General features: G+C 61.5%; 47 protein-coding genes and 3 pseudogenes (1 of these 50 cut by a window edge). 31 read left to right on the top strand and 19 right to left on the bottom strand.

Features of this window, described 5'->3' with window-relative positions; genetic code table 11:
• Nucleotides 1-187 precede the first annotated feature (187 nt).
• From ACS4RR_RS32740 to ACS4RR_RS32720, 5 genes and pseudogenes are all read left to right on the top strand, one after another.
• Nucleotides 188-922, top strand: a complete 735-nt coding sequence (locus ACS4RR_RS32740; RefSeq protein ID WP_170261517.1) for an SDR family oxidoreductase — start codon at nucleotides 188-190, stop codon at nucleotides 920-922.
• An 81-nt stretch (nucleotides 923-1003) separates the two neighbouring features.
• Nucleotides 1004-2281 (top strand): L-fuconate dehydratase, encoded by a 1278-nt coding sequence (locus tag ACS4RR_RS32735; RefSeq protein WP_456190649.1) that lies wholly within the window; start codon nucleotides 1004-1006, stop codon nucleotides 2279-2281.
• Nucleotides 2282-2503: 222 nt separating this feature from the next.
• Entirely contained in the window at nucleotides 2504-5083 is a 2580-nt protein-coding gene (locus ACS4RR_RS32730) for a caspase family protein (RefSeq protein WP_456190648.1), read from the top strand.
• A 24-nt stretch (nucleotides 5084-5107) separates the two neighbouring features.
• Entirely contained in the window at nucleotides 5108-5428 is a 321-nt protein-coding gene (locus ACS4RR_RS32725) for a hypothetical protein (protein ID WP_456190647.1), read from the top strand.
• Between the two features lie 87 nt (nucleotides 5429-5515).
• A pseudogene (locus ACS4RR_RS32720) lies at nucleotides 5516-5848 on the top strand (hypothetical protein); the annotation flags it as partial.
• Between the two features lie 298 nt (nucleotides 5849-6146).
• On the opposite strand, the gene ACS4RR_RS32715 reads toward ACS4RR_RS32720, so the two are convergent.
• A complete protein-coding gene (locus ACS4RR_RS32715; RefSeq protein WP_456190646.1) occupies nucleotides 6147-7754 on the bottom strand; it encodes an NHL repeat-containing protein in 1608 nt (535 codons plus the stop codon).
• A 258-nt stretch (nucleotides 7755-8012) separates the two neighbouring features.
• On the opposite strand from ACS4RR_RS32715, the gene ACS4RR_RS32710 reads away from it, so the two are divergent.
• The 8 genes and pseudogenes from ACS4RR_RS32710 to ACS4RR_RS32675 all read left to right on the top strand — a co-directional run bounded on the left by ACS4RR_RS32710 (nucleotide 8013) and on the right by ACS4RR_RS32675 (nucleotide 19610).
• The gene (locus tag ACS4RR_RS32710) at nucleotides 8013-8603 is read left to right on the top strand and encodes a hypothetical protein (protein WP_026236777.1); all 591 of its coding nucleotides are present in this window, start codon (nucleotides 8013-8015) and stop codon (nucleotides 8601-8603) included.
• A 188-nt stretch (nucleotides 8604-8791) separates the two neighbouring features.
• Entirely contained in the window at nucleotides 8792-9169 is a 378-nt protein-coding gene (locus tag ACS4RR_RS32705; RefSeq protein ID WP_456190645.1) for a hypothetical protein, read from the top strand.
• A gap of 211 nt (nucleotides 9170-9380) precedes the next feature.
• On the top strand, nucleotides 9381-11333 hold the full coding sequence (locus ACS4RR_RS32700; RefSeq protein WP_456190644.1) for a DUF4384 domain-containing protein: 1953 nt from the start codon (nucleotides 9381-9383) through the stop codon (nucleotides 11331-11333).
• A gap of 22 nt (nucleotides 11334-11355) precedes the next feature.
• Nucleotides 11356-12971: pseudogene (locus ACS4RR_RS32695) on the top strand (caspase family protein).
• Nucleotides 12968-15484, top strand: a complete 2517-nt coding sequence (locus ACS4RR_RS32690; protein WP_456190643.1) for a trypsin-like serine protease — start codon at nucleotides 12968-12970, stop codon at nucleotides 15482-15484. The pseudogene ACS4RR_RS32695 and the gene ACS4RR_RS32690 overlap by 4 nt, the downstream one beginning before the upstream one ends.
• Before the next feature lie 13 nt (nucleotides 15485-15497).
• Entirely contained in the window at nucleotides 15498-16682 is a 1185-nt protein-coding gene (locus ACS4RR_RS32685) for a serpin family protein (RefSeq protein WP_260111883.1), read from the top strand.
• Nucleotides 16683-16724: 42 nt separating this feature from the next.
• On the top strand, nucleotides 16725-19130 hold the full coding sequence (locus ACS4RR_RS32680; RefSeq protein WP_260299579.1) for a protein kinase domain-containing protein: 2406 nt from the start codon (nucleotides 16725-16727) through the stop codon (nucleotides 19128-19130).
• A gap of 168 nt (nucleotides 19131-19298) precedes the next feature.
• On the top strand, nucleotides 19299-19610 hold the full coding sequence (locus ACS4RR_RS32675; protein WP_017968505.1) for a DUF982 domain-containing protein: 312 nt from the start codon (nucleotides 19299-19301) through the stop codon (nucleotides 19608-19610).
• A gap of 86 nt (nucleotides 19611-19696) precedes the next feature.
• On the opposite strand, the gene ACS4RR_RS32670 is transcribed toward ACS4RR_RS32675, so the two are convergent.
• On the bottom strand, nucleotides 19697-20137 hold the full coding sequence (locus ACS4RR_RS32670) for a lipid-binding SYLF domain-containing protein (protein WP_017968504.1): 441 nt from the start codon (nucleotides 20135-20137) through the stop codon (nucleotides 19697-19699).
• Nucleotides 20138-20459: 322 nt separating this feature from the next.
• Between ACS4RR_RS32670 and ACS4RR_RS32665 the strand changes: the two genes are divergently transcribed.
• The 4 genes from ACS4RR_RS32665 to ACS4RR_RS32650 all read left to right on the top strand — a co-directional run bounded on the left by ACS4RR_RS32665 (nucleotide 20460) and on the right by ACS4RR_RS32650 (nucleotide 26514).
• On the top strand, nucleotides 20460-22388 hold the full coding sequence (locus ACS4RR_RS32665) for an adenylate/guanylate cyclase domain-containing protein (protein ID WP_260299578.1): 1929 nt from the start codon (nucleotides 20460-20462) through the stop codon (nucleotides 22386-22388).
• A gap of 259 nt (nucleotides 22389-22647) precedes the next feature.
• Entirely contained in the window at nucleotides 22648-23733 is a 1086-nt protein-coding gene (locus ACS4RR_RS32660; protein ID WP_260299577.1) for a polysaccharide pyruvyl transferase family protein, read from the top strand.
• 19 nt (nucleotides 23734-23752) lie between these two features.
• Nucleotides 23753-25267, top strand: a complete 1515-nt coding sequence (locus tag ACS4RR_RS32655) for a lipopolysaccharide biosynthesis protein (protein WP_260299576.1) — start codon at nucleotides 23753-23755, stop codon at nucleotides 25265-25267.
• Nucleotides 25268-25422: 155 nt separating this feature from the next.
• Entirely contained in the window at nucleotides 25423-26514 is a 1092-nt protein-coding gene (locus ACS4RR_RS32650; protein ID WP_456190642.1) for an acyltransferase family protein, read from the top strand.
• A 411-nt stretch (nucleotides 26515-26925) separates the two neighbouring features.
• Here ACS4RR_RS32650 and ACS4RR_RS32645 read toward each other — a convergent pair.
• From ACS4RR_RS32645 to ACS4RR_RS32585, 13 genes and pseudogenes are all read right to left on the bottom strand, one after another.
• Nucleotides 26926-27027 (bottom strand): annotated as a pseudogene (locus ACS4RR_RS32645) (FHA domain-containing protein); the annotation flags it as partial.
• A 41-nt stretch (nucleotides 27028-27068) separates the two neighbouring features.
• Nucleotides 27069-27380 carry a hypothetical protein gene (locus tag ACS4RR_RS32640; RefSeq protein ID WP_260299574.1) on the bottom strand — a complete coding sequence of 104 codons (312 nt, stop codon included), beginning with the start codon at nucleotides 27378-27380 and terminating at the stop codon, nucleotides 27069-27071.
• A 729-nt stretch (nucleotides 27381-28109) separates the two neighbouring features.
• The gene (locus ACS4RR_RS32635; RefSeq protein WP_456190708.1) at nucleotides 28110-28892 is read right to left on the bottom strand and encodes an FHA domain-containing protein; all 783 of its coding nucleotides are present in this window, start codon (nucleotides 28890-28892) and stop codon (nucleotides 28110-28112) included.
• Nucleotides 28893-28989: 97 nt separating this feature from the next.
• A complete protein-coding gene (locus ACS4RR_RS32630) occupies nucleotides 28990-29895 on the bottom strand; it encodes a type II secretion system F family protein (protein WP_260111878.1) in 906 nt (301 codons plus the stop codon).
• Nucleotides 29892-30755, bottom strand: coding sequence for a type II secretion system F family protein (locus tag ACS4RR_RS32625; RefSeq protein WP_162115123.1), 864 nt, complete (start codon nucleotides 30753-30755; stop codon nucleotides 29892-29894). The genes ACS4RR_RS32630 and ACS4RR_RS32625 overlap by 4 nt, the downstream gene beginning before the upstream one ends.
• A gap of 94 nt (nucleotides 30756-30849) precedes the next feature.
• Nucleotides 30850-32748, bottom strand: a complete 1899-nt coding sequence (locus ACS4RR_RS32620; RefSeq protein ID WP_162115122.1) for a TadA family conjugal transfer-associated ATPase — start codon at nucleotides 32746-32748, stop codon at nucleotides 30850-30852.
• Between the two features lie 20 nt (nucleotides 32749-32768).
• Nucleotides 32769-33725, bottom strand: a complete 957-nt coding sequence (gene cpaB / locus ACS4RR_RS32615) for a Flp pilus assembly protein CpaB (RefSeq protein ID WP_260111877.1) — start codon at nucleotides 33723-33725, stop codon at nucleotides 32769-32771.
• Complete coding sequence (locus ACS4RR_RS32610; RefSeq protein ID WP_456190641.1) at nucleotides 33722-34648, bottom strand: hypothetical protein; 927 nt, start codon at nucleotides 34646-34648, stop codon at nucleotides 33722-33724. The genes cpaB and ACS4RR_RS32610 overlap by 4 nt, the downstream gene beginning before the upstream one ends.
• 1 nt (nucleotide 34649) lies before the next feature.
• Nucleotides 34650-35330, bottom strand: a complete 681-nt coding sequence (locus ACS4RR_RS32605) for a TadE/TadG family type IV pilus assembly protein (protein WP_260299568.1) — start codon at nucleotides 35328-35330, stop codon at nucleotides 34650-34652.
• Nucleotides 35302-36945: a TadE/TadG family type IV pilus assembly protein gene (locus ACS4RR_RS32600; RefSeq protein ID WP_260299567.1), complete on the bottom strand. Its 1644-nt coding sequence runs from the start codon at nucleotides 36943-36945 to the stop codon at nucleotides 35302-35304. Before ACS4RR_RS32600 ends, ACS4RR_RS32605 begins: the two co-directional genes overlap by 29 nt.
• Entirely contained in the window at nucleotides 36942-37739 is a 798-nt protein-coding gene (locus ACS4RR_RS32595) for a TadE/TadG family type IV pilus assembly protein (RefSeq protein WP_456190640.1), read from the bottom strand. Before ACS4RR_RS32595 ends, ACS4RR_RS32600 begins: the two co-directional genes overlap by 4 nt.
• Before the next feature lie 5 nt (nucleotides 37740-37744).
• A complete protein-coding gene (locus tag ACS4RR_RS32590) occupies nucleotides 37745-38308 on the bottom strand; it encodes an A24 family peptidase (RefSeq protein WP_260299565.1) in 564 nt (187 codons plus the stop codon).
• 13 nt (nucleotides 38309-38321) lie between these two features.
• Nucleotides 38322-38525, bottom strand: coding sequence for a hypothetical protein (locus ACS4RR_RS32585; protein WP_018246152.1), 204 nt, complete (start codon nucleotides 38523-38525; stop codon nucleotides 38322-38324).
• 508 nt (nucleotides 38526-39033) lie between these two features.
• On the opposite strand from ACS4RR_RS32585, the gene ACS4RR_RS32580 reads away from it, so the two are divergent.
• On the top strand, nucleotides 39034-39165 hold the full coding sequence (locus ACS4RR_RS32580; protein WP_012763633.1) for a hypothetical protein: 132 nt from the start codon (nucleotides 39034-39036) through the stop codon (nucleotides 39163-39165).
• A complete protein-coding gene (locus ACS4RR_RS32575; protein ID WP_032985809.1) occupies nucleotides 39165-40307 on the top strand; it encodes a TadA family conjugal transfer-associated ATPase in 1143 nt (380 codons plus the stop codon). The genes ACS4RR_RS32580 and ACS4RR_RS32575 overlap by 1 nt, the downstream gene beginning before the upstream one ends.
• A gap of 23 nt (nucleotides 40308-40330) precedes the next feature.
• Here ACS4RR_RS32575 and ACS4RR_RS32570 read toward each other — a convergent pair whose 3' ends face one another.
• From ACS4RR_RS32570 to ACS4RR_RS32555, 4 genes are read right to left on the bottom strand one after another with little or no spacing between them, the layout of a single operon-like run.
• Nucleotides 40331-40876 (bottom strand): sarcosine oxidase subunit gamma, encoded by a 546-nt coding sequence (locus tag ACS4RR_RS32570; protein WP_162115115.1) that lies wholly within the window; start codon nucleotides 40874-40876, stop codon nucleotides 40331-40333.
• A complete protein-coding gene (locus tag ACS4RR_RS32565) occupies nucleotides 40869-43826 on the bottom strand; it encodes a sarcosine oxidase subunit alpha family protein (RefSeq protein ID WP_456190639.1) in 2958 nt (985 codons plus the stop codon). Before ACS4RR_RS32565 ends, ACS4RR_RS32570 begins: the two co-directional genes overlap by 8 nt.
• Nucleotides 43823-44104 carry a sarcosine oxidase subunit delta gene (locus ACS4RR_RS32560; RefSeq protein ID WP_456190638.1) on the bottom strand — a complete coding sequence of 94 codons (282 nt, stop codon included), beginning with the start codon at nucleotides 44102-44104 and terminating at the stop codon, nucleotides 43823-43825. Before ACS4RR_RS32560 ends, ACS4RR_RS32565 begins: the two co-directional genes overlap by 4 nt.
• Nucleotides 44105-44116: 12 nt before the next feature.
• Nucleotides 44117-45367 (bottom strand): sarcosine oxidase subunit beta family protein, encoded by a 1251-nt coding sequence (locus ACS4RR_RS32555; RefSeq protein WP_456190637.1) that lies wholly within the window; start codon nucleotides 45365-45367, stop codon nucleotides 44117-44119.
• A gap of 87 nt (nucleotides 45368-45454) precedes the next feature.
• Between ACS4RR_RS32555 and ACS4RR_RS32550 the strand changes: the two genes are divergently transcribed.
• From ACS4RR_RS32550 to ACS4RR_RS32495, 12 genes are all read left to right on the top strand, one after another.
• A complete protein-coding gene (locus tag ACS4RR_RS32550; protein ID WP_456190636.1) occupies nucleotides 45455-46414 on the top strand; it encodes a GlxA family transcriptional regulator in 960 nt (319 codons plus the stop codon).
• Nucleotides 46415-46493: 79 nt separating this feature from the next.
• Nucleotides 46494-47177, top strand: coding sequence for a helix-turn-helix domain-containing protein (locus ACS4RR_RS32545; protein WP_170261545.1), 684 nt, complete (start codon nucleotides 46494-46496; stop codon nucleotides 47175-47177).
• Between the two features lie 88 nt (nucleotides 47178-47265).
• Entirely contained in the window at nucleotides 47266-48174 is a 909-nt protein-coding gene (locus tag ACS4RR_RS32540) for a class II glutamine amidotransferase (protein WP_456190635.1), read from the top strand.
• Between the two features lie 38 nt (nucleotides 48175-48212).
• On the top strand, nucleotides 48213-48899 hold the full coding sequence (locus ACS4RR_RS32535; protein ID WP_170261547.1) for a GltB/FmdC/FwdC-like GXGXG domain-containing protein: 687 nt from the start codon (nucleotides 48213-48215) through the stop codon (nucleotides 48897-48899).
• Nucleotides 48900-48913: 14 nt separating this feature from the next.
• Nucleotides 48914-50242: an FMN-binding glutamate synthase family protein gene (locus ACS4RR_RS32530; protein ID WP_003548137.1), complete on the top strand. Its 1329-nt coding sequence runs from the start codon at nucleotides 48914-48916 to the stop codon at nucleotides 50240-50242.
• 80 nt (nucleotides 50243-50322) lie between these two features.
• On the top strand, nucleotides 50323-51630 hold the full coding sequence (glnT, locus tag ACS4RR_RS32525; RefSeq protein WP_456190634.1) for a type III glutamate--ammonia ligase: 1308 nt from the start codon (nucleotides 50323-50325) through the stop codon (nucleotides 51628-51630).
• Between the two features lie 98 nt (nucleotides 51631-51728).
• Nucleotides 51729-52613, top strand: coding sequence for a formyltetrahydrofolate deformylase (gene purU / locus ACS4RR_RS32520; RefSeq protein WP_456190633.1), 885 nt, complete (start codon nucleotides 51729-51731; stop codon nucleotides 52611-52613).
• Nucleotides 52614-52763: 150 nt separating this feature from the next.
• Nucleotides 52764-53897 carry an aminomethyl transferase family protein gene (locus ACS4RR_RS32515; RefSeq protein ID WP_017968478.1) on the top strand — a complete coding sequence of 378 codons (1134 nt, stop codon included), beginning with the start codon at nucleotides 52764-52766 and terminating at the stop codon, nucleotides 53895-53897.
• Nucleotides 53898-53908: 11 nt separating this feature from the next.
• Nucleotides 53909-54514 carry a dimethylamine monooxygenase subunit DmmA family protein gene (locus ACS4RR_RS32510; RefSeq protein WP_017968477.1) on the top strand — a complete coding sequence of 202 codons (606 nt, stop codon included), beginning with the start codon at nucleotides 53909-53911 and terminating at the stop codon, nucleotides 54512-54514.
• Entirely contained in the window at nucleotides 54511-55476 is a 966-nt protein-coding gene (locus ACS4RR_RS32505) for a PDR/VanB family oxidoreductase (RefSeq protein ID WP_456190632.1), read from the top strand. Before ACS4RR_RS32510 ends, ACS4RR_RS32505 begins: the two co-directional genes overlap by 4 nt.
• A gap of 31 nt (nucleotides 55477-55507) precedes the next feature.
• Entirely contained in the window at nucleotides 55508-56548 is a 1041-nt protein-coding gene (locus tag ACS4RR_RS32500) for a heme-dependent oxidative N-demethylase family protein (RefSeq protein WP_170261551.1), read from the top strand.
• Between the two features lie 40 nt (nucleotides 56549-56588).
• Nucleotides 56589-57671: the 5' portion of a trimethylamine monooxygenase gene (locus ACS4RR_RS32495; protein WP_456190631.1), read on the top strand. It continues 255 nt past the right edge of the window; 1083 of the gene's 1338 nt are visible here — the first part of the coding sequence; the start codon lies at nucleotides 56589-56591; the stop codon falls past the right edge of the window.

Here is a 57671-nt window from a genome sequence, read left to right as displayed (position 1 = left end):
GAAAAAGCAGCCAATCGGCTGAATCTCCCGCTGATCTGCCTGTGCAACGGCGCCAACTCCTCCATTTAACGCAGAGAGCCGTGCACCTGCGGAAGCAGGCCGGAATGCTCCATCACGACCGAGCTTCGCCAAGACATCAGCCGCACTCCATCGTCGAGCGTAGACAATTCCAGAAAAGGCCCGTGACATGACAAATAGACTTTCCGGCAAGACCGTTCTCATCACTGCCTCCGGTCAGGGCATCGGCCGGGCGACGGCGGCGGCCTTTGCCGCGATCGGTGCCAAGGTTCACGCAACCGATATCAACACCGAGGCGCTGGCGACGCTTGCCGCCGAAACCGGGGTTTCCACCCATAAGCTGAACGTACTCGAAGAGGATGCGGTCAAGGCCCTCGTCGCCGAGATCGGAGCCGTTGACGTACTGTTCAACTGCGCCGGCTTCGTCCATGCCGGCTCGATCCTCGAGATGAAGGATTCCGATCTCGAATTCGCCTTCGACCTCAACGTCAAGGCGATGATCCGCACCATCCGGGCCGTGCTGCCGGGCATGATCGAACGCAAGGACGGAGCGATCATCAACATGGCCTCCGTCGCCTCCAGTATCAAGGGCGTGCCGAACCGCTTCGCCTACGGCGTCACCAAGGCGGCGGTGATCGGACTCACCAAAGCCGTCGCCGCCGATTATGTCGGCCAAGGCATCCGCTGCAACGCCATCTGCCCAGGCACGGTGGAAAGCCCGTCGCTGCAGGACCGCATGCGGGCGCAGGGCGATTACGATGCGGCGCGCGCCGCCTTCATCGCCCGCCAGCCGATGGGCCGGCTCGGCTCGCCGGAGGAGATCGCCGATCTCGCCGTCTATCTCGCCGGCGCGACCTACACGTCGGGCCAGGCGATCGCCATCGACGGCGGCTGGACGATCTGATTTCAGCTGATGCGGCCGCCCACTGCAATCGGCTCTATATAATCGGCATATAATCGGCCCATATCATCGGGAGGAACAATCATGACCCGCATCACCGACCTTCGTGTCTTCGATCTCCGCTTTCCCACCTCGCAAAGCCTGGATGGATCCGATGCGATGAATCCCGATCCGGATTATTCGGCGGCTTACGTCATTCTCGATACGGATGCGCCGGATCTTGCCGGCCACGGCCTGACCTTCACCATCGGCCGCGGCAACGACATTTGCTGCATGGCGATCGAGGCCATGCGCCACCTCATCGTCGGCGCCGACCTTGCCGAGGTTCTCGCCCATCCCGGCACCTTCTGGCGGCATCTGACGAGCGATAGCCAACTGCGCTGGATCGGCCCTGAAAAGGGCGCCATTCACCTGGCGACCGGCGCGGTCGTCAATGCCGTCTGGGATCTGCTCGCCAAGCAGGCCGGCAAGCCCGTCTGGCGGCTCGTCGCCGAGATGTCGCCGGAAGAGATCGCCGATATCGTCGATTACCGCTATCTCACCGACGTGCTGACGCGCGACGAGGCGGTCGAGATCCTGAAGCGCGCCGAGGCGGGCAAGGCGGAACGCATCGCCATCCTCGAAAAGGAGGGCTACGCCTGCTACACGACCTCGGCCGGCTGGCTAGGCTACGGCGACGAAAAGCTGCGCCGCCTCTGCCAGGAGGCAATCGACGCCGGCTTCAATCATATCAAGATGAAGGTCGGCCGCGATCTCGAAGACGATATCCGCCGTCTGAGGATCGCCCGCGAGGTGATCGGTCCCGATCGTTACCTGATGATCGACGCCAACCAGGTATGGGACGTCGGCCAGGCGATCGACTGGGTGAAGGCGCTCTCCTTCGCCAAGCCCTTCTTCATCGAGGAACCCACAAGCCCCGATGATGTCGCCGGCCACCGCAAGATCCGCGAGACGATCGCTCCGGTGAAGGTCGCGACCGGCGAGATGTGCCAGAACCGCATCATGTTCAAGCAGTTCATCGCCGAGGGCGCAATCGACATCGTGCAGATCGATTCCTGCCGCATGGGCGGGCTGAACGAGGTCCTCTCCGTACTGCTGATCGCCGCCAAGTTCGGCCTGCCGGTCTGGCCGCATGCCGGCGGTGTCGGCCTCTGTGAATATGTGCAGCATCTGTCGATGATCGATTACGTCGCGGTGTCGGGGACCAAGCAAGGCCGCGTCATCGAATATGTCGATCATCTGCACGAACACTTCCTCGACCCCTGCCTGATCGAGAACGCCGCCTACATGCCGCCCACCCTGCCGGGCTTCTCCATCGAGATGAAACCCGCATCGATCAGCAACTATACGTTTCGAAGCTAGGGAAACTTCGCCGGAGGCATGTTAAATTCTGATTTCCATAGTCTTCCCCGCCAGAGACAGGCTTCCAATCTGCAAGAACTGCTCCAATTCTCTTGGAGGCGGGGCAGCTTGCTTTTTAGGGCGCCGAGGAATAGTTTTGAACTGTGAATGCGGAGGGGGCCCAGCACCAGCAGGCCAGCAAATTTTATTGAACTTAGACAATAGAATGTTTGCGATCGAGCCATGCCCAAGTTTCACCACGTCAAGAGACTGTGCGCTTATCTGCTGATCATCGCAGCAATGCTCCTGTCGATCGGCACGGCATTTGCCGCCATCAAAGAAGAGAGCGGCCGCCGCGTCGCCCTGGTCATCGGCAACTCGGTCTATAAGACGCTGCCCTCGCTTCCCAATCCTGCCAATGACGTCGAAGAGGTCGCCAGCACGTTGCGTGCGGCCGGTTTCGACGTGACGATCGGCGTCAATGTCGACCGCATCGGGCTCGAGGATACGGTGCGCCGCTTCCTGCGTTCGACCAGCAATGCCGAGGCCGGCCTGATCTATTATTCGGGTCACGGCATCCAGGTGGGCGGTCAGAATTTCCTTGTGCCGGTCGATGCGACACTGGAGACGCCCTATGACGTCGAGACGCAGACGATGCCGCTCGACCTCATTCTGAACCATCTCAAGCAGAATTCGCGGGTGCAACTGATCTTCCTCGACGCCTGCCGCAACAATCCCTTCAACGCCCAGAAATTCTGGATGGCCGAAAAACTGGAACCGGTCGGCGCCACACGCGGACTTGCGCGCATCGATAGCGATCTCGGCAGTCTGATCGCCTTTTCCACAGAACCGGGTCAGGTGGCGCTCGATGGCAGCGGGGCGCTGAGCCCCTATTCCGAATCCTTCATCAAGCGGGCGAGTGAACCCAACAAGGAAATCCGCCAGGTCCTGACCGATGTGCGCCGCGATGTCATCGCCATGACCAACGGCAAGCAGGTCCCCTGGGAAAATTCCTCGCTGATGGACAGTTTCTATTTCATTCCGGCGCCGCCGCCGCCGAGCGTCGAATCGATGCAGCAGGTGAGCGTGCCGGAGGGTGCGGCCACGACCAAATTGCCGATCGCCCCGCCGCATGACGAGACCGGCTCGGCACTGCTCGTCACCCTCAACCAGCTTCCCAAGACCGGCAAGCTCAGCTTCGACGGCAAGCCGGTCGAGCAGGGCGCGAAGATGCCAGCCGCGGCACTGACGGCGCTGACCTATGATTCATCAGGTGTTGCCGCCGGAACCGTCGGCCTCATCGGCTATACCGTCAGCGACCCCTATGGCCAGGTTACACAAGGCGTCGTCGCGATCACCGTCTCGGCGGATGCCGGCGCAAAGCTCGCCCAACTCGAACAGGAAAAGCAGGTGCGGCTGGCCGATGCCGACGCTTATCTGAAGACCCTGCCGCGCGACGTGAGCACCACGATCGGGGTCGGCCCCATAAAGGCCGGCCTGCCTGAAGTGCCGGCATCGGCAGCCGAGATGACCTTCAAGGTCGCGGCCCTACCCGACAAGGGCACGCTACGCGCCGGAGACCGGGTGATCGGGCTCGGTCACGTGCTCGAGGCCGCCGATATTCCGGCCCTTTCCTACGAGCCGCAGATCGGCACCGAAAACCAGCCTTTCGCCCTGACGCTGCAGACTGCGAATGACGACCTGCCGCCGGCGACGGTCACCATCAAGCCGGTGCTCGATGCCTGCGACACAGCAGCCGCAGCCCCCCTCGACCTTCAGGGCGTGACCTCGGGCAAACTGCCGAATGAGATCGACCCCGATGTAGCCCTGCCGGCCTGCACCGATGCGGTAAAGGCCTATCCTGAGGTGGCCCGCTTCGTCTACCAGCTCGGCCGCGCCCAGCTCGCAAACCGCGACACCAAGACGGCTTTCGCAACGATCAAGAAGGCGATGGATGCCGGACATGTCCGGGCGATCCATCATCTTTCGACCATGTACGAAATTGGTGCGTCAGTGCCTCGCAATGTCGATAAAGCTGCAGAAATCGTTCAAGCAGCCGCCAAGAAAGGCGACCCTTACGCACTGCACAGCTTCGGGAACGATCTGTATTACGGGCGAGGCGTCAAAGCAGACCAGCAGCAAGGATTGCGCATGATGCTGCAGGCTGCCGATCTCGGCCATACCTACGCAATGAACGCTCTCGGCTTTATCTTTCTTAATGGCATCAAAGTTCCGGCCGATCCGGAACGCGGCATTCGCTTTTACGAGGCCGGAGTCGAACGCAACGACATCTATTCCCAGAACAATCTAGCGCTGGTCTACCGCTTTGGTAAGGGCGCGCCGCAGGATCTTTCTAAAGCTCTAGACCTATTCACGCGGGCAGCAGAAGGTGGTCAGCCCTACGCTCCGACAAACCTCGGACGCATGTACCGCGACGGTGTCGGCGTTGCCGAGGACAAGGCGGAAGCGGTAAAATGGCTGGAGATAGGCGCAGAACGCGGCGACTATTGGGGTGCTCTCGACCGCGCCAAGCTGGCCAAAGATGAGGGCGTCGACCCCGACAGCCTTGCGATCGCTGCGCACTATTTTGCGCTGGCGATGGCGGTGAACAGGCCTGGTAGCGGTGATCCGAAAAATCAGGCCTTGGCGGAACTCAAGGCGCTGCCTGAGGTTGCAAAGAAAAAAGCGGAAGGAATTTTCTCAGCCGAGCTGACCGCTCAGGAACAAAAGGCGCTTCCGAAAGTCAAATCACTCAACGACAGACTCATCCAGCTCGCCAAGGCGACATGGGCAAAGCGAAATCCGAGGTACGATCTCTTCTGAGACGGCGGCATGGGGGCGCCTTATATGAATAGCAATCAAATCATCCGGGTCCTGTTGTGCTCGACATTCATCGTTGGCTCAGGCGCGATCCTGCAAAGCTGCATCTTCGATCCAGGCGCCAGGACACTTTTCACCAGCGATGAGCCGGCAGCCAATAAACAACAGACAGTAAAACGAACACCCACCGTCAAAAAGGTAGCAGCAAGGAGCAATGAACCGGCTTTTGTCCGTTCTGAAAACGGATCCGGCGGAAATTCCAGTTCTGGCGGCGGCATGGGCGGCGGCGGCGACAGTGGTGGTGGCGGTGGCGGCTCTAGCGGCGATGGCGGCGGCAGTTGGCACTAGGACAGGTTGTCCGTCGGCGTCCATTTTATCTATATTTTATTGAGAATTCGTCTCTTCGTGGCTCAAGGACTGAGACTCATCCCGCCGATCCTCTGGAGCGTCGCGACGCTGTCCTGCGCGATAATCTACGCCTGGGCGACCATTGCCTTCGGCCTCGCTTTTCTAACCTGACCCATCGCGGCATCACGGCCCATGTCTCAAAGAACATCTCCTGGTGTGTTTGCGACCCCGAGCTTCATCGCCAGCGGCCTTGCCGAAGGACTGGCGCGAGCCGGCATGCTGGCGATCGTCAGTCTCGTCTACCTGCTGCGCGCCCGCGCCGAAGAGCGCCTGCTGAGCCGTGATCCCGCCTATTGTGACTATGCCGAGAACGTCGCGGCGCATGGGCTTTTAGCGAAGACGAAGCGTCGTCTGGCGCCGAGAGAGGGCGCCACGCGTCTGAAGACCCACGGGATGCAGGCGAGGGTGAGTTTGGCGGAAACGCGTCTTCCACTCCGTCATCCTCGGGCTTGACCCGAGGACCCATGCAGCGGCTGCTGGTGGGTGCCGTGTGGATGCTCGGCTCAGGGCCGAGCATGACGGAGGACGAGGTGGGCGGAAGTGGCAAATCATAGCGTGGATACCCACGTCAGGACTGTGGTCCGCATGCCTCAGACAGCGGCGGCCGCTATAATACTTTTAATTATGCAGCAGACAGCCGGCGCGACGCTCCCGCCTCTCACCCATCCAGCCCCTTGAAGCGCACCGGCTGGTAGCCGCGCATCAACAGGCTGCCGAGCGAATAGGTATTGCGGCAGACGCGGCCCTTGCAGGCATTCGGCGAGGCCTCCATCACTTCCACCTTGCGATCATCGGTGAAGCGCATGAACAACAGCACATGTGAACCCGGCTTGTTCAGCGCGTCGCCCGGCCGCATCGACCAGGGGTCGGAGAGCCGCTTGGTGATACCGGGGATGGCACGCGTCGAAACGTGCATCTTCAGGCCCCAGGCGTCGCTGACAAAACCGGAGCAGTCGACGCCGAGGACGTTGGATTGCGGCGCGCTCTTGGTGCAGACATTGCCGGCGGTCTGGCCTTTTTCGACGCCGCCGATGAAATTCTCGAGCGGCGTCTTGCAGCCCCAGCAATAGGGAACACCTTTGACCGTCTGGCCGCGCTTACCGATCAGATAGATCGGACGGCGCAGCCGGTTCATGTTGACGCAGCCCGGACCCGGATCCCTGCCGTAAGCAGCCGGCGTCACCATCCAGTTCAGCGTCTCGAAGCCAATAGCCCGCTCGATGACGTCGCTGCGCGATTTCGGCACGATCGCCACCTTCGGCGTTTTGCCAGGCTTACCGGCATTCAACTGTTTCGCGGGCAGGGCGACGGCGAGCTTGCGGCCGGGCTCCCGGCCGTCGAGCCGCAGCACCTGCGCCCGGCTTTCCTGCGATCTCAAATAGAGCACGTCGCCGCGCGGGCCGATCGCCATAAAACGCCTGGAGAATACCGTTCCCGGGTCGATCGGCAGGTCGTAGACCCGGTCCATCGCCCCATTCGGCGTGAAGCGCACCACCAGCATCCCAGTGCGCTCGGGCCGGTCGGCGGGCACCAGCTCGACCAGCGCATAGGGCCTGCCTGTTGTGTCGATGTCGAGAAGCTCGACGGTGCCGATGCGGCCTTCCGAGGCGAGCTGCAGCGAGAGAAAGTTCTCCTCCGAGCTGCTGCGCCGCAGCAGGATTTCCGCCTTGTCGTTTGCAGCAGCTGAGACCTCGGCAACGATATCGCCGAGCCCGCGGCTCGGCACATACTGAATGACCGGCGGGCGGGCCTCGGGCCGGCTGGTGCTGCGGCCGATCTCGTCGATGATGCTGTTCAGTGGACCGGGCGATACCGAGCCCATCGAGGCGAAAACCGAGCGGGTGTAGTCGTCGGCATCGCCGCCGTCGACGGCGCGCAGCGTCTGCGACCGGCCGTCGGCATCGGTCGAGCGCTCGAGCGGCACGACGCCGTCCGACCAGAGGTAGAGTTCGCTGTGGACGACCGCGAGATCCTCGGGCGCAGCATTTTCCGGCAGCGGCAGGATTTCGGGATCGGCTTGCGAGCGTTCGGCATCGATGGCGAGCACGCGGCCATTGTTCTGGTCGAGGATGTAAATGGTGCCGTCGTCACCGACGGTGATCGCCGCCGGCCCGGATGCCTCGACTTCCTCGTTGGAAGAAATGATGCCGACCGAACGAGCGCCGTCGCCGCCGCGAAGCTCGATCATCACAGTATCTTTGGCGAAAACCGGCGAGGCGACCGCAAGTGTCGCGGCAAACAAAATATGCGACCCAAAACTACGCATTGCCTCGACCCCCAGAACAGGATGATTTTAGGCCGATCCGGCCTAAAATCTGAATCCTGTTCTCAATTAAAGCAAGAGCATGATGTCGTCCGAAAACCGCTCACACTTTTCGGCATCATGCTCTGTGACCGTCAAGTCTTTAAAATGGTAGGATAGTTGTGCCTCGTCAGCAAGCTATTGCTTTCCAAACGATTTGGAGATCTCCGCCGGCGATAGTACAAGAACATCGTCTCGAAGATTTGTCGGCAGGGAGTGCTTATGCTGGAATGGAACGGTGACGAACTGGCGCTCGATATAAGCTTGCTGGAGCAGGTTCGCGCGGCAAGGATCAACTTCTCCGATCGCGTCTGCGCGGCCTCGGCCAGCAAGGACGACAAGCATCTGGCGCAGCTGCGCTCGGAGCCGACCTATCTGATGGCCGAGTTCCTGTATTCGATGAAGGTCTTCGGCATCAGCACCGCCGAGGATATCGAACGCTTCGCCGACCTGCACAATGACTATGTGGTTTCGCTCACCCGCGATCCGGCCAAGCTGCAGCGCCTGGGGCTTTCGCAGGATCGGGCGCTCGCCTCGATGTTCACCGCCGACACCAAGCCGCGGCTGATCCAGAACTGGGCGGAGAAAGCCGGCGCGATCGACCAGTCCAATCTCGCCCGTTTCCTGGTTGCGGTGATGTCGAGCGAGACCTGCCGCAAGACGCTGATCGATTTCGAGACGGCGGGCTTCATGCAGCGCAAGCGCTCGCCCTATGGCACCATGGTCGTCTGGTCGACGGGAATGATCGAGGAGATCTTCGGCGAGATGCTGCGCGACCTGCGCCTTAACCTGCAGCAATTGAAGATCCTCTGATGCATGTCGCCCGGAAGTGTGCAGCGGTTCCGGGTTAACGACATTCATAAAACAAGGAGCGAAAGTGCCTCGGCCAGTCGATTTCAACCCTCCCAATCGATTGGCACTGAGCGCCGTTGCCATCCTTCCGGCCTCTCCCTATTGTCGTGCTGCTTGCCCTATTGCGGCGCATAACGGATTTGACGACGATGACGAAACCCTGGCTCATAACCTTGTCGATCGGCCTTCTGCTGGCGCTGCAGATACCCCGGCTTGCCTATTCCGGCCCGACTGAGGACGCGCTTGCGGCGCGAAACCCCGCGCTTGCGGCGCTCCGCCACCATGATGAAAAGGCCTTTGCTGCGGCGACGGCGATCATCGCCGAATACGAAACCGCCAAGGGGCTGGCACCCGGCGAGGACAAGCTGCCCGAGGCGACCTCGCCCGGCCGCGACATGGGTTCAGGCCCCGGCAAGGAATTCACAGTCGACAATCCGGATATTCTCTGGCTCTACAATTCCTCGCCCGAGGGAATGAGCGACCTGATCTCGATTTTGAAATCAGCCGGGCAGAAACCCAAGAACTAACCGTAACCTTGCAGTCGAACGGACTATAAAAGGCGCTGGATATTGCCAGGCGTGAGTCTTGCTCACGTCTTTTCGTTGATGGATTCTTCCAGGCTCCAAATAATTTGTAACCCTCCCTCAAGCAAGACAGGCAAGGCCATCCCAATTTCGCCGGTCAGTGCTATTCTCATCTTCAACACAGTGTGAGATTGTTCGAAGAGGAGGTTTTCCAATGCCGAACAGCAAAGCCATCCTAGCCGCAGCCACCTTTCTTTCGTTCTTTTCGGTGGTTCCCGCCGTCGAGGCGCAGAACGAACGCACATTGACCGAAGCGCCCGCGCAAAGCGGGCCTGTCAGCATCACCTTCGATCGCGCTGAAGCCAAATACGCCGTCGGCGAAGTTGTCGGTCTCTTCATCCAATCGACCGAGAACGCCTATGTCACGGTGCTGAATGTCTCGCCGAACGGTTCTGTGGTGAAGCTTTTCCCGAACAAGTACCAGACCGACGCCCTTGTCGGCGCCGGCAAGCGCGTGCAGGTGCCGGATCCCGCAAGCGGCGCCCGGCTGCAGGTTTCCGGCCCGGTCGGCCAGGAGCAGATCAAGGTCTTCTATTCCTCCAAGCCGCTGACTATCTTTGCCGATCTCGGCGGCAGCGGCGCCGGCATGTTCCGCTCGATCGACGGTGGCATGGATACCGTTTCCCGCAGTCTCGAAGAGGCCCGCAGCCTCGGCACCAAGATCAGCAGCAAGACGCTGACGCTGACGACGGTCGACAGCTTGCCCGCGGTGCCGCCCGTCGCAGCCGCCCCTGCCGCGAAACCCGCACCGGTCGAGCAGGCTGCCAAGCCGCCCGTTGCGCCGAAACCCGCAGCCGCTCCGAAGCCGGTGACGAAACAGGAAGTCGCCAAGAAGCCGGAAACGGTGGTGGAAAAGCCGAAACCCGTTACCCCGAAAAAGCTCACGCCGAAGCCTGTCGAGCAGGCAACACAACAGCCGCCGAAGAAATACAAGATCGTCACCAATCTGGCGCCCGGCCAGGAGCTTGCCGCCGATGAACTGCAACTGATCGGTCCGGCCGACACCACCTCATCCACCAACCCGACCCAATATAAACAGCCGACCACGCAGTATAAGCAGCCAACCCAGACGTCCCAGACGAAGATGCCCAAACTGCCGATGCCGCAGATCAAGATGCCGCAATTCAAGCTGCCCGGCGGTTTCAGTATCAAGATGCCGCAGCTGAACCTTGGCCGTTCGGCGGAACCTGGCCAAGCCGGCGAGGAGGTCGAGATGGCAAACGCCGATACGCCCGTTTGCACCGCCCTTCTCGACAAGCTGAACACGGCCGTTGCCGCCAAGGATATCACGGCTGCCGCCGCTGAAGCCGACACGATCGCCGTCAGTGCCGACTGCGGGCAATTCCAGGTGAATGCCCAGCGCCGCGTCGCAGCGCTCAGGCTTTCCGCGGCCCAGGAGATGATGGCGGCCAACCAGCCGGTCGCCGATTACGAGCCGCTGCTTGTCGCCGCCGACAGTCCGCAGGTGCTCTGGCAGGCCTCCGCCACGCTCGGCGAGATCTATTTCTCCGCCCGCCGCTTTGCCGATGCCGCCGCCGACTACCAGCAGGCGATCGAGATCATCAAGAACGAGACCCGCACGCCGAAGGCGCCGCCGGCCGAGACGATCTCCGATCTCATCCAGCGCGCCGCCCAGGCCCGCATCCTTGCCGCCAACCCGACCAGCGACCATCCTGAAGGCAGCTTCGTGCCGGCCGAGAAGGATCACCGCAGCGGCGTGCTCGGCGGCATCTATTCCGAGAATGTGCGCGGCATCGTACCGGTCTCCATTCCGGTTCCGATCACCTTCGATTTCAACAAGTCGAGCTTCACCTCGATCGGCACCGAAGCCGCTGAGGAATTGCTGGAGGCGCTGAAGGAGCAGAAACCCGGACGCGTCATCCTTATCGGCCATACCGACCATCGCGGCGGTGACGACTACAATCAGAAGCTTTCCGAACGCCGCGCCCAGGCCGTCGCCGACTTCCTGAAGAGCAAAGGCATCGACGCGACGATCGACGCCGAGGGCCGCGGAGCCTCCGAGCCGGTGGACGTGACCGCAACCGCAAACCTCACCGAAGACGACGTCGATGCGCTGAACCGTCGCGTCGAATGGCGCCGCGAATAGCTGGGGCGAGGGGAGTTTGGCCATGTCCGCATCCGTTTCCATGGCCGCAGCACTTGCCCTCCTCACCATGGCGGCCACCGATAGCCTGGCAAGGGTGATCGAAGCGCCGGAGCACGGCGCGGTCAGGGCGGTGCTGATCGGCATCGACCTCTACCGCAACGTTCCGCCGTTGCATGGCGCTGTCGCCGATGCCGAGGACCTTTCCCTTTCGCTGCGCTCGGTCGGCGTCGAAGATATGACGCTGCTGAAGAATGGTGCGGCCGACCGCGAGGGCATCTTCCACGCGATCGAGGCCGTCACGGAACGGGCAGGGCCTGGTGACCTTGTCGTGCTCGGCATCGCCGGCCACGGGTCGAGTGAGCCGGAGCGCGTCAAGGGCTCGAAACCGAGCGGCCGCGACGAGGTCTATGTGCTCGCCGGCTTCGACACCCGTCTTCCCGGATCACGCGAGCGCATCTTCGGCGACGAATTCAAGGCGTTGATCCGCAATCTTGAGACCAAGGGCGCCGATGTCGTTTTCGTCGCCGATACCTGCCATGCCGGCGGCATGACCCGCGACGTCGATCCGCGCGGCGCCGAGATCACCTGGCGTCAGGCGCCGTCCTATACGATCGAGGAGGACGACCTCGCGCCGATCTCGACGACGGCGGATGCACTGTCCACCGGCTTCGATTTCAAGCGGCTGACCTTTCTTGCCGCCGTCGACGAGAACACCAAGTCGCCCGAGATATCAATTCCAGGCATTCCGCAGAAACGCGGCGCGCTGAGCTATGCCACCGCCCGTGCTTTCGAAGGGGCGGCCGACCGCAACGGCGACGGCGCCGTCAGCCGCCGCGAACTGTTCGAATATGTGCGCCAGGCGGTTTACCAGTTCACCGACCAGCGGCAGAACATCTTTACCGAAAGCCCGCCGGGAACGGATCTCGATCGCGCGGTGGTCTACAATTACGAAGGGGCGGGGGCGCAGGCGGCGACGGAGAAATCAAACGCTCCGCTGCCCGCCGAGCCCGCGCCGATCAGTGTTGCCGCCCTCGGCTCGGAGCCGGTGCTGCAGGGGATTGTATCAGCCGTGACGCCGTTCAAGCTGATGCAGGGTGCTGATGCCGAACTCGTCTTCGATCCCGAAAAACGCGAGGCGATTGCCGGCGGCGATGTCGTCGCCTCCGCCATCGGCGCCGGCGACATGCCTTTCGTCGTCGACCGGATGGCCGCGCTCGACACCCTCAAGCGGCTCTCCGAGACAAATCCGCAGACCGTACGCGTGACGCCTTCCGACGCCGTCCATCGCGAAGGTGAGCGCGTCGGCGTCACAGTTTCGGATTTGCCAATCGCAAGCTCGTGCTCTTCGACGTCACCGGCGATGGAACCGTGCAGTTCCTCTATCCCAATGAGAAGGAGGTCGATGCTGCGATGTCTCAGACCTTCGATCTCGATCTTTCCGTCGTCGCACCTTTCGGCACGGACCTGCTCGTCGCCGTCACCTCTGAAACCCCGATGCCCGAACTTGTGGAATTCCTGAAGCAGAATGATAGGCGCCGCACCGCCGGCAATATCGCCAAGCGCCTCGGCGAATTCCTGCCTGAGGGGGGACGCGTCGGATTTACGGTCCTCTATACCTCCGCCGGAGCCAAGCTATGAGCACGTCGATCAGCAGGGTCCTCAATATTGCGTCGGTCATGCTGCTTCTGGCTACTCCCGTGCTGGCGCAGCAGGACACCGATTTTGCCGGCGAGGATGGCGGACGTGTCATCGGCGGCCAGGCGGCCAAGAAGGGCGAATGGCCCTGGCAGGTGAAGATCCTGGCGCCCGATCCCGAACAGCGCGGCCGCTTCGGCGGCCATTGCGGCGGTTCGCTGATCGCACCGCGCTGGATATTGACGGCCGCCCATTGCGTCACCAGCGGCCGCTCCGGCAAGCAGGATCTCTTCGCCCGCGACCTGCTGATCGTCGAGGGCAAGTCGAAGATCGACAAGGTGATCGCGGTCGACGGGCCGGACAAGCCGGGGCTTGCTGTGGAGGACGTGATCATCCATGAGGATTTCGACCGCAAGGTCTTCGCCGATGACATCGCCCTGATCAAGCTGAGCGAGCCCGCCAAATCGAAGCCGGCGATCCTTGCCTCGGCCTCGGATGACGAGGTAGAGGCCGCCGGCCACCCGGCCGTCGTCACCGGCTGGGGCTATACCAAGGCCGATCACGGCTGGGACGACAAATATCTGCCGACCGAGCTGCAGGAAGTGGAACTGCCGATCGTCCCGCGCGAGGACTGCCGCGCCGCCTATCGCGACAGCTCGATGCGGATGAACCCGATCGACGAGCGCAATGTCTGCGCCGGTTATGCCGAAGGCGGCAAGGATGCCTGCCAGGGCGACAGTGGCGGACCGCTCGTCGCCCAGCGTCCCGACAAGCGCTGGATCCAGCTCGGCATCGTCAGCTGGGGCGCTGGCTGCGCCGAGGCAGAGCATTACGGCGTCTATACCCGTGTGGCCGCCTTCCGCGACTGGATCGCCGCAAAGACCGATGGCGCCGTGCCTGACGTTGAAGGGCCCGCTGCCGACGATCAGGTCGCGTCCACCACGACCAGTGGCGGCACGCAGCAGAGGCAGTCCGGACAGGAAGAAGCCAATCTCGCCATCACCACTTCCCCGGCTGGCGATACCGCGCCAGCCGCGACCACCGAAACGCCCGCCAGCGATACCTTGCCGGCTGACAAGCCCGTCACCGACGAACCCGCCGTGCAGCCGCCGGTCGCCCAGATGCCGGTGATCGAAAGCTCGCCCGGCGATCGCGCACTGCTGATCGGCATCGACGAGTACGAGATGCGCGAGGCCAAACTGACCGGCTCCGCGACCGATGTGAAGGCGATGCAGGTCTTCCTCGCCAAGACGCTCGCCTATCGCCCGGAGCAGATCCACACGCTGACCAACCGCAAGGCGACCCGCGAAGCGATCCTGGCCGAGATCGACGACTGGCTGGTGCGCCAGTCGACACCCGGAAGCCGTGTCTTCCTCTATTTCAGCGGCCAGGGCTCGGAAGAAATGGGCGCCGAGGAAACGACGAGCCCGACGCTGGTGGCCGTCGATGCCAAGCTGGTGCGCGACGCTGGCAAGGTAACGGTTACCAACCAAATCCGCGAAACCGAGATCGCCGCACGTCTGAACAGCCTCAAGGACCGCCGTGTGACGCTGCTGATCGATGCCTGCCATGTCGGGCCCGGCAGCCGCAGCGCGGTGGCCGCACCCTCCGGCACCGTGCGTTGCCTCGGCCCGGCGCTGGCAGCGCTCGAACCGCCGAACAAGTCTGGCAAGGAAGCGAAATTCTCCTTCGGCGGCGAAAACGCGATGGTCTGGTCGGCCGTCAACGCCGGACAGTGGGCGCTTGTCGACCGTGAGGCCAAGCCGCCGGTCGGCGTCTTCACCCGCCGCTTTATCGAAGGCGTGCAGGATGGCGTGGCACGCGCTGCCGACAAGCCGAATGTCAGCAATGCCGCCCTTCTCGACTATGTTCGGCGCAAATCGGACGAATATTGCCGGACGCATGCGGAGGATTGCCGCTTCACGCCGGTGCCGCAATTTTATGGTCAGCCGGATGCGCTCGGCCGCGACTTCATCACCGGTGAGGAGGCGAAGACGCCGGTCGCCGCCGTCGAGAATACGCTGAAGAGCGACAACGAGGCCGGCGTCGCCGTCGACGTGCTGCCCGGCACCGCTGTCAGCATCGGCGACAAGGTGGCGATGCGCGTCTCCACCAAAACGTCCGGTTACCTGATCCTGGTCGATATCGACGCCTCCGGCAAGCTGACGCAGCTTTACCCGAACAAGCGCTCGATGGGCCTGAAACCATCTGCCAAAAGCGGCGACAACCGGCTCGATCCGGCCCGGCCGGTCGTCGTGCCCGATGCGCGCAATCCCTATACCGGCTTCGAATATGTGGTGGAGGGGCCGGCCGGCGTCGGCATGGTCGTTGCCATCCTCAGCGACAAGCCGATCGAAGTGCTCGACCTGCCCGATGTGCCGACGCCGCTCGTCGGCCAGCGCGCCGCCTTCAACTATGTCTACGATCTCGCCCGAAGCCTCAGGATCGTCGGCGACGACGAAACCGGCGCCCAAGGCAAATGGTCGTTCGATTCCAAATTCTATCGCGTCCGCTGAACAGGAGCGAACCATGCCGAAATCCACTCTGCTGGCGGGTCTTGCCGCTTCCCTGATGGCGCTTGCCCCGGCCGCCCATGCCGGCAACTCCGGCGACAGCAAGGCGATGCTTGCCGCGCAAGCCGGGCTTGCCGTCGAACTCATCGACCGCAGCCTGGCAAAAGAGGGTGCTGCCAATATCATGGTATCGCCGGCAAGCCTTGCCGCAGCACTCGGCCTTGCAAGCCTCGGCGCCTCCGATGCGGCCAAGGCCTCGATCGCCAAGGGCCTCGGCTTCGGCGGTGCGGTGAAGGGACCGGAAACGGCGTTCGAGGCGATGTCCGCGGAAAAGCCGGCAGCGGCGGATGCGCCTTTGGCGATGGTGGTCGCGATCGTCTTCGACGACAAGCTGGTGCTCGTCCCCGCTGCGCTCTCCATGCTCGCCGGCCACCACATCAAGCCCTCGATCGAGGATCTCGACGGACCGAAATCGGTCGAGCACATCAACGGCTGGGTCAAGGACGCCACGAGGGGCGCCATTCCTTCAATCCTGGACGCACCGCCCGGCGGCGGCTTCGTCAGTCTCGGCGCGCTCTCCTTCAAGGCGCGCTGGAAGACCTCCTTCGAGAAGGAGAGCCCGGCAAGCCCCTTTCAGCGGCCGGATGGTTTGACGATTTCGGTGCCGATGATGCATCTTGCCGGCGATGGCCAAAAATTCCGCTCCGACGAGAAATTCACCGCAGTCGATCTCGCCTATGCCGGCGAGGGCTACAGCATGGTCGTGGTGGCGGCGCGCTCCGGCAAGGGTGTGGCCGGGTCGGACCTGAAGGCGCTCGCTTCCTGGCTGCAAGGGGAAAAATTCGAAGCGGCGAAGGGTGAAATCTTCCTGCCCCGCTTTTCCCTGAACGACGGGCGTGATTTGATGCCGGTACTCGATGCGATGGGAGTGGCGCCCGAGAAGGCTAGGGATGCGGGTTTCCCCGGTTTCACTAAGGAAAACATCCGCTTGTCGCGCGTCCTGCAGAAGACGATGATCAAGGTTGACGAAAACGGCACGGAGGCGGCGGCAGCCACCGCTGTGGTCACGGAACGCAGCATCGATCCGAAGCTTGTTCGCGTGGTCGCCGATGCCCGTTTTGCCTTCGCGCTTCGCGATACGAGAAGCGGCCTGCTGCTGGCCGCAGGCCTGATCGGTGATCCATTACTGGCGGGCGAATAGAATTCGGTTTCATGAATGTAATGAATGCAGGGGGACACGTGCATGAGAAGTGATCTGATCGCCCGCTACACGATCGGCGAGCCGATCTATGAAAACGAGTTCATCGTCTATCCCGCTCAGGACAAGCGGATGGACCATGCGGTCTTCATCGTCACGCCCGACGTGGCGCTGAAACTGGACAAGGCTCGTTTCGAGCGGGTCTGGACCTCGATCAACGAGGCCAAATCTCTGACGGCACGGCGCTTCGTCGAAATCGAGGACCTCATCCCGCCGTCGCCGGAAGACGACAATTTCTACATTGTCGAGAAGCGGCCGTCGAAAACGCTGCACCAATATCTCGACGAAACGGAGATGGTGGCTTACGAGCGCGCCGTCGAGATCGGCCGCCACATCCTCGAAGGCCTGGCGACATTGCACGGCGCCGGTTACGCCCACAATGCCCTGACGGACCAATGCATCTATGTGTCGGAGGATTATTCCGGCCTGTCGGTCCGGATCGGCAACCTGCACCTGATCTCGAAGATCGGCGAGCACATCATCCCGCCCTATGTGCCGGAATTCGGCGCGCCGGAAATCTATGCGAGCGGCAGCTTCTCCGCCTCATCCGCGCTCGACATCTACGCCATGGGCATGATCGCCTATAAGCTTTTCCTGCCGCGGCAGACCTATGCCAGCGTCTTCGACAGCGTCATGGTCTGGGAGGACGAACACCAGCGCGAGCAGAGCTGGAAGAACATCCATCTCGACCCTTCCAACGTCTTTCCCCGCCTGGACGTGCTGGTTCCGGGTTTTCCCGAGGGGCTTGCAAGCCTTGTCGAAAGGATGCTGAGCCGCGACCCGGCCCAGCGACCGCGCATGGGCGCCGATGCGCTGGGCGAATTCGCTCGCGTCACGACCGGCATCCAGCCGATGTCGTGGGATCCGCGCGGCGGCATGCAACAGCAGCAGGAGGCGCCGAAACCGAAAAAATGGACGCTTGCTAAGCTGTCGATGATCGGCGCGCTGCTCCTGATCTGCATCGGCGTCGGTGTCGTCACCATCCCGAAGCTGCTCCGCCCAGATCCGAAACTCGTCGCCGATGTCGGCACCTGGAAGAAGGAGGCCGAAAGCCGCAAGCAGAAGGCGATCGCCGCCAAGGCGCCGGAGCGCGCTTCCGGTGATCAGGCAAAGCTCGCCTATGACACGGGCGCTGCGGCGCTGACATCGGCCGATTCGCTGCTCAAGGACGAAGACTATGAAAAGGCCCTTCCGGGCTTCCAGACGGCCGCCATCAATCTCGGCAACGCGCTGATCGGCATCTCCAAGGAGAATGCCGAGAAGGCGAAAGCTGCTGCTTCAGCCGCCGGCGGCGACAAGGCCCCAGGTTTTGCCGAGGCAGACACCAAGATGAAGACCGCCGCCGACGCGGCCACTGCCAAGCAGATGCATGCTGCGGTCGACGCGTACGACGCATCGAAAACAACATTCGACGATCTCGCCAAGGCGCTCACCGCGCTGGCGGCGGCCGAAAAGGACGCCGCGGCAAAGCGCGAAACGGTCGATCGCATCGGCGCCGGCGATAGTCCCGACGTTAAAAAGGCGAGCGGGCTGATGACCGAGGCCAAGGCCAAGGCCGAGCAATGGCAGATGCCGGCCGCGACCACAGGCTATGGCGACGCCGCCAAGCTTTTCGACGCCGTCATCGCCGATGTTATGGCGGCAAAGGACGAGGCGACGGCGCTGAAGCAGAAAGTCGCCGATCTCAACGCCTCGATCGCCACCCGCACCGGTGCTGCCGATCCAACGCTTGCGGCCCTCGCCCCGAAGATCGGCGAGGCCGACGGCCGCTACGCCGCGGAAGCCTATAAGCTGGCGATCGTTGCCTACCGGCCGATCCTTGCCGATCTCGAGGCGCTGTCGGCACGCGGCTTCTGTCCCGTTTCGCAGACGCTTGCCTTCGAGACCGTCCCGGCCGGAAGCTATTCACTGGAGAACGTCCGGCTGATGACCTCCTCGATGAAGGAGCTCGGCGGCATGCTTGGCGTTGCCAATGGCGCCGTGAAGATCGACAAGTCCTTCTGCATGCAGACGAAGGCGGTCACCCGTGCCGAGATGGCGGAATATTACATCGCCAATTCCGACCCCGCCGCAGCAAAGGCCTATGCCGACAATCCGCAGCAGCCGGCCGACGACGTGCCGCTTGCCGTGGCGCAGAATTATACCGCCTGGCTGTCGAAGCAGCTGAACGCCCCCGTCCACCTGCCATCGGCGACGGAATGGATGGCAAGTGCGGCGAAGATCACGCCGGAAAAACTGCCCGACAATGGCGATATCATCCTGCAGTGGAGCGCCACTCCCTGCGAAGCCGGCGGCAATGTCGCCTTCATGGCGCAGGAGGGCTCGACCTTCGTGGTCTGCTCCGACGCGTCGGCCGGCGGCATCTTCCGGGTTACTGCAGAATTGCGGTGAGCGCGGCGAAAAATGGGACCGAATAGGGAAGTTTGCGCGTCGTTTCTGCTTCATTCGGCAGCTCGCGTTCAAGCCGCATCATTTGACAAATTTCAATTCCAAATTTCAAAATACGCGCGTATATTGAACTGGGGACTGCAGTATCCGTGCCTTGAGGGGTCGAGGACAATGTGCTGGAACACATCATCAGCATTTACGCCGGTTGGGTTTGCCTTGCGAGGCCCGGCATCTCGCAAGATCGTATGGACGTTGGGCGACGCGGCGCGTCTCCTGATCAACGACTGGCCTTGCGATGACGGCGAGGAATATGTGGCAGCCGTCAAAGCCTGCGTCGACGCGTTGAGCGGGAAGATTGCCCCGGAACAATTCCGGGAAGCGCTTCTGCGTGCGGCCGATGAGGCCGGCATCGCTACTCTATCGCTCGTCCGGCAGGGAATGGGAGAGCGACGGCCGGACCTTCCCCCAATGATGCCAACATAGGCCTTGTTCCCAGGGGCTACCCGCCTATCGACGTTGCGTTTGCGCCAGGAGCGGTCGTTGGGCTCGGTGTCAAGGAACGACGGCCCTTACTTCACCGTGATGGCAATGCCGCTGAGATCGGCGTTGACTTGCAGGCCTACCTGCTTGCCTGAGAGCTCGAGTTGGGCGCCCTTGTCATTGGTCATGACAATTACCTGTGCCCCTTTGCCGACCGCGCCGCCACCACCCGCCGCACCGTAGACCCCCGTCACATCCCGGGCGCGGCGAATGTGGCGAACGGCACCATGGAAATAGGTCTTAGAAGCCCCGAAAGCGAGGCCGCCCGAAATGCCGCCGACAGAGATGGGATAGTGGCGACCATGGAAGGTCAGCGTGCCCTCGCCTCCAGAACCACCCACAAAGAAGGCAGCCTTGTAGACTGAGAAGCTGATCGTGCCGCTGTCGGCATGCGCGGAGCCGGCAAAGCTGATTGCTGCTGCAGCGATAACCGCAGCCGCGACTGAACGAAATCCGGATGAAATCTTCATGATGCGAGTCTCCTCAAAATCGAGGCTTACCCAGCCAGGAGGGAACGTAAGCGTCATGCCAAAGTCACTGCTGAAACAGTCTCGCCCATCATTAGTTCCCAACACGCGGCCAGAATCCGGCTGCGAGAAGGCCGTCACCAAACGAGGCGGATGGCAAACATAGTCTCGGTGGCAGCTAACGCTTTCCGGGCAACGTCAAGATCGACTTCTACGGCCGGCATAGCACCACAAGCAGACATGCCGTTTTGGCGGTGTGCTAGTTGCGGCGCGTCGATCGGTGTAGACTGCCGACACTATTGCATGTTCATGCAAGGCAACGATGATGGGTACCCCCACGCTTGACCGGAAGCTGCTCGCGATCCTAGCGGCGGATATGGTCGGCTACTCGAAGGCTATGGAGGCCGATGAGGCCGGCACCATCAAGCGACTGAAGGCCATCCGCGCCGAGTTGATCAATCCCGCCATCTCCCAGCGCCATGGCACCATTATCAAGCTAATGGGTGACGGCACGCTCGTCGCCTTCGACAGCGTGGTTGATGCGGTTGCCTGCGCCGCGGAGTTTCAGAGTGTGGTGGCGGCGCGCAACGCCGACCTACCGGAGCCTGAGCGCATCGTATTTCGCGTCGGGATCAATCTGGGCGATGTGGCCTTGGTGGATGGCGATGTCTATGGGGATGGAGTGAATGTCGCCGCGCGGCTGGAGCATTTGGCCGAGCCCGGCGGCGTGGTGGTGTCGGGAACGGCATACGATCATCTCCAGGGCAAACTCGACTGGCCGCTCGATTTCGCAGGCGAGCAGCAGGTCAAGAATATCAGCCGCCCGGTACGGATGTATCGGCTGAGACTCGACGGCAAACGGGCGCGTCGGCCGCTTCTCAAAATGATACCGCGCTGGGCTAAAACGGCTGCGGCGTCTATCGTGGCGCTTGCGCTGGCGGGCGGCGGGGTCTGGTGGTTCTTGCAGCCCGAACCTTTGAGTGGCAAGCCTTCGGTGGCGGTGCTGCCCTTCAACAATTATGGCGGCGACGAGGCCAGCGGGCGTCTGGCCGATGGGCTGACTGAGGACATCATCACCGACCTCGCGCGGTTTCCCGAATTCGAGGTGGTGGCGCGGAATTCGACGGAAGTTTATAAAGGCAAGCCCGTGGATGCCCGCCAGGTCGCAAGCGCGTTCCATGTCGGCTTTGTACTGGAAGGCTCGATCCAGCGGCAGAGTGGCCGGGTACGGATCACAGCACAGTTGATCGATGCAAAAACCGGCCACCATCTTTGGTCGGAGAATTGGGACCGGCCCGATGAGGACGTGTTCGCCGTTCAGACCGAAATCGCAGAACAGGTCGCCAACCGCCTCGGCGGCGGAGTGGGACTGATTCAAGAGGCCGGGCGGGCTGCAGCCAAACGCAAACGGCCTGAAAACCTGAATGCCTATGATTACTATCTTCTCGGGTCCGAGAAGATCGAAAAGCTCACCAAAGCCGATGACGAGGAGGCCATCACGTTTCTCAACCGCGCCGTCGAGCTGGACCCGGGGCTGGCACGGGCCTGGGTAGAACTTTACCATGCTCATGATCTGATGGGTGTGTTTGGCGTCAATCCCGAGAGCAACCGCAAGGTGGCCGCCGATGTGGCCGAACGCGCGGTGCGGCTTGATCCGAGCGACGCTGAAGCCCATGCGGTGTTTGGTATGAGCCTTGCCAATAAGGGCGATATGGGCCGCGGCAAGTCCGAATTCGAAACGGCCCTTCGTCTCGCACCGGGTTCGTCCGAAATCCTGACTTTCTACAGCGGCTATGCAGCACGATTCGGTGAACCAGAACGCGGTGCTCAAATGGTCGACAAGGTCATGCGGCTCGACCCGAATTATCCGATGTGGGCGTCCAACTTCTTCGCGCCTGCCTATTTTATGGCGGGGCGGTATGAAGACGCGGTGACGATGTTGGAGCGCATGACGCCCAACAACTACCAAAGGTGGACTTGGGTGGTCCGTAGCAGCTCGCTTGCGGCACTGGGTCGAACCGATGAGGCGCATGCTTCAGCTATGGAAACTCTCAGACAGCACCCCGAGGTGACTGTCGAGAGCATGATCAGTGAACCCGGCCTAAGCATAATCGAGCGCAATCGGTTCATAGAGACAATGCCGCTCGCTGGCTTCCCGGCATGCGCCAGGCCCGAGGCGCTGGCGAACCTCGCCAAACCTGTGCGACTGCCGCAATGCGAGGCGGGGAAGGCCGAGCCCCTCGGGCAGCCATAGAGCAGCCCTGTGCAACGCGCGCCGCTGATCACCCCGGCACCGGCGAGCATTACTTGCTACAGGCCCGCGATCAGCGGCGGCGACAAGCTTCAAGGCGGCGCGGCGCTGCAGCGACGCTCGAACCTCGTGATCGCTGGTGGCTAAGAAGTGGGACAATTTGCCCACTTAACTATTACTTAAAAGTAATTCATCCTCCAATTGACTTTTCAGAATCGCGGCTGTAATTGCTGTTTGAGTTTTGAAAATACAAGTTGAGTATATGCATCACCTTGGCGAAGTTGTAATACGACGACAAAAAGAAAACTTGATTGAAATCGTAAGTAAATTTGTAAGTCGGGGACAGCCTTACGTTATAATGAACTTTCCATCCAATAAAGATCCAGGCCATCACGCGAGTTGGCTTGGATTGTCGATGGTATTGCGCGAAGTAACGGGGCGCCTCCCGGTGCTGACTGGCAGCACCGCTCAAAGTATAGATGAGATAAAAACAACACCAGGCGACGCTCCAATATTCATTTGCGGTTGGACCGACTTTGGAGACGCGCGGACCGGCAGGGATGATGTTCGCTACCGGTTGATGTGGAAATATCCGGATCGAACGATCATTCAGATGCCGCAAACGATTCATTTCGCGAACGAGTCGCTCAAGGAATACGCAAAACGTACGATTGGGAGGCATCGCAATTTTTATTGCATGACACGCGATGGTCAGAGTTTCGAGCTGGCGAAAGCCAACTTCGATTGTGATGTCGAGGCCGGCCCGGACACGGCATTCGGCATGGGAACGCTGAAACCGTTCGAAGCCGATCCTCTCAGGGTATTATATGTCATGCAGCCTCTTGGAGAGGACGAGGTTGATATAGCGAAAGCGCGAGCGATCGTTGATGGACCTCTTACCAATTGGATCAACGGTCCAAATAGCTTGTCGCGGATGCGCAAGTCGAGCGTCGTCAAGTCGGCGTTGCGGCATGGCTTTAGCCGCACAGAGATGATCGCCCAACATCGTGAGGATGTCGCGGCTCGATATGTCGATTACGGCGTGAAGATCCTGTCCGGCGCGCAACGGATCATCACCAACCATCTACACGGTCATATTCTCTGTCTTCTGCTGAATAAGCCGCACATCGCGGTTGCGAGGGACGGAAGCAATCTACACGACGTCATCGGTAGCCAGACTGGCGATAGCCCTCTGGTGGAGAAAGCGACAAATTCCGGTGAGCTTTTAGCAGCAATGTCTCGCCTGCCGTATGAGATGGCAGGAACTTGGTACAAGTCGAGTAAACCCATGAATCCAAGTCCCGCTATTCCCGCCCCCGATCTAATACCTCAACCCTCCACAGTCTGATTCCCGGTAGGAGCTCACTTTGTCGGTTTTACGAGACGACGATATTCTATTCAGCCATGTCAGTGAGAACCGATCCGCCGCAGCCGTAAGGGGCGCTTTCTGGTCGGCGCTGAGCACGCTTATTCCGACAGTTCTGACCTTCGCCGTCTTTGTGGTGACGTCTCGCGTTCTCCAGCCCCAGGATTTCGGTCTTGTCGCGCTGGCATTCAGCATCGTGTCGTTTGCGGGCAGCTTTGGACCAACGGCATTTGGCGAAGCGATCATACAAAAAGCCGAAATCAGGCGCAGCCATCTGGATACGATATTCCTGCTTTCGCTCGCTTTTTCATTTTTGATCTATGGCGCTTTGTGCATAGCCGCTTCGCCGATCGCGGCCTATGTGGGGCATGAGCAAATCACACCCCTGATTTACATCATGGGATTGAAGGTTTTCTTCGACTTCACGGCCGTCGTTCCGAATGCAATTGTCAATAGGAAGATGTCGTTTCATCTGGTAGCCGTCCGCACCGTGATTGCTACCATCACTTCTGCCTGCATTTGCCTTGTTTTGGTTCTCGCGGGTTTCGGCTTGTGGGGGCTCGCGATTGCACAGATCGCAGCCACAGCGGCATCATGCGGCGCCGCTTTCTGGGGCGCCGGGTGGCGGCCCGGGCTTCACCTGAAGCGAGCGAGCCTCAACGAGCTCCTTCACTATGGGTTCTTTGCATCCGGCACTCGGTTTTTACAGACGATGAGCTTGGACAACTTGCTCATCGGGGTGCTGTTGAGCCCGTCAGCGCTCGGTATCTATAACTTTTCCAAGCGTCTGTTTGATATGATCAACAACGTCATCGCCGGGGGCTTAACATCTGTCACGCACGTCTTGCTTTCTTCATTGCGAGCCGATCCGAAGAAAGTGCGAGAAGCATTTCTCATGGCAACGTTTGGCTGCGCTCTGGTGTCGTACCCCGTATTCATCGGCCTTGCCGCCGTTGCCGATGATGCGATCACGACAATTTTCGGTACACATTGGATCGCGGCGGTTTGGCCGGTTCGGTTCTACTGCGTTATAGGATTGATGGCTGGGATCGGCTACGTGCAGGCATCCTTGATCAAGAGCCAGGGAGAGATGGATTGGTGGTTTTACTACCAGCTGGCACGAAACCTCCTCACACTCCTGACGATCGCAATTCTCTATCCTTATGGTGTCACGACGATTGTTTTCGCCATAATGATCGAAGTTCTGTTGTTTTGGCCGATCACCAGCTGGAAGGTTTCGCAGCATATAGAGCTGAGTATCCCGGCATATCTGGCGCAATTCCTGCGGCCTACGATAGCCTGTGCGGGAATGGTTGCTGTCGTTTTCCTCCTCCACGAATTGCTCATTCATTGGTCCCCGTATCCACGCTTGGCCGCGGAAATCCTCGCCGGCGGCATGGTTTACTGCGGCCTGATATTCGTTCTGTGCAGATCTCGTTTAAATATCTTGATCGGCAGTATAGAGCAGGCACGGCAGCGCAAGAGCAATAGGGGTAGAGTTGCCAACCCTGCATGATTTTCCGGCCCTGGCCGCATAGACCTGTGTCGCGATTTGAAGGATCTGGCGCTCAAGCCATCATCTGAAATTATGAGAACGTCGCTTCGGTGACGTTCTCATCCACCACATCCGAACGCCCCTCAGACACAACGCGTCATAGGATAATCCATAAGATGACTAGCCTCGACCACGGTTATTCGCCACCGGCGATGGACGATGTAGGAGTCTCGGTTGCCTACCGCAACCGCTACTATACGCTCGATGCAATGCGCGGATTTGCCGCCATCTGTGTTGTCGCTACACATTTCCGGGAGAGCTATGCGCCTTCAGCCTATCTAGCAGTCGATTTTTTCTTCGTTCTCAGCGGATTTATTATTGCCGATATTTACGGAAAACGGCTCGCCCGCGGTCTGCTGTTCCGGTCGTTTATGGCGGCCCGTATCAAGCGCCTTTATCCGCTCTATTTGATCGGAATTTTGGTCGGCCTCATACAGATCATTCTGTTAACAAGCTGGGGGCTGAGAAATCAAAGTCTTATCGACCTGCTGGCGTCGACGACTGCGAACACGTTCTTTCTGCCCAGCCCAATGTATTTCCTTCAAGCGAACCCGATGCAAGGAATGTTTCCAATCAACGGTCCAGCGTGGTCGATGTTCTGGGAACTGTTGGTGAATATAGTCTTCGCCCTGCGGCTTTTTCGGCTCTCTATCCGAGCCCTCTGCGGAGTTGCATTGGTCTCGGCTGCATTTTTGGTTTTTGTCGGTCTTAAATACGGCATGTTGAATATTGGCTGGGAATGGCCTTCAGCGATTGGCGGCCTGCCAAGGGTGATGTTTTCATTTACCGCAGGGGTCGTGATAAGCCGTCTATTCGGCGGCATGCCCGCTTGGAGGAAGGGCTGGGCCGCCATTGTGCCATGCCTTCTTCTGATGATTTGCATTGCGGCGCCGGTTTCTGTCTTCTTGCGACCTTACTACGACTTGATGTTCGCAATGGCCTTGGCGCCGCTCATCGTGATGCTTGGCCTCTTTTTGGAGGTGCCCGCAAAAGCAGAGGCGTTGGCGACGTGGGTTGGGTACATCTCCTATCCTGTCTACATCTTACACCGAGGTGCGGTCGGTGTTTTCAAGCCAGTTGCAGGAGCGATCGGATTGAATGGCCCTCTTGCGTTCTGCGTGTTTCTAACCGCAGTCGTATGTTTCGCGTATGTGGCCGCTCGTCTTGTTGACAAAACCATGGCTACGCGGACTCGTCGAGCTCGATAACTTCTGCTTCCGCTATAGGTCTACGTACTTAAATGCATGGGTGCGCTGGGAATGGTCGATCGACCGCTCGTCTTGCAGTTAGTAGTTTGGGCCGGCTTCGGTGCATTTGCCGTAAGCTTCGCCGTCGCTTTTTGGGTGATAATCAAGGTGCTCAGTCAGACCGGCTGTCTGGTAGATAAGTCAGAAGATGAGGGGCCTTAGCCGGCGGGAACGGCAAGCGCGCAAGCGCAGCCGCTTCGAGAGATACTACGTCGCCGAGGAGTTTCGTTCATTGCGCAAGGCAGCCGCCATCGCCCAGACAGGTTGCGCTTTATCCTTCGGCTCCCTTCTGTTGCTGGGCTTCTTGTTTGGCGAGAGAGCGTCTCATTAGGTTCGAACCACCTTCCGGTCAAATGCCCATCAAACTGGCGATCAGCGGCGCGCCGGCGGCTTCGTGGCAGTCCGCCGCTGCAGCGCGAAGGGCGCGGCCGAGCAGTTGATGACGGGAACCAGATCGTAGGTCTGCTGGTAGAGGCCCATTCATCTGGGATCCGTAGCCAGGGAACGCGCAAAACCTACTCGCTACGAAGATCGATTGCGTCAGAGGGCGCTTTGATCCGATGTCGCTTCGTCTCGAAAATTTCCGTCATAACGGCGAAGCCGGTGGGGGTGGCTCCAACGAACTGGCGGGTGGTTTTGATGATTTTTGAAGTTGCTGTAGAAATCACGACTTCTGATTTGGCGTTATAGCCATCTCTTGCCCAGTCCACCTGAAAAACCTTCACCGGCACTGCGCCATAGAGGCTGTCGGAAGCGTCCGAGCAATGCCGAAGAACTGCTCCGATACCATCTACAGTCTTGCGTAGCCACGGTGTCGCAAATGCCATCTACCAAGCCCCTGCCGATCATAAGCTAAATCACCAATGAAGACTCCACTTGAGAGCAGGTCAAAGGAGCCCGTCGGCTGAACGCCGTAAAGCGTGGCCGCGAAATTGCCGCTAACCGTGCGCTCATAAGAACGGTTGACGAAATCACATAAAGGGTCTTCGCCTGGGAGACGGTCGACCTACGATCTTCTTGTGCGGCAGACTGCGATGCGACCAACAAAATCACAGGGAGAATTAAAGCAACGATGCTGAGGCGCATACTGACCTTCACTTATTTTCGGCCTGTCGTTTCCGAGCCGCCAGGAGCGACAGTACTCCATCCAGCTTGCTCATCATTCACCGCGTCAGGTTTAGCAACGGAAAAGAGAAACCTTAAGCAGCTTGCACGGAACTGAACTCGACAACCGGTTGCCGCGTCCTACTCTCCTGCAAGCGTCAATGGCGAACGAACTCGGCTGTCACAGGTGCAATTGGGGTCTGAAATTTGGTTGGCGCGGCAATACCCCGTCGGACTTTGAAACGATGCTCGAACCATAGCTTCAACTGAGCATTCCTCAAGCAGATCACAAACGCTCCAAAAATGGACCTGCCGCCAAGGCATAAAAGGCCTCACCCGCCCTCGGCAGCACGCTCTGCGGGTTCATACCAAGCGGCGATTTGCCCGCAATGCAGGCACAATGACGAGCAAGCCAGGTTTGTATGTCAGCTAGCACGATGCAGGACTGGCGATCAGCGGCGCGCCGGCGGCTTCGTGGCGGCACGGCGCTGCAGCGCGAAGCGCGCGGCCGAGCAGTTGATGTCGGGGACGAGGTCGTAGGTCTGCTGGTAGAGGCTCCGCGCCAGTGTGTTGTTGCCGCGGTTTTCCGAGGCAAGGGCTGCAAGGGCGGTGCGTTTGTAAGCCTCGACGATCGGCTGGGCGGCCTTTGCCAGCGCGGCGTCGTCAGACGGTTCGGCTGCCAGCGAAAGGGCGGCATAGGTTGCCTCGCCGTCCCTGCCGACGCGGCCGCCGACGGCCCCGTTGAAACTTTGCTCGGAAACCTCACGCATGCGCCGGGCATTCTTGATGCATGTCGGAATGCGGGCCGCTTCGGCATTGATGCGCTCGGCCGTCGGGCCAGTTTCCGCGCTGCTGCCGCCGGACAGGATCACGTAGCCGATGATGCCGACGATGGCGAGATAGACGACCCCCATTCCGGCCAGGAAGGCCGGCTGTTTGAGGAGCGACTTCTTCGGCTTGTCGTCAGTTGCCTTGGAGGCCTGCTTCTTCGGCGCTTCCTTGGCTGAGGCTTTGACGACGAACTGGAATTCGACGTCCTTGCCGAGACGGAAGCTGTCGCCTGATTTCAGCGAGGCCGTCTGCAACAGCGCTTCGCCGCGCAGCATGATCGGGTTCAGTCCCATCCGGCGAATGATGAAGCCGCCGTCGCTCTGCCGCTCGATGCGCGCATGGATCGGCGCCAGAAACGGATCGTCGACGACGATATCGGCATTAGCAGCCCGGCCGATCGACATCTCCGGCCGGTCGAGCACATGGCTGCGGCTCTGGCCGCCGGGACCGGTCTGCAGAAGGCTTGGTTTGTTTCCGCGAAAGAAGGAAAAAAGGCCATGATCAGAACATCCCACTCGACATCATCTCGACAATTGCAGGCGCCAGCACCAGAAGCAGGATCGACACGACGATCATCATCGCCGGCATGACGATCTTGGCCTTCAGCTTTTCACTGGCCCTGTCGGCCTTTTCCCAGCGGCGGAAGCGCAGGTCACGCGCATGTTCGCGCAGCAGCTCGACGCGGTTGCTGCCCTCGACTTCGCCCTGGATCACGGCGCGGATGACGCGAATGACCTCTTCGGCGGTCATGCGGCGCTCCAGCCGCTGCAGCGCCTCGATCATGCCGGTGCCGAGCGCCACGTCCTTCAGCGTCTGTTCGATCTCCTCGCTCATGACGGTGCCTGGTGCAGCCTCGGCATAAAGCCTCAGGCTTTCCGGCAAGGTCGCCTGCGCCTGCTGCGTCATGACGACGAGATCGAGGAAATAGGGAAATTCGCGCGAGATGCGTTCCTTGCGGTCCTGCGCCTTGTCGTCGGCGACGACCCAGAAATAGATGGCGGGGATGAGGCCGAGGATCAGCCCGGCGACTAGCCCGCCGATCACGCTGCCGCTGGCAATGCCGAACAGCAGGCCGAGCGCGACAAAACCGAACAGACTTAAGACCACGAGAAGCGCGATATATTCCCGCCCCGTGACGCCGCCGAACGGCCGACCGGCATAGATCAGCTTCTGCTCGAGTTGCGCGCCGTAATCGGCCAGGAGCTGCTCGAAATGCGTCAGCACGAATTCGACCGGGGTGCGCATGCCGATGCTGTCGACGATATTGGGTGGCGGGCCATCGCCGCCGGCGGACCGGCGCACCACGTGAATGCTGCCGAGCAGATCGCCGATCCACCAGACGAACAGCGCAGCGGTGATCCCGGCAAAGACGACGGCAATCGGGGCGAGGGGTATCTGAGATATCATACCGACACCTTCATCATCGAGCGCATCCAGAAGAAACCGGTGGCATAGAGAATGGCGCCGACGATCGCGATGACGATGCCGATGGCGTTGCCGAACACCTTGTCGATCAACTCGGGCTGGCCGAAGAAGATCATCAGGATCATGAACAGCGCACCGCCGTTGACGACGCGGAAATTCATGCGCGCCTGCGACGACGAGGTCGTGATCTTCTGATCGAGCTTCCAGATTTCCTTGAAGGATTTCGACATTTCGGTCAGCGGTTCGGAGATGTCGCCGCCCTGGCGGGCAAAGAGGCCGAGGGCCGCATCGACCATCTTGAAATGCAGGCTCGGCACGTTGCGGCCGTGGCGGTCGAGCGCCTCGACCAGGCCGATGCCGAGCTTCTGTTCGCGGGCAATGCGCTCGAACTCGCGCGAGGCCGGCATCTGGCCGGTATCGGCCACCGCATTGACGGCGATGGCGAGCGGCTTGCCGGTGCGCACCGCCGAGACGATCTGGTCGACGGCGTAGGGAAGCTGCGATTCGATCTGCAGCCAGCGGCGCTGCAGAAAATAACGGATCACGCCCTTGGGGAGGAAGATCGCGACCGGGATGGCGATGACGAAGCCGAAGATCGGCCCGAAGATCAGCGAGACCACCGCGAAGACGACGATCGCCGTGATGCCGTAGGCGAGGATCATCGTATAGGGCGGAACGGCATCGCGCCCGAAGACCTGCGCCGCCTCGCTGGCGAGCGCAATGTCACGCTCGGTGGCACGCAGCAGCGGCGCCGGCCAGCGCACCGGCGCGCCCCAGACGAGCAGTCCCACTGTGACCGCGCCGAGGGCGACCGTAAAAATCTGCAGAATGCTGATATCCATGGCTTCCCCCTCAGAGCAATTCCACGAAAAGTGCGAAGCGGTTTCCGTTCTGAATTGCGTAAAAACAAAAGCCTAGAGCGGTTCTGGAACCGCTCTAGACGAACATGTCCAGTTTTTCGATCTCGCCGTCGTCGTTGAACTCGACGAGCTCGGCGACGAAGCTCGGCAGGTAGCCGGTGAAGGCATGCACGGCCTGGCCGCCGGCGCGGCCGACGAGATTGAAGATCGGCTCGACGATGATGAGGCCGGTATCCGGATCGATGCCGATCACCTCCGATATCTCGGTGACGGCGCGCCGGCCGTTCGCCAGCCGATTCAGCTGCACGACGAGCTCGACGGCGGCAACGATCTGCTGGCGGATCGCCATGACAGGCAGCGAGCTCTGCCCCTGCAGCACCATCACTTCCAGGCGGGTCATCATGTCCTGTGGTGTGTTGGCATGCGCCGTCGTCATCGAGCCGGCATGGCCGGTGTTCATCGCCTGCAGCATGTCGATCGCCTCCGCACCACGGCACTCGCCGACGATGATGCGGTCGGGACGCATGCGCAATGCGTTTCGCACGAGGTCGCGGATGGTGACGCTGGTCTCGGACTCCGCCGTCTTCGGCCGCGATTGCAGATAGACGACATGGATGCCGTCGAGCTGCAGTTCCGACGTGTCCTCGACGGCAACGACGCGCTCGCCGACCGGGATGAACTGCGACAGGCTGTTCAAGAGCGTCGTCTTGCCGGAGCCGGTTCCGCCTGAGACGACGATGTTCTTGCGCGAGCGGACGGCTGCCTCGAGGAAGGCGCGCATCGGCTCGCTGAGCGCACCGGCGGTCACCAGCTTGCTGATATCGAGCCGCGACTTGCCGCCGAACTTGCGGATGGTCAGGCAAGCGCCCTTGACCGCCAGCGGCGGAATGACGGCGTTGACGCGCGAGCCATCCGGCATGCGGAAGTCGGCCATCGCCTCGCTTTCGTTGATCGACCGGTTGGAATCGACGGCGATGCGCTCGATCACCTTCATCAACTGCCGCTCGTTGGCGAAGGCGAAGGGGTAGCGTTCCAGCAGGCCGAATTTTTCGACGTAGATCTCGTCGTAGCGCGTCACCATGATTTCCGAGATGACATCGAGATCCATCAGTTCGGAGATCGTCCCCCAGCGATACATCAGCTCCTCGATATTGGAGCGCAGGTGCATATGGGCGATCTCGTAGCGGTCGCCGGCGTTGAAAAGAGCCTGCCTGGACTGGAATGCGGCGCTGAAACGGCTATCGAGCTGGGCGAAGTCGGAGCGGGTGGATTCGAAGTTCAGCTTAAGCTGCAGGGCCGAAATCAGCGCCTTGCCGACGTCGAAGAGGCGGCGATTGTCCTGCTCCTCACGCGAGAGGCTTGCGGCATTCGACGAGGCGTCACGCCGGCCCGTGCGGGCGATGCGTTTTGCCAGCCACCGATAGACGGCGTTCTTGATGACGAGGATGACGAGATCCTGTGGCGCGCTGTCGAGCGCCTCCTTGATGAACATGTCGAGACGCTCGCGGATACGGGTGCGCGTCTCCTCGCGGCCGAAATCGGAGGATTTCACCAGCCGGTCATACTGCGTGTCCTTCAGCAGGCGCTCGTGAATTTCCATCTGCAAGGCGAGCACGCGTTCCTGATCGGGAAACTGCGTGACCGCTACGGGCGCGGCGGCCGGCTCGACGAGCTCGATCGTGACGTTCGGCACCCAGATCGACATGCCGGCCGAAACCGCAACCGGCGTGCCGGCTCGAAGCGGCTGATCGTCGACGCGCGTCGGGTTGCGGCCGTGATGCTGCACCGACCAGCCCTGGCCCGATTTCCGCAGCACGAATTGGGGCGAAGAGACGTGGCTGCCGCGCAGCCGCACGACGCCCGCGCCGGCGGGCAACGTCAGCGTGCTGCTTTCGCCGACGAAATAGGTCTCGTTCGCCGAGAGCGGGATCACCTCCCGGCCGCTGCCGTCCTCATAGGAAATCTTCAACAGCATGGCTCATTCCCCCGCGACGGTCACATCCGCGTCCAGTTGATGCTCGGCAGGTCCTCGACGGTATTGTCGGCCGGATTGCGCAGAACGAGATTGAGGCTGCCGTTCGACTGGCCCATCGCAAAGATCAGCATTTCGGCTTCCGACGGCGTCACTTCGACCGTCACATTGTTGTAAGTGCTGTTGGCCTTGGTGACTGCACCCTCCGCCGTCGTCGCCGCGCCAACGGCCAGCACTTTGACATTCTGCAGGAAGGTGCGGGTGACGACGCGGGTGCGCGAGCTGATGCCGAGTTTATAGTCCTGCGCCTGTTTGCGGTAAGCGTTGACATCGTTCTCGTCGGCGCCCGGATACTGGGTGAGATAGTTCTTCAGCATCTGCTCGACCGGTGACTGCGGCTGGGCTGGAGCCTGCGGCTGTCCGGCTACGGCCGGCGCCTGGCCCGGAACGGCAGGCTGACCTGGCACGGGAGCGGGCTGGCCAGGAGCTCCCGGCTGGGCTGCTGCGGCCGGCGCCACAGGTTCGACCGGTTCGTCGACCGTGCCGAGGATATCGACATAGCTGCCCGGCTCGACGAAATGGCCGACAGCCGAGGCGGCGTTGACGGGAAGGGTCAGTGCCCGCTTGCCGGGTGCGATCATCGTCGTCAAGCGTCCGCCGTCGTTATCGTCGAAATACTGGAAGAGCAGCACCGAGCCGGCCGGAATGTCGGCGGCCGCCGTCCTGTCCTTCAACCATTCCTGATAGGCGCTGGCCGCGGGAACCGCGAGCTTGGCGAGCGCCCCGAAGCTTTCCGGCAGCATCACCGGTTCGGCGAGCATGTCGGGCGTGATCGCCTGACCTCGCGTCACCTTCCTGTCGGGCTGGAGCCGCATGAAGGCATAGGCCACCTGCTCGTTCTTGACGCTCTCGGTCCAGAAGTAGAGCAGAACGCCGGTAATGAGACCGACGATCACGGCCGCGATGAGCTTCCAGTTCATGGTGTTGTTCCTTCGACGAAGGGTTGCCTGATTTGGATGACTTCGACGGTCCGGCCGTCGGTTTTACTGCGGGTGTACAAGACATTGGCCTCGACGCTGCCGCGCCGGCCATAAAGTGCTGTGACCCGGCCGTGCTGCACCGGCGGGGTCTCGATGGTGAAGCCGTCGCGGGCAAGAAGATCGGCGCGCTGATCCGACCAGCGCGTGGCCGACAGCGTGCCTTTAGACACGACCGTGCGTGACGTGTGGCCCTTGTCGCGATCGCCGATATCGCTCAGCACCTCGGCACCGGCCGGCGGACGCAGCGACATCGGCAGCTTGCTGACATCGGCCGCAGCCGCGAAGGCCGGCAGCGTCGCCGCGACATCCTCGAAGCGGCTCATCAGCACCTCGGTCCTCGGCGCGTCGGCGGGACGGCGGATCATGATCGAGACGCCGGGGATCGGCGCCCTTGCCGAGGGATTGGCCGGATCCTGGCGTCTGAGATAGTCGAGGGCCGCCTCGCCGTCGCCGTCGAAGAACCGTACCACCACGGCAAGATCATCGCGGATGCGGCTCATCTTCGGGACGATCAGCATGTTGGCGGCGATGACGTCAGTCAGTTCTTGCCTGTCATTGCCTTTCGGCATGGCGGGCCTTGTATTGACGGCCAGTACCCGCAGCCATTCGTCGGTCATATCGGAAATGCTGCGATCGCTCTGATAGGGCGTGAATTCAAGCGGCTGGCCGTTGATGACGAGATCGCGCGGCGCGCGTTCCGGCGCGCCGACGATGCCGGCCAGCATCAAATTCAGCGTCACCCTCAAATCCTTGTAGATCTCGGCGCGGCCTGGTGTGGCCATGGCGGCGGCGAGCCCGATGACGAGCGCCAAACCGGTGAGATGGCCGAGGGGATGATGGGAGATGCGCGAGCCCTGTCTCATCTTATTTCGCTCCCGGAAAGACGCCGTCGAAGAGATCGCCGGAATCGTCGGCGACATCGCGGATTTCGCGGCGGAGCGTCGGATCGTAGCCGTGGCTCGTGGTGTCATTGTTGTGCGAGGCAAACAGCGTGGAATCGTCCACCGTGAACGCATCCTTCCAGCGGAGGCTCCTGATCGTATCGAGATCGTCGGAATCCCTGAACTTGTAGACGCGGTCGGCTGTCGCGGTGACGAGCTGCGGCTTCTCATTGGCGAGGTCGCCGACCATGTCGCCGAAGTCGCGGCCGTCGCTCTTCAAGGTATTTTGGACATCGTCCCAGACAAAGGTGCGCTGCGGGTCGCCATCGCCTTCATGCGATGGTGTGCGCGAGCAGTTGATGGCGTCGCCCCCGGGCACTGCCGGCAGAGCCGGGATCGGGACGACATTCGAGAAATCCGACGTGCAGTCCAGCCCATTTGCCTCGGCGAAGGCGGCGTTGCGCATCGCAAGCATGGTTCCGACCTTCTTGGTGGAAATCTTGTTCGCGTGGATGACGAAAATCACGATCAGCAAGATAACAGGCGCGGCGAGCACAAATTCGATCGAGGCCAGACCGCGCCTGTCGCGGTGCAGCCGCATCAGCAGCCCGCGGCCAGCAGGACCGCCCACAGGCTCAGTGTGTGTTGACGGCAGCCCAGGCATTGGCTCCTCCTCGGTCGAAGACGCGGGTCAAGCCGGTAAAACTGTCGGCCGCCGGGCTCTGTTTGATGGTGTTCGAAACCTCGCCGATATCGTCGGCAAGCGTAGCGGGCGCAAGCGATGCCAGCCAGTCCTGAGTGTAGAGGTCGAAGGCCGTGTAATTGTGGACCCAGCTCTGCGCGAGCGCATAGGCGGACGGTGTCTTGTCCTTGAAGATGCGGATCTGCAGCCTGGCGCGCGGGGCGCGGGAAACGATCGCCAGCGTCTGGTAGTCGTCGAGCTGCTCGCCGCCGAAGGGCGAGAAGTTGAAGGGGATGCGTCCTTTCAGCCAGTAAGGCTTCGGGAAGGAGATGACGGGCAGGGGAGCACCCGCCACGGAAATCGCGCCACCGGCTGGGCCGCAGACCTGGTTCCAGATCATGTCGAACTTGCGGGTGAAATCGTTCTCGTCCTTCGTCTGGGCATCGGAATAGCGCGGCGGCACGTCGATCGGTAGCTGGAAGGGGTTGGTGATGCCGAAGCCGACGCCGAAGACCTTGTCCGCCAGCCAGAAGCTGACATCGAGCGCTGCTTCCTCCAGCCAGCTCAGATCGCCGGCATATTGCTCGACGATCGCCTTGAACGGAACCTTGCTGAGATAAGCCGGGCCGAAGGCTTCATAGAAGATGTAGAACTCCACCAGCGCATCGTCGACGCCGCTTTCGTGGTTGACCCAGTCTCGGATATGGCTGCCATCGACTCCGCCTGCCGTTAGTGGGCCCTTGCCGTTGGGGAACCCACGATTGGCAAATTCGCCGCGCATCAGAAACGGGTCCTGTCCCTGCGTGCCATTGGCCATCGCAAGGCACATTTCAGCATAGGCCGAGGCGGGATTGATGCCGTCACGATCGACCGGCAGGTTACCGCCCGCACCTTCTCCGGCCTGGTCGCAGGACTCACACGGCGGATGAAAGACGACGTGATCCGACTTGTTCAAGCGCACCAGATGCAGGGCTTCGTTGCTGACGCGCTGCGGAAAGCTTTCGACGAGGTAGTCGTTCAGATCGTTCATCGCATCGATGATGTCGCTGGACTTCTCGATGAGGCCCAAAGGATTGTATTTGACTTGCGCCGCCACCGTATATCCGATCGCTTTGGCGGCTTCCAGCGCCCGGAATCCCTGGAACGCCAGGCAAGCCCCATAGATGATGCCACCGACGATCGGGACTTTTTGCCAGCCGGGGCAATAGGGCATTGGCGGAAGCGGAGGCAGCAGGGACGCCGGCCCGAAGCCTTCCGTGAACGAATATTCGGCGAGTTTCGCCAGAATGACACCCGAGCGCAGGGCAAGTTCCGCCGTCGTCAGCTGAAAGGCGACCGACGTCGCCATGACAACGGTTGCCTGCGACGAGGCGACGTTGTTCATCGCCATGATATTGAGATAGCGCGCCTCCCAGTCGGCATGGACGAGTGCTGCGGCATCGGCCGTGTCCTGGGTGCGCTGCTTGTCGTAGATCATCTGTCCGGTATTCAGGATCCAGACGATCATCAGGGCAAGCGCGATCGTCATGTAGAGGATGATCGGCGACAGGAAGCCGCGTTCGTCGCGGTGCAGGCGTTTGATCAGGGCCGGTGTCATAGCAGGTTCACCTCCGCCGTCGAGATCGTATAGTAGCGGCCGTCCTTCCTCTGACCGCGGGCAAAAACCCAGCCGGCATATTCGAGCAGCAGGAAGCGCGCTTCCACCTTGGCGGTGACCGGCACATGCGGTGAGCGGTTGATGGCGGCATAGAGCGCCATCGGCGCGCGGTCGACGGTCACCGTGACGTTCTGCGGATCGAACATGTAGCGGGCCTGGTTGCGCATCGCCCGCCAGTTCTTCGAAAGGCCCGAGGCATCGGCAAGGCTTTTCAGCGCCTCTTCCGGCGGCTGGCAGGCGCCGACGCATTTCAGCTGGTCGTAGGGTGCGGCCGGGATCAGCGCCAGGCGGGCGGCAAGATCGGCCTTGCCGGCGGCGGCATCGTTATCGCAGGTCTTGACGTCGATGAGGCTCCGGATGGTGATCGGCAGGGCCGGGCAGAAATAGACGCGGGCGCTGCGCGCCGCCGCATAGGCGGCATAGTGGGTGAAGAGGTGGTTCTTGGCCAGTATCGTGAACTGGAAGACCACGAACATGAAGAAGACGAAGACCGGTGTCACAAGAACGAAATCCATCATCGTCGTGCTGCCGGAGGTATCGCCGTGCAGCTCCGATATCCGGCGCCGGCGGGCGGAAAGCCGCGGCAGCAGCAGCATCGAGGCAAGCAGCATCATGGCGATCGCAAAGGTACCGAAGAGCGCGCCGTGATCCTCTGGGATCCAGAAGGTCCGTGAGTGCAGGATCGAACTCCAGAAGGCGCCGTCGAAGATGGGGCGTTCGAGTTCCGCGCGCATTGCCGTTACCTCACGAGTGAAAGAGGGGTGAAATCAGGCATGGAAAGGCACCAGAGAAGTCCGAGAGCAGCGGCAACGCCGAAGCGCACGGTATGATGTGTCTCGCGCGGCTTCAGCACGGAAGCGGCGTCGCGGAAACCGGCGGGCAGGAGAAGCGCAAACAGTCCGACCGTTCGCGCCAGCACGCTCCACTGAACACGCCGCGCCATGGAGAAAACGGCAATCACGCCGCCGACCATCAGCGATGCAAGGGTGACATCGATGGCGGGCCAGAGGCCGAGAAGGGCGCCGAGCGCCGCCATCAGCTTGACGTCGCCGCCGCCGCAGCTTCCGGCTGCGAAGGCGATGAGAAAGATCAGGCCGGCTGCAAGGAGGCCTGCGAAGGCAAGCCCTGTTCCTGCGAGACCGCCGCTGACTGCCGCCAACATGAACCCGCCAAGCAGGCAGGGATAGGTGACGGCGTTCGGGATATGACCGTGGCGATGGTCGAGCACCGCCGCGGTCATGGTGCAGGCGACGGCAAGAGCCGCCGCCGCAGGCATCAGGGTCAGATCATAGGTCGTATCCATGATCCCGACCCGCTTATTGACCCGGCTCAGGAATTCTCTCGGCATCCGAGAGCGCCGTGTTCTTTTCATTGAACCATTCGCCGATCTGCTTGCCGAATGCGAGCAGAAGCAGCATCAGCGGAATGACGATCAGGGCGACGGCCAGGACGATCTGGGCCATGTCGCCACGCTCGTCCTTGTGAAGTGCAATTGCGAGAGTCTTGAGTTTACCAAACATGTGATTACTCCTCATTCCCAGGTTTGTTTCGGTTCGAAGCCCTGATGAAGATGAACCAAGCATACGCCATCGATCCGAACGAGCATGTTGCTCGATCCAACGATATTTTCTGCTTCAGCTTATCTTCCCCGGCTGCCAACGTTTGTTGAACAACACCATTAAGACCCAAGAGTGCGCCCAAGGCCAGCCCTCCGTCAAGCAAACGAAACGAAGGGTTCCAATTGTCTTGGAGGCATCGCCGGCACAATCGCAGTTGACGTCATATTTTTTCAACTAACAGCTTGAACGGGCTAAGATTTTAGCTGCATGGCCGAAGTTTTTGCCAACCTGGCGAGGCCTCGTCTACTGCTCCATAATTGGTCAATTCTTTCAAAGCGATAGAAGAAACAGCATATGGCGATCATAATGACTGCCTCCGCGGGGCCCGGCCATGGCGTTGTTTGGCGATCTGGATTAAGCTTTCGGAAAATGGCGGATGTCGCCCGCCAGTCGATCCGGAGAGAGAACGATGGAAACGATGAGCAGCATCTTAATACTTGGATTGGTCCTCATTCCACTGATGATGTTCTTTCCGACCGCGGTCCAGATGATGGCGACACTGTTCGGCATGAGCACGGTCCTGGTCGGGATGCCGCTCTGATGAAGGCCGTTTCCGACGACGCTGCCGAACAGGCAACCTTCCAGGTCCTGACCCGGGCGCTGGACAAGCTGCTCGGGCCGATCCGTTTTCTCCTCGACGATCCGAGCGTGTCCGAAATCCTGATCAACGGGACATCCGACATCTTCGTCGAAAGGCGAGGCAAGCTCGAACGCGCCGATACGCGTTTTGCCAGTCGCGAAGATCTGGAATCGGCCGCGCGCAGCATCGCGCAATTCTCAGGCAAGCGACTGACCCCCGAGGAGCCGAGCATCGAGGCGCGCCTGCCGGATGGTTCGCGCGTGCAGATGATCCAGCCGCCGGCCGCCCGCACCGGGCTCTGCATCTCCATTCGCCGCTTCCTGAAAGAACATCGCAGCATCCGCGACCTCGTCACCCAGGGCAGCCTGACGGAGGAATCGCTGTCGCTGCTGCAGGCGGCCGTCGGGCTGCAGAAGAACGTCATCATCTCCGGCGGCACCGGCACCGGCAAGACGACGATGCTGAACGCGCTGTCGGAAGCCTTTGCCGACCACGAGCGCGTCATCGTCATCGAGGACACGTCCGAACTGCAGATCCGCAAGGAACACGTGGTCTATCTCGAAGTGACCAAGCCCGACCGTTTCGGTCGCGGCGGCGCCAGCATCCGCGACCTGTTCCGCTCGTCGCTGCGCATGCGGCCCGACCGGATCATCGTCGGCGAGTGCCGCGGCGGCGAGGCGCTCGATATGATCCAGGCGATGACATCAGGCCACAGCGGCAGCCTTTCGACGGTGCACGCGAACACCCCCTATGACTCCCTACACCGGCTGGAAACGCTGGCGCTGATGTCTGATATCGACATGCCGCTTCGGCCCCTGCGCGCCCAGATCGCCTCGGCGGTCGATGTCGTCGTGCAGATCGCCCGCTTCAAGCGCACCGGCCGGCGCCGCGTGATCGAGATTTCCGAGATCAAGGGCCTGAACAATGACGGCCAGTATATCGTCGAAAGCATCTACAAGCTCGAGGGCGACGGTCATTCCAATCCCGACGGCGCACTGCTGTGGACGGGTGTCGTGCCGAGCTTCGCCGCCGATGCGCTGGAAGAGCTGCAAGGTGCGGAGCGCCCCGAATGGGTCGGAGCCGCCGCGCTGCATACAGCTTAATAACGATCCCAGACCCTCCTCTGTTAGACGCCGTCCTTTTCCGCGCTCGCCGCCATATGCGCGAGATCGTCCCAGAGGCTTTCGGCAAAACTGCGCAGGACCGTGAGTTCGAAGCTGTCATCGCCGGTGCGGACGATCTGCACGGAGAGATGACCGACCATCGTCAGCACAGAATGGCCTTCCGGAAAGACGGAAGGATCGAGATCGACGGCTGTGCCTCGTGACAGAAGTGCGCGCGAAGAACGGCCGGAAACGCCGATACGCACGCGGCCGTGGCTCTGGTCCATGACGAAGGACCTTCCCGCAAGCGCTGCCGCGAGAGCATGGAGGCTGGCGGGCACGAGCGGCTCGTCACCGGCGACGAACCATTGCCGGAAACCCGCCTGGCGGATCGAACTTTTCGCAAAGCCCGCTTTCACCAATTCCGCGGTGAGCGCTGATGGTTCGATTGCGCCGAGCACATGCAGGAGATGGCCCTCCGGCAAGGCTTCAAGCCGAAGGCCCGCCCCTGAGATGCCGTTATAAACCATGCCGGCCAGAACCGGTTTGTGTTGCGGAAGATCACGCATGGAGCTTCTCGTTTTCGGGATCGATGAAGACGGGATGGCAGAGCACCGCATCGGTGAATTCGTTGCGCAGGCCGTTCCAGACCGTCACCCTTTCACCGATGCGTTCCGGCCCACGCCGGACGAGCGCCAGGCCGATCGTATGGCCGAGTGTCGGCGAAAAGGCACTTGAGGTGACGTAGCCCTGGTCGTTTTCGAGCGTCGCCGCAACGCCGTCGGCAAGAATATGCGAGCCGGTGCGGAAGCCGCTTGCCGGATTAAGCGGCTTGACGCCGACGAGGCGCGGCCGCTCGGGATCCTGCAGCCCTTGGCGCGCCAGCATTGCTTTTCCGATGAAATCCGGCTTGGTTGATGAGACCATGCGGCCGAAACCGAGATCGCCAGGCGTCACCGTACCGTTGATCTCTGCATGGGTGACATGGCCCTTCTCGATGCGCATGACGCCGAGCGCTTCGGCGCCATAGGCGCAGATGCCGTGCTTCTCCCCTGATACCATGATCGCATCGGCAACGCCTTCGCCGTAACCGGCCGGTACTGCCAGCTCGTAGGCGAGTTCGCCGGAGAAGGAGATCCGGAAGAGCCGGCCTTCGAGGCGGCCGCCGAAGAGGGTGACCTTGCGGGCACTCATGAAGGGGAAAGCCGCATCCGACAGGTCCTCGTCGACGATCTCCTGAAGAATGGGGCGCGACTTCGGCCCGGCAACGGCCATTTGCGCCCATTGATCGGTCGAGGAGGCGAAGCAGACGTCGAGCTCCGGCCACAGCGTCTGGGCGCAGAATTCGAGATGGGCCAGCACGCCGGCTGCAAGCGCCGTCGTCGTCGTCATGAAGAAATGGTTGTCACTGAACCGGCTGGTGGTGCCGTCATCATAGATGAAGCCATCCTCACGCAGCATGATGCCGTAACGCGCCTTGCCTACAGCAAGCTTGGCGAAGCCGTTGCAATAGATGCGATCGAGGAAGATCGCGGCATCCTTGCCAAAGATTTCGATCTTGCCGAGGGTCGAGACGTCGCAGAGGCCGGCGTTCTTCCTGATGTTCAGCACCTCGCGGTCGACGCTTTCGCGCCATGTCGTCTCGCCGGCGCGCGGGAACCAGGACGAGCGATACCAAAGGCCGGTTTCGACGAAGACCGCGCCGTTCTTCTCGGCCCAGCCATGCAACGGCGATTTGCGGGCCGGCTGGAAATGTTTGCCGCGCGATGCCCCGGTCAAGGCGCCGAAGGAAACCGGTGTATAGAAGGGCCGGAAGGTCGTCGTTCCCACTTCGGCGGGCGACACGCGGCGCGCCTCGGCAAGGATGCCGATGGCGTTGATGTTGGAAAGCTTGCCCTGGTCGATCGCCATGCCTGATGTGGTGTAACGTTTGGCGAGCTCGACATGGCCGTAGCCTTCGCGGACGGCGAGGCCCAGATCCTTGAGATGCACGTCGTTCTGATAATCGACGAAAGCCTTGCCCTTCGAACCCTTCACCGACCAGAGCGGCTTTGCCTGTGCGGCCGTCTCGGAAGCGGCGGCAAAGGCCGGCTCTGCCGCTGCGAAACCGATCGCCTTCAACGCGGCAGCTGCCTTTTCCGCGCCATCGCCGAGGCAGGTCGCGGTTTGCGCCATGCCGGCGGCCGAGCCGGCAACGGCAAGGCCTTCCTGCTGGACAGGCGCCAGAAACGTCGAGGCCTCGTGCGACCATTGCGGTTTTGCACCGCGATGGCAGGCAAGATGAATGATCGGGCTCCAGCCGCCCGACATGGCAAGCGCATCCGCTTCGATCCGGCGGGTGCCGTCTGCGGTCTTGATGGTGACGCCGCGCAGGCGCTTGCCGCCAAATGCTTCGATGACCCTGGCGCCCTCCAGCACTTCGGCGCGGCCCTGCCAACTCCCACCTCCATCCCCGCGGCTGTCGACGATCGCCGCGACCGTGAGGCCGGCGGCCTCGAGATCGGCGGCGGTGCGATATCCGGCATCGTTGGTGGTGAAGATGACAGTGCTTCTGCCGGGCGCGACCGCTTGTCGAGTGAGATAGCTGCGCATCGCGCCTGCCATCATCACACCGGGAATATCGTTGCCGCCGAAGACGAGCGGACGCTCCTCGGCGCCGGTCGCAAGGATCGCCTGGCGGGCGACGATGCGCCACAATCGTTCGACCGGGCGTTCCGGATCGGGCATCGCCACATGCTTCTGCACCCGTTCGACGGCGCCGAAGACATTGTCGTCGTACCAGCCGAACACCGTCATGCGCGGCAGACGCCGCACATTCGGAAGTCCCTCCAGTTCGGCAAGCAACTCACCGAGAAGCGCGCCCGCCGGCTGGCCGTCGATGGTGCCGCTGTCGGAAAGCAGACTGCCGCCCAGGTCGGATCCCTCGTCGGCGAGGATGACGCGCGCCCCGGCACGGCCGGCGGTCAACGCTGCGGCAAGACCGGTCGGGCCGGCGCCGATCACCAGCAGATCGCAGTGCGCCCAGCATTTCTCGTAGGAATCGGGATCAGCCTCATAGGATGCTCTGCCGAGGCCTGCCGCCTTGCGGATCACCGGCTCGTAGAGCTTTTCCCAGAGGGCCGCCGGCCACATGAAGGTCTTGTAGTAGAAACCGGCGCTGAGGAAGGGCGACAGCAGCCCGTTGACCGCGCCGACATCGAAGCCGAGCGAAGGCCAGCGATTCTGGCTCCTTGCCGTCAGCCCCTGGTAAAGCTCGATCATCGTCGCGCGTGTATTCGGCTCGGTGCGCCCGCCGTTGCCCGTCGTCACCAGCGCGTTCGGTTCGGCAGCCCCCGCCGTCAGGATGCCGCGCGGGCGATGATATTTGAAGCTGCGGCCGACGAGCTGGACGCCGTTGGCAAGCAGCGCCGAGGCGAGTGTGTCGCCCGGATGGCCTTCGAGCGGCCTGCCGTCAAAGGTGAAACCGAGCGAAGTCGTGCGGTCGATGCGGCCGCCGGAGGAAAGACGGAAGCTCGTCATGCCGGTTCTCCGCCGAGCTTGGAAAGGGCGGCGTCCCTGACGCCGTGGACCGCATGGGTGACGGTATCGCGTTCGACGATCAGCCAGCGCCGGCATCCGGAGGAATGGTGCCAGTATTCACTGTGCCGGCCGCGCGGATTGTCGCGCAGATAGACATAATCGAACCAGGCATCCGCACCGGCATCCGGCGCCGGCCTGATAAGGACCGCATCGCCGCGGATCGAAAATTCCTCCTTCGGTCGGGCGCCGCAATGGGGACAGGAAATCAGGCTTGCCATCGTCAAATGTCCTCAGTGCAGGTTGGGCTGGGCGCCGACGCCCTTTTCGTCGATCGGATAGCCGCGCGCGAAGCGGTCGAGCCGGAAGGCGCGGGCGGTCTGATGCGGCGTATTGCGGGCGATCAGATGGGCGTAGCAGAAGCCGGAGGCCGGCGTGGCCTTGAAGCCGCCGTAACACCAGCCGGCGTTGAGATAGAGATTGTCGATATGGGTGCGGTCGATGATCGGCGAGCCGTCCATGCTCATATCCATGACGCCGCCCCAGGAGCGCAGATAACGCACGCGCGACAGCGACGGGATCAGCGCCAGCCCGGCTTCCGCGACGTGCTCGACCGAAGCGAGATTGCCGCGCTGGGCATAGGAATTGTAGCCGTCAATATCGCCGCCGAAGACCAGGCCGCCCTTGTCAGACTGGGACGCGTAGAAATGCCCGGCGCCAAAGGTGACGACCGTGTCGATAAACGGCTTCAGTCCTTCGGAAACGAAGGCCTGCAGCACATGGCTTTCGATCGGCAGCCGCAGGCCGGCCATATCGGCGACGACGGTGGAATTGCCGGCGGCCGCCAGCGCCAGCTTGCCGCAGCCGATGAAACCCTTGCTGGTCTCGACGCCGGTCACCTGACCGTTTTCGCTGCGGATGCCGGTCACCTCGCACTGGGTAATGATGTCGACACCGCGGCTGTCTGCGCCGCGCGCATAACCCCAGGCGACCGCATCATGGCGCACCGTGCCGCCGCGCGGCTGGAACAGGCCGCCCATGATGGGGAAACGGGCATTGTCGAAGTCGAGGAAGGGCAATTTCTTGCGCACCGCCTGCCGGTCGAGAAGCTCGGCGTCGACGCCGTGCAGCCGCATGGCGTTGCCGCGGCGCGTATAAGCGTCGCGCTGGGCGTCGGAATGGAAGAGGTTGAGCACGCCGCGCTGCGAGACCATGGCGTTGAAGTTGAAGTCCTGCTCCAGCCCTTCCCAGAGCTTCATCGACAGCTCGTAGAAGGGATTATTGCCCGGCAACAGGTAGTTCGAGCGGATGATCGTCGTGTTCCTGCCGATATTGCCGGAGCCGAGATAGCCCTTTTCGAGGACGGCGACATTGGTGACGCCGAATTCCTTGGCAAGATAATAGGCGGTGGCAAGACCATGGCCGCCGCCACCGACGATGATGACGTCGTAATGCGGATTCGGCGCCGGGTCGCGCCAGGCAGGCAACCAGCTTTTGTTGCCGCGAAGGCCGTTGAGGAAAATCGAAAGAGCGGAATAGCGCATGGGTCACCCCGGAAAGAACAGCTGCATGATGCCAGAAAGGGGAGGGCGGACTTGCACAAAAGGGACATGATTGGCTAAGAAAGAGACATGTCCTCGCTTGATAGCAGAAATGTGCAGACGATCGGCTTTATCCTCATCCCGGGATTTGCGCTGATGTCCTATGCCTCGGCGACGGAGCCGCTCAGGGCGGCAAATCTTCTGGCCGGACGTGAGATCTATCGGCTGCAGATCTTCTCACCGGATGGCGCAGCGGCACTCTCCTCCTCGGGCGTCAGCGTCCCCGCCGAACCTCTCCCTGTCAGGGGCTCGGGGCTCGGCACGGCCTTCGTCTGCGCCGGCGGTTTGCCCCGCGACTGGCGCTATCCCGGCGTGCTGTCCTGCTTGAGGCAGCTGTCGCGCGAAGGTGTGAGGATCGGCGGCATCTCGGGCGCTCCCTATCTGATGGCGGCCGCCGGACTGCTTGGCGGTCGCGACTTCACCATCCATTGGGAGCATGCGGCCGCCCTTCTCGAAGCCTTCCCGGATCTCACGCCGCGCCAGGCGCGCTTCCTGATCGACGGCAACCGGATTACCTGTGGCGGCGGCATCGCACCGCTCGACATGATGCATGTGCTGATCGCCGAGCGCATGGGGCCGGATTTCGCCCGCCGCGTCAGCGACTGGTATCTTCATACCGAGGTCAACGAGCCGGCAGCCCCGCAGCGCGCCTCGCTGGCGCAGCGCTATGGCGTCTATCATCCCGGCCTGCTCAGCGTTCTCGAACGGATGGAGGAGACGATCGAGATGCCGCTCGAGCGCGCCGCCATGGCGCGCATTGCCGGCGTCACCACCCGCCATCTCGACCGGCTCTTTTCGGCTCACCTCGGCAGTACCTTCCTCGAGCAGTACCGCAGGATCAGGCTGCAGCATGCCCATCGGCTGCTGAAGCAGAGCCCGCTTTCCGTCTCGGAAATCGCGGTGGCCACCGGCTTTTCCAGCCTGAGCCATTTTTCCCGGATGTTCCGTGCCCTCTACGGCATCGCTCCGCGCGCGGCGCGGCGGGAATAGGTTTTCTTCACGGTTGAGGAATTTTCACTATGGCGATAGGGTTGCCTTGAACAAAAGAGAAGGCGGCAGGGGAAAACCTATGAAATCCAAGCGTGAAGCGGCAGAGCAACCGGAACAGGCGCTTGGCGGACGCGCTCCCTTTTCCCAGGACCCGCACGCCGTTCGCGAGCCGAAGGAAAACAACCTCGAAATGGCGATCGGCCATGAGGTGCGCGCCTACCGCAAGAAACTCGGCATTACCGTGACCGATCTGGCGGCGGCGACCGGCATTTCGCTCGGCATGCTCTCGAAGATCGAGAACGGCAACATCTCACCGTCGCTGACGACGCTGCAATCGCTGTCGCGGGCGCTCGGCGTGCCGCTGACGGCCTTCTTCCGCCGTTTCGAGGAACCGCGCAACGCCGTCTTCGTCAAGGCAGGCCAGGGCATCGAGCTCGAACGGCGTGGCACACGCGCCGGTCACCAATATAATGTGCTCGGTCATATCGACAACAATACCAGCGGCGTCATCGTCGAGCCTTACCTCATCACCCTGACGACCGATTCCGACATCTTCCCGACCTTTCAGCACGAGGGGATGGAATTTCTCTATATGCTTGAGGGCGAAGTCGTTTACCGCCACGGCGACCAGCTTTTCCAGATGCAGCCGGGCGATAGCCTGTTCTTCGACGCCGATGCGCCGCATGGGCCGGAGCAGCTGGTGAAACTGCCGAGCAAGTACCTCTCGATCATCAGCTATCCACAGCAGAGCTCGAAAAGCTGACTTGCCTCAAAAGAAAAAATCTTTCTTCCCAGTTGAAAACGCAAAACAGACCTGCTAGTCCTTTCTCAACACGAACGGAGGTCTGGTCATGTGCGGAATTGTGGGTCTCTTCCTCAAGGATAAAAGTCTCGAACCGGAGCTCGGGGCACTGCTGTCCTCCATGCTGGTGACGATGACGGATCGGGGGCCGGACAGCGCCGGTATTGCGATCTATGGCGACGCCAGCGGCAACAATGCCAAGATCACCATCCAGTCGGCCAATCCGAAGAAGGATTTCGCCGGCCTCGAGGCCGAGCTCGGCCAGGCGGTTGGCGCATCGGTCGCCGTCCAGGTGAAGAGCACGCATGCCGTCATCACGCTTGCGAAGGGTCTGCTCGAGGCGGGCAAGGCAGCCGTTGCGGAATTGCGTCCGAACATCCGCATCATGAGCAGCGGCGACGCCATCGAGATCTATAAGGAAACGGGTCTGCCGAAGGATGTCGTCTCGCGCTTCGCGGTCAATTCAATGGCCGGCACCCACGGCATCGGCCATACCCGCATGGCGACGGAATCGGCCGTCACGACGCTCGGCGCCCATCCTTTCTCCACCGGCTCCGACCAATGCCTGGTGCATAATGGCTCGCTGTCCAACCACAACAATCTCCGCCGCGAACTGAAGCGCGAAGGCATGACCTTCGAAACGGAAAACGACACCGAGGTCGCCGCCGCCTATCTGACGGCCGAGATGGCCAAGGGCAAGAATCTCGGCCAGGCGCTGGAAGGCGCGGTGGATGACCTCGACGGCTTCTTCACCTTCGTCGTCGGCACGAAATCCGGCTTCGGCGTCGTGCGCGATGCGATTGCCTGCAAGCCCGCCGTCATGGCCGAAACGGACCAGTATGTCGCCTTCGGTTCGGAATACCGGGCGCTGGTCAACCTACCCGGCATCGAGAATGCCCGGGTCTGGGAGCCGGAGCCTGCAACCGTTTATTTCTGGGATCACCAGAAGGTCGCTTGACCAGCGCCTCATGCCTATTCTCCAAGGGTTATCGAAACATGCCTGTCATTGATCTTGCCACTACGCCGTTGCGTGAACTCAACAGCGCCCTGCACAACATCCAGAACGGTTCGAACGATCTTTCCTTCGAAGTCGTCAATCCGCGCGGCAGCCATTCGGTTGCCGTCGGCATCGATGCGCCCGTGACGGTCGATGTGAAGGGGTCCGTCGGCTATTACTGCGCCGGGATGAATGATGGCGGGACCGTCACCGTTCACGGTTCGGCAGGTCCGGGCGTTGCGGAAAACATGATGTCTGGAACCGTCGTCATCGAGGGCGATGCCAGCCAGTATGCCGGCGCAACCGGCCGCGGCGGCCTGCTTGTCATCAAGGGCAATGCGGCATCGCGCTGCGGCATCTCGATGAAAGGCATCGACATCGTCGTTCATGGCAATATCGGCCACATGTCCGCCTTCATGGGCCAGTCCGGCCACCTCGTGGTGCTCGGCGATGCCGGCGATGCGCTTGGGGATTCGCTCTACGAGGCGAAGCTCTTCGTGCGCGGTTCGGTCAAGAGCCTGGGTGCCGATTGCGTCGAAAAGGAGCTGCGTCCCGAGCATCTGACGAAGCTCGCCGAACTTCTCGAAATGGCGGGTGTGAGCGAAGTGAGGCCCGAGGAATTCAAGCGTTACGGCTCCGCCCGTAAGCTTTACAATTTCAATATCGACAACGCTGACGCATATTAAGTCGAGGGACCATCATGAGCTATCACAACCCCTATACCCCGCCGCGCAAGTCCGCAACCTTCGACGATTACACGCTGGCGGAAATCCGCCGCGCCGCGGCGACCGGCATTTACGACATTCGTGGCGCCGGCACCAAACGGAAGGTGCCGCATTTCGACGACCTGCTGTTTCTCGGCGCCTCGATCTCGCGCTATCCGCTCGAAGGTTACCGCGAGAAGTGCGACACATCGGTCGTCCTCGGCGCGCGCTTCGCCAAAAAGCCAATTCACCTGAAGACGCCGATCACCATTGCCGGCATGAGCTTCGGCGCGCTCTCCGGCAATGCCAAGGAAGCGCTCGGACGCGGCGCGACGATTGCCGGAACCTCCACCACGACAGGCGACGGCGGGATGACCGATGAAGAGCGCGGCCATTCGCAGACGCTGGTCTACCAGTATCTGCCGTCGCGATACGGCATGAATCCCAAAGACCTGCGTCGCGCCGATGCGATCGAGGTGGTTGTCGGTCAAGGCGCAAAACCCGGCGGCGGCGGCATGCTGCTCGGCCAGAAGATCTCCGATCGCGTCGCCAACATGCGCAACCTGCCGAAGGGCATCGACCAGCGCTCGGCCTGCCGCCATCCGGATTGGACGGGCCCCGACGATCTCGAAATCAAGATCCTGGAACTGCGTGAGATCACCGACTGGGAAAAGCCGATCTATGTGAAGGTCGGCGGCGCGCGCCCTTATTACGATACAGCGCTTGCCGTGAAGGCCGGCGCCGACGTGGTGGTGCTCGATGGCATGCAGGGCGGAACCGCTGCGACGCAGGATGTCTTCATCGAGAATGTCGGCATGCCGACGCTCGCCTGCATCCGCCCCGCGGTCCAGGCGCTGCAGGATCTCGGCATGCATCGCAAGGTGCAACTGATCATCTCGGGCGGCATCCGTTCCGGCGCCGACGTGGCCAAGGCACTGGCGCTGGGCGCCGATGCCGTTGCCATCGGCACGGCGGCACTGGTTGCGATCGGCGACAACGATCCGCACTGGGAAGAAGAATATCAAAAGCTCGGCACAACGGCCGGCGCTTATGACGACTGGCACGAAGGCAAGGACCCGGCCGGCATCACGACACAGGATCCGGAACTGATGAAGCGGCTTGATCCGATCGCCGCCGGCCGCCGTCTTGCCAACTATCTGAAGGTTATGACGCTGGAAGCCCAGACCATCGCGCGCGCCTGCGGCAAGAACCACCTGCACAACCTGGAACCGGAAGATCTTTGCGCCCTGACGATGGAGGCCGCCGCCATGGCGCAGATCCCGCTCGCCGGCACAAACTGGTATCCCGGCAAGGGAGGCTACTGATTTCTACCGGCCGGGCAAACGTCCCGGCCGTCTCGCATCCATAAGCAAAGTGTCTCCAAGAAATCCAAAGGGGAACGAGAATGACACTGGACCTTGCTGCTTTTGCCAGAGACAAAGGCATCAAATATTTCATGATCAGCTATACTGACCTGTTCGGCGGCCAACGCGCCAAGCTGGTCCCCGCCGAAGCCATCGCCGATATGCAGAAGGATGGCGCCGGCTTCGCGGGCTTTGCAACCTGGCTCGATTTGACGCCTGCCCATCCCGACTTGTTCGCGCTTCCCGATGCTTCCTCCGTCATCCAGCTACCCTGGAAGAAGGACGTCGCATGGGTTGCTGCCGACTGCGTCATGGACGACCAGCCTGTCGAACAGGCACCGCGTGTGGTGCTGAAAAGACTGGTCGCTGAAGCTGCGAAAGAAGGGCTCCGGGTGAAAACCGGCGTGGAGCCCGAATTCTTTCTCATCTCTTCGGACGGCTCGGTGATTTCGGACCAGTTCGATACCGCCGAAAAGCCCTGCTACGATCAGCAGGCCGTAATGCGCCGGTATGATGTCATCGCCGAGATTTGCGACTACATGCTCGAGCTTGGCTGGAAGCCCTATCAGAACGACCACGAGGACGCGAACGGCCAGTTCGAGATGAACTGGGAATATGACGACGCGCTTCAGACGGCCGACAAGCACTCCTTCTTCAAGTTCATGGTCAAGTCGGTCGCCGAAAAACACGGCCTTCGCGCCACCTTCATGCCGAAGCCCTTCAAAGGCCTGACCGGAAACGGCTGCCATGCCCACATCTCGGTCTGGGACATCGATGGCAAGGTCAACGCCTTCGCGGATAAGGAAATGGCCTTTGGGCTCTCCGCTCAGGGTAAAACCTTCCTTGGCGGCATCATGAAACACGCCTCCGCGCTGGCCGCTATCACCAATCCGACGGTCAATTCCTACAAGCGCATCAACGCGCCACGCACGACATCGGGCGCCACCTGGGCGCCGAACACCGTGACCTGGACCGGCAACAACCGCACCCACATGGTGCGCGTGCCGGGGCCGGGCCGCTTCGAGCTGCGCCTGCCGGATGGTGCTGTTAATCCCTACCTGCTGCAGGCGATCATCATCGCAGCCGGCCTTGACGGCATCCGCAGCCAGGCAGACCCCGGCCGCCACTACGATATCGACATGTATGCCGAGGGATACCTGGTAAAGGACGCCCCGCGCCTGCCGCTCAACCTGCTCGACGCGCTACGCGCTTATGATGCCGACGAGGGCTTGAAGGAAGCGATCGGGGCCGAGTTTTCCGCCGCCTATCTCAAGCTCAAGCATCAGGAATGGAACGCTTACTGCTCGCATTTCACCCAGTGGGAACGCGACAGCACGCTCGACATTTGAATGGACGGACGTTCTGAAGACACGCTCATCACACCGGAGCGGACAGGCTCCGGCGTCATCTAGCCCTCTGCGCTTGGGATAGCGAAGGAAGCGACAGCATGAAGAGTTTCGTACTCACCGTATCCTGCAAATCGACGCGCGGCATCGTCGCGGCGATTTCGAGCTATCTGGCCGACAAGGGCTGTAACATCGTCGACAGCTCGCAGTTCGACGATCTCGATACCGGCAGGTTCTTCATGCGCGTCAGCTTCATCTCGGAAGAGGGGCTGTCGGGCACCGATATCGACGCCGGTTTTGCAGCTGTCGCCGCTCCCTTCGAAATGGATTACGATTTTCACGACAGCGAGAAGCGCATGAAGGTGCTGCTGATGGTGTCGCGCTTCGGCCATTGCCTCAACGATCTGCTCTATCGCTGGAAGATCGGCGCGCTGCCGATCGATATCGTCGGCGTCGTCTCCAACCATTTCGATTACCAGAAGGTCGTCGTCAACCACGACATTCCCTTCCATCATATTCCGGTCACCAAGGCCAACAAGGTACGGGCCGAGGCCCATATCCTTGATGTGGCCGAGCAGACCGGCACCGAGCTGATCGTGCTGGCGCGCTACATGCAGATCCTGTCGGACGAGATGTGCCAGAAGATGTCCGGGAAGATCATCAACATCCATCATTCCTTCCTGCCGAGCTTCAAGGGCGCCAACCCTTACAAACAGGCCTACGGCCGGGGCGTTAAGCTGATCGGCGCGACGGCGCATTACGTCACCGCCGATCTCGACGAAGGCCCGATCATCGAGCAGGACACGGCGCGCATCACCCATGCACAGTCGCCCGAAGACTATGTCTCGATCGGCCGCGATGTCGAAAGCCAGGTGCTGGCCCGTGCCATCCACGCCCATATCCACCACCGCACCTTCATCAACGGCAACCGCACCGTGGTTTTCCCGGCAAGCCCCGGAAGTTACGCGTCGGAGCGGATGGGCTGAGAGATGATTGGCGTCATCGCACCCATCGCGCCGCAGGACAGATACCGTCAAAGTTTTGGGAAATGCATGCCGGACGGGCTTGCCACGGCGCGAAAGACTTATATAGTCAGGAAATAAATATTCCGTAGAGGAAATAAAAGGGAACGGACAATGGCTTTATCATGGCGTTTCTCCGTCTTGGCGGATCGGCATCGTGCTCTGGGATCGAAGCTCGAGGACTGGAGCGGCATGGGCACCGCCTGGACCTACGACAAGGACATGTCGGAAGAACATGTCGCCGTCCGCACCAAGGCCGGCATCATGGATGTCTCGGGCCTGAAGAAGGTGCACCTGGTCGGGCCGCACGCCATCGCCGTGCTCGACTATATTACCAGCCGCGACCTGACGAAGATCTACCCCGGCCGCTCGGTCTATGCGACCATGCTGAACGAGCGCGGCCACTTCACCGACGACTGCATCGTCTATCGCACCGGCCCGAATTCGTGGATGCTGGTGCATGGCTCCGGCTCCGGCCACGAGGAACTCGTCAAGCAGGCGGCCGGCCGCAATTGCGCCGTGCTCTTCGATGACGACCTGCATGACCTGTCGCTGCAGGGGCCGATTGCGGTCGATTATCTCGCCAAATATGTGCCCGGCATCCGCGATCTCAAATATTTCCACCACATGCAGACGACACTGTTCGGCGCGCCGGTGATGATCTCGCGCACCGGCTATACCGGCGAACGCGGCTACGAGATCTTCGTGCGCGGCCAGGACGCCGTCATGGTCTGGGACCGGATCGTCGAGGAAGGCAAGGAGATGGGCATCATCCCCTGCTGCTTCTCGGTTCTCGACATGCTGCGGGTCGAAAGCTACCTGCTCTTCTACCCCTACGACAATTCGCAAATGTATCCCTTCGCCGATCAGCCGCCCGGCGACAGTCTCTGGGAACTCGGCCTCGACTTTACCGTCAGCCCCGGCAAGACGGGTTTCCGTGGCGCCGAGGAACATGACCGCCTCAAAGGCAAGGAACGCTTCAAGATCTTCGGCATGCTGATCGATGCCGACGGACCGGCCGATCTCGGCGACGACGTCTTTGCCGACGGCAAAAAGGTCGGCGTCATTACCTGCCCGAGCTATTCGTCGCTGACGAAGAAATCCATGGCGATTGCCCGCCTGGACGTTGACAAGGCGGTGCATGGGACGAAACTCGAAGTCCGCGGCAAGACAGTGCAGGCAAGCGCCACCGCCCATACACTTCCCTTCGACGATCCGGAGAAGAAAAAGAGGATTGCCGTAGGTTAGGGAGCACGGAAATGCTCGTTGCAGGCATCAAGAGCCGACCAGTCTACACGGGCCTGACCATCCAGCCGCGCGCCCGGCGGCACATTTTCGCGCTCGAAGGGGAGGGCGCCAAGGCTCTGCTCGATCAGCAGCCGGCGCTTGACGAAACGGCGCTTTCCCGCAGCGAGATCCTCTATGTCGCCCGCGGCTCGCAAGGCACCGGCCTGGACGAGGCGCTGGCCCGCCTCGGCGCCGACATGTTCTTCACGGCGCCGACGATCGCCACGCTGCTCTTCCGATTGAAGGGGTCGCTCGCCACCGCCCATATGGGCACGCGGCTTTATCTGTCGGGCACGGAAGGCTTCATCGGCCAGGCAATGCTGGTGGCGCTCGATTACGGCATGGACCATGCCTCCGTCATCACCGAGCATCGCGGTTCGCTCGCCCGGCGTGTGCAATGCGTCCATTGCAAGGGCATCACCGACGACGTCACCACCAGCCCTTTCACTTGTAGCCATTGCGGGCTGCCGCTTCTGGTGCGCGACCATTATTCGCGCCGGCTCGCCGCCTTCCAGGGCGTCAATATCGATGCGGAAGAACCGGGCAGCGCGCCTGACCCGGAGGAGTTGTTCCTTTGAGCGGTGGTACTGAAATTCCTGTCCGCGTGACGCGGATCACGCCGATCGCCGAGCGCGTCAAGCGCTTCCGTTTCGAGCGCCTTGACGGCAAGCCGATGCCTTATTTCTCCGGCGGCGCCCACGTCATCGTTTTGACGAACGATGGCGGCCATATGCGCCGCAATGCCTATTCGCTGATGTCGCCGCCGCATGATTGCGCAGCCTATGAAATCAGCGTGCTGCACGTCGAGGATTCGCGCGGCGGCTCGACCTTCATGCATGAGAAGCTCAGCGAAGGCGACGAGCTCAAGGTCAGTTATCCCGTCAACCTCTTCCAGCCGGACTGGCGCGGGCGCAAGCACCTTCTGATCGCCGGCGGCATCGGCATTACCCCGTTCATCGCGATGATGGAGCAGTTTTCCCGCGAGGGCGCCAATTTCGAGCTGCATTACGCCATCCGCACGCGCGACCGCGGCGCCTATTGGCGGGAACTCACCGAGCGCTATGGCGGACATCGCATCAAGATCTATTGCGATGCCGAAGGCGACGCCATGCCCCTGACGAGCCTGCTCGGCACCCAGCCGCTTGGCACGCATCTTTATGTCTGCGGCCCATCCGGGATGATCGACGGCGTGCTGAAGGCGGGACTGGACGCCGGCTGGCCGGAACAGAACCTGCACTCGGAACGGTTCCTGTCGTCGCTGCCCGGCAAGCCCTTCGCGATCGATCTGCTGCGGTCCGGCAAGACCGTGAAGGTTGGCCATCACGAGAGCATGCTGGAAGCAATCGAGGCGGCGGGTGTCGACGCGCCCTTCCTTTGTCGCGGCGGCGCCTGCGGTCAATGCGAGACCGGGGTCGTCACCTGCGACGGCAAGCTGCTGCACCATGACGTCTATCTGACGAACGAAGAAAAAGCATCCGGCCGCAAGGTGATGATCTGCGTTTCCCGCTTCGAGGGAAACACGCTGCATCTTGATCTCTAGCGGCATCGGAAGCGGAACAAGGAGACCGGACATGGCAATCGTCTTCAAGCAGGAAACCTTCCGGAACGATTTCAGCTATCGGAACAGCCCCGAGAACATTCGGCGTTTCCCGTTTCCCTTCGACCGCGACGAATACATGTATTCCGTCAATATGGAGCCGCATGTGCACGGTCGGGCGGGAACCGTCTACGAAAGCCTCATCGACGTCGACGAGCATTACGTCGCCGAGATGCATGACCGGGCGCTGGTCCTGAAGGAAGATCCGCTACGCTACCAGGCGCTGCCGCACATGATGAGCGCGCAATGGGATACGCTCGAACTTTTGATGGAAGAGCAGGCGGCGGGTTACCCCGATCATTTCACGCTGATCCGCAACGGCGACCAGTGGCGCTGGATCAACCGCCCGCTCGGCATCGACGACAGCTTCACCTTTGGCGATGCCTCGACGCTGCCCTATGAGCCCTTCGAATATATCACCCGCCAGGCCCAGGGCGATTTCTGCATCGTCGATCAACGCGACGGCAATCTCTGGATGGACGCCGGCATGGTGACGACGCAGGCCGACTGGTCGCTCGACTTCGATATCGGCATGAATTTCATGGAATGGCACGGGCCGGTGCCGCTCGCCCATCAGATCGGCGTCTTCGACCGGGCGCTGAAATTCCTGCTGAACCTGCAGCAGGGCAAGCCGACACGGCGCTTCAACTGGACGATGACAATCAATCCGCGGCTCGACACCAGCCCGGAGAATTATCACAAATGGGGTCCTGACCGCACCACGGTGACGCCGGAAAATGTCGGCGAGAAGGTGCATCTGCGCGTCGAAGTGCAGAGCCTGTGGCGCCTGCCGCGCTCGAACGCCATCCTTTTCGTCATCCGCTGCTACCTGATGAACATGGAAGAGCTCGTCACCGTGCCGAAATGGGCGCGCCGCTTCCCGCGCGTGCTGAAGACGCTGCCGCCCGAGCTCATCGACTACAAGGGCCTCACCCGCTTCCGCGAGACGACGATCGAGTGGCTTTCCAAATATGACGACGGGGCGCCGACCAGCCCCGGCATCTATCCGGACTGACACGCAGGACAATGCGATATAATCAAGAGGGGAATGCTTCATGACAAGAGTAGCCGTCATCGGTGCCGGGCCTTCCGGGCTGGCGCAGCTGCGCGCCTTTCAATCGGCCGCCCAGAAGGGCGCCGAGATCCCGGAGATCGTCTGCTTCGAAAAGCAGTCGGACTGGGGCGGGCTCTGGAACTATACCTGGCGCACCGGGCTCGACGAATATGGCGAGCCGGTCCACGGCAGCATGTATCGTTACCTCTGGTCGAACGGACCGAAGGAATGCCTCGAATTTGCCGACTATTCCTTCGAGGAGCATTTCGGCAAGCCGATCGCTTCCTATCCGCCGCGCGCCGTGCTCTGGGATTATATCAAGGGCCGCGTCGAGAAGGCGAATGTTCGCCACTGGGTGCGCTTCAGCACGCCGGTTCGCATGGTCCGCTTCGACGATCAGACGAAGAAATTCACGGTGACGGCGCATAACCGCATCGAGGACCGGATGTATGACGAGGAGTTCGACTATGTCGTCGTGGCATCGGGTCACTTCTCGACGCCGAACGTGCCCTATTTCGAGGGTGTGAGGACCTTCAACGGCCGCGTGCTGCACGCCCACGACTTCCGCGACGCGCTGGAGTTCAAGGGCAAGGACATCCTGCTCGTCGGCCGCAGCTATTCGGCCGAGGACATCGGCTCACAATGCTGGAAATACGGAGCGAAATCGGTGACGACGAGCTACCGCTCGAAGCCGATGGGCTTCAAGTGGCCGGAGAATTTCGAAGAACGGCCGCTGTTGGTGAAGCTCGAAAACCGCACCGCCCACTTCCTCGACGGCTCGACCAAGGAGGTCGATGCGGTGATCCTCTGCACCGGATACCAGCACCATTTCCCCTTCCTGCCGGACGATCTCCGGCTGAAGACGGCCAACCGCCTCTGGGCTGACAGCCTCTACAAGGGGGTGGTCTTCGACAAGAACCCGCAGCTTTTCTATATCGGCATGCAGGACCAGTTCTACACCTTCAACATGTTCGACGTGCAGGCCTGGTGGACGCGTGACGTGATGATGGGCCGCATCGCCCTGCCGCCGGAAGAGGAACTGAAGGCCAATTTCGACATGTGGCGCGCCCGCGAGGAGACGCTC

The sequence above is a fragment of the Rhizobium zaerense genome, assembly GCF_051810725.1.
GTDB classification, from domain to species: Bacteria; Pseudomonadota; Alphaproteobacteria; order Rhizobiales; family Rhizobiaceae; genus Rhizobium; species Rhizobium leguminosarum_I.
Note: the sequence above shows the minus strand (reverse complement) of the source record. Positions and strands in the feature narration are given on the sequence as shown.

Excerpts from the sequence above, each read along its gene's own strand:
- ACS4RR_RS32740 (WP_170261517.1), top strand. The coding sequence starts at position 188 with ATGACAAATAGACTTTCCGGCAAGACCGTTCTCATCACTGCCTCCGGT.
- ACS4RR_RS32735 (WP_456190649.1), top strand. The coding sequence starts at position 1,004 with ATGACCCGCATCACCGACCTTCGTGTCTTCGATCTCCGCTTTCCCACC.
- ACS4RR_RS32730 (WP_456190648.1), top strand. The coding sequence starts at position 2,504 with ATGCCCAAGTTTCACCACGTCAAGAGACTGTGCGCTTATCTGCTGATC.
- ACS4RR_RS32725 (WP_456190647.1), top strand. The coding sequence starts at position 5,108 with ATGAATAGCAATCAAATCATCCGGGTCCTGTTGTGCTCGACATTCATC.
- ACS4RR_RS32715 (WP_456190646.1), bottom strand. The coding sequence starts at position 7,754 with ATGCGTAGTTTTGGGTCGCATATTTTGTTTGCCGCGACACTTGCGGTC.
- ACS4RR_RS32710 (WP_026236777.1), top strand. The coding sequence starts at position 8,013 with ATGCTGGAATGGAACGGTGACGAACTGGCGCTCGATATAAGCTTGCTG.
- ACS4RR_RS32705 (WP_456190645.1), top strand. The coding sequence starts at position 8,792 with ATGACGAAACCCTGGCTCATAACCTTGTCGATCGGCCTTCTGCTGGCG.
- ACS4RR_RS32700 (WP_456190644.1), top strand. The coding sequence starts at position 9,381 with ATGCCGAACAGCAAAGCCATCCTAGCCGCAGCCACCTTTCTTTCGTTC.
- ACS4RR_RS32690 (WP_456190643.1), top strand. The coding sequence starts at position 12,968 with ATGAGCACGTCGATCAGCAGGGTCCTCAATATTGCGTCGGTCATGCTG.
- ACS4RR_RS32685 (WP_260111883.1), top strand. The coding sequence starts at position 15,498 with ATGCCGAAATCCACTCTGCTGGCGGGTCTTGCCGCTTCCCTGATGGCG.
- ACS4RR_RS32680 (WP_260299579.1), top strand. The coding sequence starts at position 16,725 with ATGAGAAGTGATCTGATCGCCCGCTACACGATCGGCGAGCCGATCTAT.
- ACS4RR_RS32675 (WP_017968505.1), top strand. The coding sequence starts at position 19,299 with ATGTGCTGGAACACATCATCAGCATTTACGCCGGTTGGGTTTGCCTTG.
- ACS4RR_RS32670 (WP_017968504.1), bottom strand. The coding sequence starts at position 20,137 with ATGAAGATTTCATCCGGATTTCGTTCAGTCGCGGCTGCGGTTATCGCT.
- ACS4RR_RS32665 (WP_260299578.1), top strand. The coding sequence starts at position 20,460 with ATGGGTACCCCCACGCTTGACCGGAAGCTGCTCGCGATCCTAGCGGCG.
- ACS4RR_RS32660 (WP_260299577.1), top strand. The coding sequence starts at position 22,648 with ATGCATCACCTTGGCGAAGTTGTAATACGACGACAAAAAGAAAACTTG.
- ACS4RR_RS32650 (WP_456190642.1), top strand. The coding sequence starts at position 25,423 with ATGACTAGCCTCGACCACGGTTATTCGCCACCGGCGATGGACGATGTA.
- ACS4RR_RS32640 (WP_260299574.1), bottom strand. The coding sequence starts at position 27,380 with ATGGCATTTGCGACACCGTGGCTACGCAAGACTGTAGATGGTATCGGA.
- ACS4RR_RS32635 (WP_456190708.1), bottom strand. The coding sequence starts at position 28,892 with ATGTCGATCGGCCGGGCTGCTAATGCCGATATCGTCGTCGACGATCCG.
- ACS4RR_RS32630 (WP_260111878.1), bottom strand. The coding sequence starts at position 29,895 with ATGATATCTCAGATACCCCTCGCCCCGATTGCCGTCGTCTTTGCCGGG.
- ACS4RR_RS32625 (WP_162115123.1), bottom strand. The coding sequence starts at position 30,755 with ATGGATATCAGCATTCTGCAGATTTTTACGGTCGCCCTCGGCGCGGTC.
- ACS4RR_RS32620 (WP_162115122.1), bottom strand. The coding sequence starts at position 32,748 with ATGCTGTTGAAGATTTCCTATGAGGACGGCAGCGGCCGGGAGGTGATC.
- cpaB (WP_260111877.1), bottom strand. The coding sequence starts at position 33,725 with ATGAACTGGAAGCTCATCGCGGCCGTGATCGTCGGTCTCATTACCGGC.
- ACS4RR_RS32610 (WP_456190641.1), bottom strand. The coding sequence starts at position 34,648 with ATGAGACAGGGCTCGCGCATCTCCCATCATCCCCTCGGCCATCTCACC.
- ACS4RR_RS32605 (WP_260299568.1), bottom strand. The coding sequence starts at position 35,330 with ATGCCTGGGCTGCCGTCAACACACACTGAGCCTGTGGGCGGTCCTGCT.
- ACS4RR_RS32600 (WP_260299567.1), bottom strand. The coding sequence starts at position 36,945 with ATGACACCGGCCCTGATCAAACGCCTGCACCGCGACGAACGCGGCTTC.
- ACS4RR_RS32595 (WP_456190640.1), bottom strand. The coding sequence starts at position 37,739 with ATGCGCGCGGAACTCGAACGCCCCATCTTCGACGGCGCCTTCTGGAGT.
- ACS4RR_RS32590 (WP_260299565.1), bottom strand. The coding sequence starts at position 38,308 with ATGGATACGACCTATGATCTGACCCTGATGCCTGCGGCGGCGGCTCTT.
- ACS4RR_RS32585 (WP_018246152.1), bottom strand. The coding sequence starts at position 38,525 with ATGTTTGGTAAACTCAAGACTCTCGCAATTGCACTTCACAAGGACGAG.
- ACS4RR_RS32580 (WP_012763633.1), top strand. The coding sequence starts at position 39,034 with ATGGAAACGATGAGCAGCATCTTAATACTTGGATTGGTCCTCATTCCA.
- ACS4RR_RS32575 (WP_032985809.1), top strand. The coding sequence starts at position 39,165 with ATGAAGGCCGTTTCCGACGACGCTGCCGAACAGGCAACCTTCCAGGTC.
- ACS4RR_RS32570 (WP_162115115.1), bottom strand. The coding sequence starts at position 40,876 with ATGCGTGATCTTCCGCAACACAAACCGGTTCTGGCCGGCATGGTTTAT.
- ACS4RR_RS32565 (WP_456190639.1), bottom strand. The coding sequence starts at position 43,826 with ATGACGAGCTTCCGTCTTTCCTCCGGCGGCCGCATCGACCGCACGACT.
- ACS4RR_RS32560 (WP_456190638.1), bottom strand. The coding sequence starts at position 44,104 with ATGGCAAGCCTGATTTCCTGTCCCCATTGCGGCGCCCGACCGAAGGAG.
- ACS4RR_RS32555 (WP_456190637.1), bottom strand. The coding sequence starts at position 45,367 with ATGCGCTATTCCGCTCTTTCGATTTTCCTCAACGGCCTTCGCGGCAAC.
- ACS4RR_RS32550 (WP_456190636.1), top strand. The coding sequence starts at position 45,455 with ATGTCCTCGCTTGATAGCAGAAATGTGCAGACGATCGGCTTTATCCTC.
- ACS4RR_RS32545 (WP_170261545.1), top strand. The coding sequence starts at position 46,494 with ATGAAATCCAAGCGTGAAGCGGCAGAGCAACCGGAACAGGCGCTTGGC.
- ACS4RR_RS32540 (WP_456190635.1), top strand. The coding sequence starts at position 47,266 with ATGTGCGGAATTGTGGGTCTCTTCCTCAAGGATAAAAGTCTCGAACCG.
- ACS4RR_RS32535 (WP_170261547.1), top strand. The coding sequence starts at position 48,213 with ATGCCTGTCATTGATCTTGCCACTACGCCGTTGCGTGAACTCAACAGC.
- ACS4RR_RS32530 (WP_003548137.1), top strand. The coding sequence starts at position 48,914 with ATGAGCTATCACAACCCCTATACCCCGCCGCGCAAGTCCGCAACCTTC.
- glnT (WP_456190634.1), top strand. The coding sequence starts at position 50,323 with ATGACACTGGACCTTGCTGCTTTTGCCAGAGACAAAGGCATCAAATAT.
- purU (WP_456190633.1), top strand. The coding sequence starts at position 51,729 with ATGAAGAGTTTCGTACTCACCGTATCCTGCAAATCGACGCGCGGCATC.
- ACS4RR_RS32515 (WP_017968478.1), top strand. The coding sequence starts at position 52,764 with ATGGCTTTATCATGGCGTTTCTCCGTCTTGGCGGATCGGCATCGTGCT.
- ACS4RR_RS32510 (WP_017968477.1), top strand. The coding sequence starts at position 53,909 with ATGCTCGTTGCAGGCATCAAGAGCCGACCAGTCTACACGGGCCTGACC.
- ACS4RR_RS32500 (WP_170261551.1), top strand. The coding sequence starts at position 55,508 with ATGGCAATCGTCTTCAAGCAGGAAACCTTCCGGAACGATTTCAGCTAT.